The organism is Belliella marina (assembly GCF_042682445.1).
Lineage (GTDB): Bacteria > Bacteroidota > Bacteroidia > Cytophagales > Cyclobacteriaceae > Belliella > Belliella marina.
Genome location: NZ_JBHUHR010000012.1, coordinates 57,672 through 99,456, shown reverse-complemented (window position 1 = coordinate 99,456; position 41,785 = coordinate 57,672). Strand labels below are relative to the sequence as shown.

The window sequence follows — 41,785 nt, the reverse complement described above, 5'->3', positions numbered from 1 at the left end:
TGCGGATTGAAAAAGTGAAGTAGGTTGCCGTTTAAAACCGAATAGTCGGCTCAGTCAATAAAAACACCCATTTACTGCGTTAAATTTTTGAGCGATAGCTTATATCCCTCAAAAATTTGCCTTGTAACTGGATATTTTTATTGATTTTGACTTTGTGATTACAATCGAACTCAGGTTTTGAAGGTTCTCGCGTTGAAATTGTCAAAAGCGATTTCCTTGCCCTAGTTTACGGGGATTATAAAAAAACAGAGGGACCAAAGCCCCTCTGTAACAATCTCCATCTGCTATTGGATAGCATCAATTCAAATAATATCATAAAGATGTTTCTGGTTTTTCTCCACTTATTTTCCAAACCCAACTTTGACCGAGTATAGCCTGTCATGGAGTGCTTTCAAGACGGGGATATCAAATTTGATGACTTTCCGATCATAGGTCATCAGTCCATTGATTTCTATTTCCACATCTGTTGTTTGGGTATAAACTGCTGCAGAGAGTCCATTTTCAATCAACGGAATCATCGATTCAATCAATTCACCATACTTCTTTTGCAATTCTGATTTTGAGCTGAAACTCTGGTATCCCCAATTGTCTTTTTCCTGCCAAGTATGTCCAGAAACAGGCATGCCCAGCCCTCCAAACTCTCCAAGGACAATGATTTGGTCTTTTCCATAAATCCCAGGATCAGGCATTACTGCATTGGGATAGTTGTGCAAATCGATGATATCTCCTGTGATTTTGGATCCTTCCATGACAAAATTCCCTCCACTGGCACTGTTTACCAATCTGCTCTTGTCATAAGCCTGTGTCCATTCGGTAATCTCTTTGGTTTTGAACTGACCCCAAGCTTCATTGAAGGGCACCCAAACTACAATGGATTGGAAATGGCCTAAGGCATCCATAATTGCTTTCCACTCATTTTTGTAGATTGTTTCGGATTCCACTGTCCTTTCCTTTTCTGTACCATATCCAGCTATCCCAGGCCTTGATTCCCAATTATTGCCATGGTCACCGTTTGGCATGTCCTGCCATACCAAGACACCCAATCTATCACAGTGGTAATACCAATTTGCAGGTTCTACTTTAACATGCTTCCTGATCATATTGAAGCCCATCTCTATGGTTTTTTCGATATCAAACAGCATTGCTTCCTCAGAAGGTGCGGTGTACAAGCCATCCGGCCACCAACCTTGGTCCAGCGGTCCATATTGGAAGACAAATTCATTGTTCAACATCATGCGGTTGATCCCATTGCTGTCTTTGGCCATGCTGATCTTTCTCATGGCTGAATAGCTTTTGACCTCATCCAGGGTTTTATTCCCTGATTTCAACTTAAACTTCACATCGTATAAAAACGGATCCTCCGGAGACCAAGTCCTGACAGATGCAAGCTTGATGTTGCCTTCTGATCCAGCTCCAAACTCTCCTTTTCCAACTTCCACCCCTTCTGCAAAAACAACCACCTCAATCTTTTGACCTGATTTGGCATGCTTTACATCAGCTTGGATTTTGAATTCCGATTGATCTAAATTCGGTTCCAGACGAACCGATTGGATATAGCTTTTGGGTACAGGCTCTATCCAGACAGTCTGCCAAATACCTGTGACTGGCGTATACCATATTGCGTGTGGTTCTTTCACCTGCTTTCCCCTTGGCTGAGGACCATCATCAGATGGATCCCAAACCCTCACCACAATTTCCTGCTCAGCACCGGAGATAAGAAAATCGGTAATATCATAGCTAAATGGATCATAACCTCCACGGTGTATGCCTACTTGCTTGCCATTGACAAAGACTTCTGATTCCCAGTCCACAGCCCCAAAATGGAGCAAGACATTTCCATTTCTGAGTTTGTTGTCGATCTTTATATTGGTTCTGTACCACAACTCAGCCTCTTTCCCTACGGATCTTCCAACTCCCGACAAGCTTGACTCTACAGCAAATGGAACTGTTATCTTTGAATCATATTCATGGGGCATCCCCTCTCCTTTTCGTAGGATGGCATAATCCCATTGTCCATTGAGGTTTATCCATCCGGACCTCACCATCTGTGGACGAGGGTAGTAATCATGGTTTAAGCCTTCCCCCTTTTCAGCCCAAGTTGTTTGGAGTTTATTCAAAGGTGTTTGGAAATCGGCAAACGGATCTTCTGACACAAGTTCCCCAATGCTTTGCGCCTGTACAGTTACTGCATTGAGAAAGATTATCAAATAGGTAAGTAAGGATAATAATATTGGTTTTCTTGTCATGGTTATTTTATTGACATGTTAGACTTTATTTGAAATATCCGGTAGTTCTTCCAATTGTAAGCAATTCCCAAATGGAGGCCACAGTCCATCCCGGTGCAAAAATATCATTGTAAAAGCCTTTTCCATTTTTGCCATAGTCCCAAGCTGTGTGCTGGACTACTTCCGGATAGTACCCAATCTTCGCAACCCCCATTAGATTACCTTCGTGAGGCAACAATTGCTCTCTCATAGATGACCTGATCACTTCAGCAAAAGCCGAAAAATCAGGCTCTTTGGTCTCCTCTGCAAGCCAATCCAACACTTCATCAAATTCAAAGATGAAGACATCGATGTGGTTGTTTTCAACAGATACATTTCCCCAGCCTCTACTTTTCATCTCCAGATCACCCAGCATTTCCCCCTGGGAGAATGGTACATCCCAAGTGTAATACCAAGACAAAGTAAAGTAAGCAGCTTTTTTTGCCAAATCTATATAATGTTGCCTCTCTTTTCCTTTGGTCACCTGAGCCAAATAGTACATCGCAGTAGCTGCATAAAGGGAAGCCTCTTTGTCCTCACAATCTGCATCTAGGGTTGAAGAGAAATAGTCTGACGGGCCTATGATTGCCGATTCTTGATACTTTGCCACCTTTCTTGCAACTTCGAGATATCGCTTGTCCCTGAAATAATGGTATGCCATCGTCAAAGGCAAAACTATGGAAGGAGAACTTCCGCCTGTTTCATCTATTACCTTCAAGTCTGTGTCAAATTTCCTTGGAAAACTTCCATCTTTATATTGAAGCGAGATCAGTTGGGTGAAAAGATTTTTGATTTTTCCTTCCAACTCAGGATGATTTCTCCCTTTCTCTTTTTCGTATTTCAGGAATAAAAGCAATGCATACAAGCCTTCCGACTGTCTCCTGATCGAATAAACTTCCGATTCCGTTTTTTTCTCAAAGTCGATGACTTCCCTGATCAATCCAGATTGATTGAATCCATTTGATATATAGCTTTCAAAAATGGCATCTGCCATGGTTTTCAATTCCCGATCCGCATTGGCTTCGGCAAACTCAAGTGCATTGAAGGCATTCAACAATACCCGACCAATAAATCCAACCTCCAATATTCCAGTAGACGAGCAAACCGCCGTCTCCAGATGAACTCCTGAGAAACCTTTCAATTCTTCAAAGTCCACGTAAGATGATTTGAAGTATGAGGTCAAAACCCCTTTGACCTCATGGTTTGAAAACTTCTGTTCTTCAATCGGAGCTGGCTTTAACTGCTGATAGGAATGATGCCAAACTGTGGCAACAAAATCAGAAAACTCATTGTTTTTGTGCTTTTTGATGCGGTATCTCAACTCTCTTGTTTCTCCTGCTTCCAATTTGGCATAGGCAGTCACTGGCTCTGCCAATGTCAATTTGCGGATGTATGTATAGGGACGCTCCGCAAAAGGGTAAGAAAACTCGAAATATGATCCAGGCCCTGCTTTCCCAAAACCCAGTGCACCCAAATCATTTTCGCCTGAAAGAATGACTTCACCTTGTTCATGGGTTGTCAGGGAAGTTTTGGCTATTTCATCCAATCGCAACAAGCTGTAACCATGCCTATTTTTCGGATTGAAAATACTCACCAATGGGCTGCTCAAGCGATCTTCCCGAATCAGCCAATCTGTGGATTCCCTGACAGAAGGTGCATTGTCCGGAGACCTGAGGTTTTTTCTATACCAGTATCCCGGCATCAGTATTTGGGAAGCATCATAATCCATTTCATCAAGGTGGATTTTTGATGAAAAATTGTAAAAAACAGTTGCTCTAGCTTCCAATTTCACCAAGATATCTGTGTAGCCTTCTTTTTCATCCCACAATACTTCCACACGCATAGGTAAATCTTCACTCCCTCCAAACTCACCATTTTGGTCCAATTGGATTGGAAAATCCCTGGCTACATTCCCCGGTTTTTTGATTGAAATGGAATAGGCGGCATTTCCCTTTATCTCTTTGGAAAAATTTTCAGCCTGTGCATTTATCCCAAGAATAATGCACAAGCATAACAAGATCGATCTTTTCATAATTGAATTAATTTATTTCCGGGACATTTCTGCTACTGATACTTGGCACTCCCCCTTCTATCCTTGGCCAACCATTGTCCCAGATGATTTTATCCAACATCAATGGCCTTCTGCTTGCACCATTCTGCAATGTCGGGTTGTTTTTGGGAATTGCATGGTAAAGAATCCAATCGTCTCCTGCATCATCGGTCATGATGTGCCCATTGTGTCCCGGACCTGCAAAACCATATGATTCTACATTGGCACTCAGTATCAACTCACCATAGTTTCCATCTTTGATATTATTACCTGCTTTGTCCAGATAGGGTCCCAACAAATTATCAGACACGGCTACCCGAACTCTGTAGGTACTATTTGCACCTGCACAACAAGAACCTTCGGATCCAAAATAGATATATTTGTCATCTTTTTTCAAAATATAGGATGCTTCCAAATGGTTGTGTCCGATGTGAACTTTCTCTCCCTGGATGGATTTGCCATCATCAGAGAGCTGTACGGCATATATCCCATGGAAACTTCCCCAAAAAAGATATTTCTTACCATCTTCTTCTATGTAGAATGCATCAATAGAGTTTGCCACACCAATTTCATTGGAGAGAAACAATTTTCCCTGATCGATAAAGGGACCTTCCGGTTTGCTGGCAATGGCCAACCCTATACCGGGATTGGGATCGCCCCAAGTCGAATAAGAATAATACATAAAAAATTCATTTCCCACTTTGGCCACATCAGGTGCCCAAATCCCCCCATCATTTTTCCAACTTGGCTTGGACGGAAAAGCAGTGCCTACCAACTCCCAATTGACCATATCTGTAGAGCGGACGATCGGTACAAGCTTATGTCCCCCTTCACTTCCCCAATTATCCTCTGTCCCATAGGCATAGAAATAATCTCCCTCCCGCAAAATGGATGGATCTGCCAAAACAGGTGAAAAAACTGGATTGACATAAGTTTTCTGAACAGGGTCTGGATTTTCGTCAATCGGTGTAGGAGGTTCAGAACCTGGATCACTACATCCTTGAAGTTTGATACATGTGATGGCCAAAAAAACCATCCAGTTAAGGAAATATTTCATCTGAAAATTATTTATGATTCATAAAGCAGTAACGCAGAGAATCCTCCACGTTACTACATTGCTTAATAGGTTTTCATTTTACCAATTTGGGTTCTGGTCGAGATTCTTGTTGATATCCAAGTCTCTCTGTGGGATCGGCAAAAACTCATGTCTTCCTACCACAAAATTGTTGAATCCTGGATCTCTGCTTGCAAGTTGGGAATTGAGATCTCCCCATCTCGCCAAATCTGCCCATCTATGTCCTTCTCCGGACAATTCGAGAAGTCTCTCGTGTTTGAGCTGTTCCAAGAATGCAGCTTGGCCCAATCCCGGCTTTGTCTGGGAGAGAGGTGCCAAACCTACCCTGGTCCTTACACGATCTACATGTGCATATGCCTGATTGGTTCTTCCGGTTGCATTCAATACCTCGGCATACATCAAAAGCACATCGGCATACCTGATCACCCGATAATTATTTGGCGACCTATACCCCTCTTCATTCTTCCAATGGTCATTCAGGAATTTTCTGAAAAACGCCCTTTTGTTTTGCGCGCCATATCTTTGTGCAAAAGTCTGGCCATAGACCATGCTAAAGTCAGGACCTCTCTCATCTGTATTTGCAAACAAGTAGGAAGCTGCCAACCTTGGATCCCTATCCCCCTGTGTCGTCTGTTCCATTAGAAACTCCTGCAAAGCCCAAGTTCTCGCTTCCGCATCAGCCCAGCCAATCCCCGGAGGAGCCATAAACTGGGAAATGGATGTTCCATAATTATGGTTTGGTGTATCCACATCATTATCGGTGACTTCAGTTGGATTGACTGTAAACTGCCATTCAAAAACCGATTCCTGATTGTTTTCAGAAGTAATCAGGAAATTGTCCCTGTAGTTTGGCATGAGGTTATAGATAGCTGCGCCTTCCCCAGTCACCAACCAGGTCAGAGGTCCTTCTGCTTCACTGTATTTCCCCTGTTGCATGTAAGTTTTTGCCAAAAGTGCCTGAGCTGCCCCCTTTGTCACCCTTCCCAAATCCCTGCTATTTGGATATACAGCGGGTAATCCATCCACTGCCCTCCCAAGATCCAATGCTACCTGGGCCCAAACGTCCGCCTGGAGGGTAGTCGGTGGCAAGTCAGTTGGTTTGGAAGACTCCAACATCATGGGGATATTTCCCCAAAGCAAAGCCAAATTGTAATAGAAGTAGGCACGAAGGAAATAGGCTTCCCCAAGCAATCTATTCTTAAGATCATTGTCCATTTCTATCCCCGGAACATTATCAAGGACTTGGTTTGCCCTGAAAATCCCCACATAGCAATCTACCCACACGTCAATCACTGGACCGAAATTATAGTCTGGTTGGATAAATCCACCCATGGCATTCGCCAAATCTGACCAGGGACTTCCAGAGAATCCTTCATCCGATCTGGTAACATAGATTATCGGCATCCATCTGGACATTCCAGGCCTTGCAAATGTTGAATAAATGGCATTCACACCCTGTTCTGCATCTGTTGCATTCTGCCAAAACACTTCAATTGTAGGCTGGTTGGGATTGGTGATATCCAAATCTGGATCACAGCTCATCACCCCAACGGAAGCTGCCATCAATATATATTTAAGTAACTTTTTCATGTGTTTATATTTTTTTCTATGGTCACATGGAATCTCGCATGATTGAGAATCATCCCAGTGTTTGACTTTTTTATCATGCTCGATTTCATAAAACAAATGCTTTAGGAATATTAAAATTCAAACTGTAAACCGATGGAGTAGATTCTGCTGGCAGGCCAGTTTCCATTGTCATAACCTCTTTGCAAAATCCCGTTTCCTGTCACATCTGGATCTAGACCCGAATATTTGGTGAAAGTCAATAGGTTTTGACCACTCACAAATACCCTTGCATTGCTTACATTCCATTTCTCCAAGCTTGGCAAGTTGAAATTATAGGCAACTTCCAAATTCCTCAACCTGATGTAGGAACCATCTTCCAACCACCTGTCGCTTTCCAATCTGGCATTGTCTATCAAGCCTGGATCTCCAACAGCCACGCCGATTCTTGGATCTGTCGTATTGGTGTTGGTAGGAGACCAGGGACTGATATCAGCCCTGAAGTTTGTGTTTTGGTAGCTATCTATATCCCTTCTTACCCCATTCATCAGCGTATGGCCAAATACACCTACCCATTGCATGTTGAAGGAAAAATTCTTGTATGAAGCATTGAATTGTACTCCAGTTTGAAGCGTCGGCCAGGGAGAATCTACAAAATCCCTATCTTCCTGATTGATTTCACCATCTCCATTGACATCCACAAAACGAACATCACCAGGCTTTGCAAAGGGCTGGATCACCCTGCCATCAGCATTCGTGTAATTGTTGATTTCTTCCTGGCTTTGGAACAAACCGTCGGTTTTCAGTACATACCATTCACCCAACGGTCTTCCGATTTGGGATCTTGTAATCCCTGTCTGGATATAATCAATCCCTTCACCCAAATTCCCAACATCCATCACTTTGTTGCGGATGGTGGTCATGTTTGCAGACACATCCCATTTGAATGCATTTTTGATACTTCTGTAGGTTGCTGCCAATTCTATCCCCCTATTTCTTATGGAAGCAGCATTGACTGCCGGTTCTCCACCCAGATTTCCCAGGTACCAAGCTATCGGCAAATTCACCAATACATCTTCAGAAAGTGAGTTGTAATACTCAGCTGAAATGGTCAATTTGTCGTCAAAAAAACCGGCATCAAAGCCTATGTTATGGCTGCTTCTTCTTTCCCATCCCAAATTTGGATTGGCAAGTCTGGCTTGGGTAGCTCCCACATAGGCTTGCTCATCAGGACCAAAAATTGCCCTTGGGTTGGAATTCAAGAATCCTATATAATCCCAAGAACCTACCGTCACGATTCCCAATTCACCATAAGATGCCCTGATTTTCAAATCAGAAACCAAGGAAGAATTGAAAAATGCCTCTTCGGAAATCCTCCATCCACCTGCAACTGATGGGAAAAATCTCGAACGATTGTCTTTACCAAACCTCGAATCAGAATCATACCTTCCTGTGACTGTCAAGAGATATCTGTCATCATAGGTGTAATTTGCCCTACCCAAAAATCCAGAAATCGTATAGTTGATTGGTATATATCCGTCCGCAATCGGGTCACCCGTGGCAGAACTCACAGTATTCAAATATCTTCCATCAAATGACTGAAGATCAGTCCTTCCAGCAGAAAGCACATCCCTTTTGGTATGTTGCTGGGAATGTCCGACTACAGCAGAAACACTGTGCTTCCCAAAAGTCTTCGTATAATTGAGGGTATGCTCAAGTAGGAAACTAGAAAACAAGGACCTATCCTCAATGATATTGGTAGGTGCCGCAGGTTGGTTGAAATGCCACTCTCCTGCCCTTCTCATGCGTTTGTTGTGATCAAAACTCAATTCTGCACCGGCATTGAACCTATAAACCAATCCGTCCACGATATCAACATCCAAAAATGCATTTCCTACCGCTTTGGCAAAATTTCTTCTATAACTGTTGATTGCATTGACTGCTACCGGATTCCAAGCGTAAGTTACCGCATCTGTTGTCCCTTTTCCCCAGCCGTCAGGATTTGCACCGGTAATAAATCGGGCATCTTGCACTGGAATGACAGGGAGGTGTTGCGGCATATCATAGAATGGATTTCCAGTACCTGGAGAATTTGTAATGGAGTTGGTGAAAACCAAATTCTCCCCGAAAGTCACCCTTCCTTTCGTGTTTTTTGTATTGATCCTCAAAGCAGCTCTTTTGAAATCATTCCCGATCAAAACACCTTTATTTTCAAAGTACGATCCAGAAATCAAATAGCTACTGTGTTTGGAACCTCCAGATAGGGTTACATTATAATCTTGCGCATTTCCCATCCTGGTCCCTTCATCATACCAGTTGGTATTGACATTGGGATCAAAATTTGTCCCGACACTCGCAGGAGGAGTCAATCCAGAATTGGTGAATTGTGTACGTTGCATTTCGGCAAACTGCACATTGTTCATCATATTGTATCCTGGAGGTAATTGCTGCAAACCGAATTTTGCAGAGACACTTACCCTTGGAGTGCCTTCAGCACCTTGCTTTGTGGTGATGATGATGACTCCGTTGGCAGCCCTCGAACCATAAATGGCAGCTGCGGAAGCATCTTTCAATATCTGGATAGTCTCAATATCATTGGTATTGATCGTAGGATTGGCATCCGCTATCATCCCATCGATTACATACAGAGGGTTGGAATTGATAAAACTCGCCACTCCCCTGATCTCCACTTGGGCACCCTGACCTGGCGCACCTCCATTACGAATAGATACGCCCGGAGCCAAGCCCTGCAAGGACTCTCCAAGTGATGCAGCAGTGACCCTGTTAGTCTTATCTGTGCCCACTACGGCAGTTGCGCCTGTGAGGTCTTTCTTCTTTACGGTTTGGTAACCAATGACTACCACTTCTTCCAAATCACTCAAATCCTCATCCAACTCTACTTGAATAGTGGATCTGCCCACCAATGGGATTTCCTGTTGCAGGAAACCGATGAAAGATATCACCAAAGTACTTTGTGGACTGCTTACCTGCAACTGGAATTTTCCGTCCATACCCGTCACGGCACCAGTGGAAGTACCTTTTTCCATAATCGTCACACCGGGAAAGGGCTCTCCCGTTGTCTTGTCTATTATCGTACCTTGCACAAGGTGACTACTTTGTGCAAAAACAGGTAGATAGTTACAGCTTAACAATAATATTAGCCATAAAGCTGACTTCTGTAGCTTTTTTTTCATGGAGCATTTTGGGTTAATGTATAATTGATTGAATTTGCTTTTGATCCGCCTTTACGGATTTCTTTAGAGGTTTTTTGCCCGCTAAAGATGGTTGAAACTAGTTCCGATCCCATCCAAAGAATAGCACAAATCCACCAATATTTGATAAAAATCCTTCTGGGGGATTTCCATGACGGGATTGTTTCAAAACCTGATTGATAAATTACTTTATTTAGTGTAAGCTTGTTACCAGAACCAGATAGCATCCAATAACTTTGAACCCAAAGACACCTCATATTCATTCTGCAATGAAAAAAACAACTCCTGCCTTTTGGCTGGTTATACTTCTATTTTCTATATCACCCTATTTATCATTTGCCCAAAAACCATATTTCAAACACATCAATGTTGAAGATGGCTTAAGCCATAATACTGTTTTTACCATTTTTCAGGATTCCAAAGGATTTATGTGGTTTGGTACCAAAGATGGCCTAAACAGATATGATGGCCACCAATTCAAGATTTTCAAAAATGACCCGGAAAACCCTCGGAGCATCAGAAACAACACTGTGCAATTCATCTTTGAATCCAAAGAAAAAACGCTTTGGATCGGGACCAATGATGGGATTTCGATCTATGATCCAAAGACAGAGTCCTTCAGCGATTTCAGGGTTAAGGATGAAAACAACGAACCTGTATGGGGACAAGTCCTTAAAATAAAAGAAGACAAGTCAGGAAACATTTGGATTGCCTCCAGCTCTGCCGGATTGTATAGATACAATCAACAGGCAGATAAGCTGACGCATTTTTATCATATAAAGGAAAAAGTAGGATCATTGGGTTCAGGTTCGGTTTCCTCCCTAAGTATTGATGAAAAAGGTGTGGTTTGGATTGGGATTTTAGGAGGAAGTGTCCAGAGATTTATCCCAGCCAACGAATCTTTCGTGCAGTTTGACAGCCCAGAAGAGGTGTTGAAAAAAGATCTGATCCTGGATATCTATGACCATGGAACCGAACTGCTCATTGGAACAAAGAATGGAGGCTTAAAATCCCTGAACAAAGAAACGGGGCTGATTAAGGATGTTTTGAAGGAAGATCAGGAGAACAATTCTTTGTTTGTGAGAAACATCGCAAAGTATGAGGGGCAAGAGGTCTGGGTATGTACAGAGTTGGGCGTATTTGTCTATCATTCGACAGAAAAAAAGTATAGGCACCTGATCCAGAATCCAAACGATCCCTATTCCCTGTCCGATAATGCTGTTTACACCATATTCAAAGACCGGGAAGGTGGGATTTGGTTGGGGACATATTTCGGTGGGATCAATTACCTCCCCAACTCCCCTACCGCATTCGAAAAATTTTACCCTGTCATCAATCAAAATTCCATTTCAGGTAAAAGAGTAAGGGAGTTTGTAGAGGATCAAAAGGGAAATATCTGGATTGGAACTGAAGATGCGGGTTTGTCAAAATTCAACCCAGACTCCAAAAAATTCACAAATTACCAGCCTAGCAAAGAAAAAAACACCCTGAGCTACCACAATGTCCACGGTCTTTTGCTGACTAATGATGAACTCTGGATATCCAGCCACAGCCAAGGCCTGAAGTTGGATATTTTGGACATCAACCAAGACAAGTTCAGAAAACTCGATCAGTCAGAGCTCCAAAACCCCTTGTTTGACTCCGATATATTTTCCATCCTCGAAGACTCGGAAGGCAACAAATGGTTTGGGACGATTTCCGGAGTGTATAGAATCGCAAAAGGAAAACAAAACATGGAGTTTTTTGATCAGCTAAGCATCAGTTTCTACCATGAAATCCTCGAAGACAGTCACGGAAACCTTTGGTTTGCCACTGTCAACAATGGATTGTTTAAATACCATCCCCAATCGAACAAAATCAGGCATTACCTTCCGGAAAATGAAACTGAAAAATCAATCCCAGGAATTTCTGTTATTTCCCTATTTGAAGATAGTAAGCAGCGGCTTTGGATTGGAACGGAGGGATATGGATTGAGTCAATATTCTGAAAAAAACGATCGATTTATCCATTACAATACAGCAACAGGACTTCCAAGCAATACCATTTTCAAAATCCTCGAAGATGACTTGGGACATCTCTGGTTTAGTACCAGCATGGGCTTGGTCAGGTTTTCCCCGGACAACCAAAACATTGAGACCTTTACCAAATCTGATGGCTTGCTTTCAGACCAATTCAACTACAAATCAGGAATAAAGGCAAGCAACGGCATGTTGTATTTTGGTTCGCTGAATGGATTTATTTCCTTTGATCCAAAAACATTCACCAAGACGAATCTTGATCCAAAGGTTGTCATTACAGGATTGAAATTGTTTGATCAGGAAGTTCCTGTTAAGCCTGAAAACGGCATCCTCAAAACTTCCATTACCGAAACTGAAATTATTCACCTGAAGCATGACCAGTCTTCCCTGACCCTTTCATTTGCAGCCTTGGGCTATACCTTTTCTGATTCCTGGAAATATATTTACAAATTGGATGGGCTGGATAAAGACTGGAACAGGCTAGACAAGAACAATGATATATCCTACCTCAATATCCCTCCCGGAAAATACACATTCAGGGTCAAGACAATCAGTGATAACGGTGAACTCGGGAAAGAGGAAGCTACCTTACAGATTAAAATTGATCCTCCTTACTACCTTTCAAATTGGGCTTTTTTGCTCTATGTACTATTGGTTTTGGGCTTTATCTATTGGATCGTATCTGAGTATAGAGCGAGAGTTGCCAAAAGACACCAAGAAAACATCAATTCCCTAGAGGTAGAAAAAGAGAAGGAAATCTTCCATGCAAAGATTGAGTTTTTCACAAACATCACCCATGAAATCAGGACGCCTTTGACATTGATCAAAGGACCGCTGGAGATTCTGTTGAAGTCCAAAGATAAATTGGAACCAAGTACCCAGGAGAATCTACAGATAATGGAGAAAAATGCCAATAGGTTGATCCAGCTTAGCAATCAACTCCTGGATTTCCGAAAAGCGGAGAAACAAAGCTTCAAACTCAATTTTGTCAAGACCAATATCACCAGGATATTGGAAGACATCCAATATCGGTTCAATCCATTGGCTGAACAAAACAAGCTTGATTTTCAGCTGACAGGAGTAGAAATACCATTTTTTGCAGATGTGGATCAGGAAGAAATCATCAAAATCCTAAGCAATCTGGTTCTCAATGCCTTAAAAAATGCTGATAAAAAGGTATTGATCCATTTGGATCATGGAAAACAAGACGGATCCTATTTCCAGATATTTGTTTCCAATGATGGAAAGCAGATTGACGAGGCGCATCGTGTGAAGATTTTCGAACCATTCTACCAAATTGACCCAGAAGAAAACCAAAAGCCAAGACAAGGAACCGGGTTAGGTTTGCCATTGGCAAAGTCATTGGCAGAGATGCACGGTGGGCAGTTGTATTATGATCCTCACCACATTCCCGGTCTGAATAGCTTCACGCTCAACCTCCCCATAAAGCAAGCCCATAGCTACCAACTCAAAGACCTTGAGGATGATGGGAATTATTCGGAAACTGATATTTCGGAAGCATTGGATCCTGAATCTTCAGACATCTCTTCAAAACCAACCATCCTTTTGGTGGAAGACAACAAAGAACTCCAAACCTTTATCAACAGCAACCTGAAGCAAGATTATCAGCTGCTGAAGGCAAATCATGGGGCAGAAGCCCTTGAAATATTGGATTCGCATCAGGTTGACTTGATTATTTCAGATGTCATGATGCCTGTGATGGATGGGATCGAACTGTGCAGGCAAACCAAGTTGGACCTCTCTTATTCCCATATCCCTATTATCCTTCTGACAGCCAAGAGTAACCTTCAAGCAAAAATCGAAGGTCTTGAAGTAGGGGCTGACGTGTATATCGAAAAGCCCTTTTCCTTGGAATATCTCATCTTGCAGATCAAAAACCTACTCAAATACAGGGATCAAGTCAGGAAGAATTTCGCAAATTCCCCTGGTGTACTTGCTGTGAGCATCGCCCATTCCAAACCTGATGAAAAATTCCTCGAACAAGTCAATGAGTTAATCTCACAAAGCATCTCAAATGAACTGTTTGGGGTGAACGAATTGGCAGAAAACCTCAACATGAGCCAATCAAGCCTTTTGAGAAAAATCAAGGGGATCTCAAAATTGACCCCCATAGAATATATCAGATTGGTCAGGTTGAAAAAAGCCGCCGAAATCCTGAATGAAGGAAAACACAGCATTTCCGAAGTATGCGATATGGTAGGCTTCAATTCACCCAGCTATTTCTCCAAATGCTTCCAAAAACAATTTGGAGAACTCCCAAAAGACTATAAAAAAAGATAGGAGAAGGTGATCAATAACCCAAAAAATAAATTACTTACGGAGTCATTACTCTCCCAAAAGGATTGAAAAAGCATCATTGAAAATATAAAATAAACAGCTATATCCCTAAGTCAAAGAAGGAAGATTGGACTCTCCCCAACTTTCCATTTGATTCAATATATCCTCCAGAGATTTCCCCAAAGAAGTCAATTCGTATTCTACCTTTGGAGGTACTACTGGATAAACGATCCTATTTATCAATCCATCCCTTTCCAGTTCCTTCAATTTTGCTATTAACATCCTTTCAGAAATGCCAACCATTCTTTTTTGCAATTCATTGTAACGCAACTTCTTTTCATTCAAGAGGTAAACAAGGATATTGATTTTCCATCTACCTCCTATCAAAGATAAGGTATGTGAAATACCACAATGCTCGTTCCAATAACGCTCATTTATGGCATTGGTAGAATTCTCTTTTCTTGACTTCATACTTACTTTTTTGTTAGTACCATACAATTTTGTATGTACTTACATATTTAAGGATAAATCCGAATATTTGCAAAAAGAAAAAGAAAATGGAAACAATCAAGACAATCATTTATTGGTTAAGCTATGCATATTATCTCTATGTATTTGGATATGCATCTTTGTTTAAGGTCTTTCAAAAAAAGTCCATGATGGATAGTATGTTTGGGTTAGGGTTTAACAAAACTTGGACAGTCTTTATAGGTATTGGAGAGCTGCTTGGAGTAATTCTGATAGTGGTTGGTCTATTCAAGCCCCAATTTAGAAATTTGGGAATATTGATTTTATTCCCCTTTGCTGTAGGTGCATTTACAGCCCACATGGCTCATCATGAATACCAATACTTTTACAATTCTTTGATGATGTGCATCTTGACTGTTGTCTTGTTGACACTTGATAACAATTTCAGAATTCAGCTCTGAAAATATAAATGCGCCAATCCAAGGGAGTGAATGTCTTCAGATATTAAATACATGGACTTCACTCCTATCGGATCTCCTAATATTTCTTCGCAAATTCTGTCGGTGTAAGCCCTAATCGATTCTTGAAAATCCTGGAAAAATAAGATTGGTCTTCATACCCAAGAAAATCTGTCAATTCGGCTATCGTCATGTTTGATCCGGACAATAGCCTTTGGGCTTCAAGCAAGACCCTTTCCAAAATCAAATCTGTCGTCGTCTTTCCCAAAAGATTTTGGATGATTCTATTGAGATGCCGTGTGCTTATACTCATGCTGTCAGCATAAAAAGCAGCAGACTTTTCTGACAGATAGAATTCGTCAATAAGCCTCTCCAACCTTTTCAATTGCACAATTTGATTGCCTGAATGCTGTTCGGAAGCATTGATTTTTGGTTGATACAATCTACTCAGTTCGATGTAGAGAATATCGGTCAAGCTACTGATTTTATTGGATTTAAAAGCCTTTCCTGATTCATATTCATCTTTGATTTCCCGAAACAGCTGCACGATTTTACCCAAATCGTTTTTTTCAATATACAAGCTGGGATCGTTTTGAAAAGAATAGAAAAATGGAAAATCATCAATCGATCTATTCGAAAAATTGACATCAAAAAAAAGCCTGTTATGTATAATCACAAACCCTGCAATATCGTCTGACAAATTCCAAAAGTGGGTTTGCCCCGGACTGAGGAGAAATACGGAACCTGCTTTCACCTCATAGGAATTGAAATCTATTTCGTGGAAACCAGTTCCTTGGGTAAATATGACTGTAAGGTAAAAGTCATGCTTGTGGGGCTTACTGATATGAAGATGATGGGTATCTATATGGTTCCTTATATCATTTGCATAAAAATTCCCGTCCTGCTCAGAGGGAAACTGCTCAATATTCAAAACAGGGAAGGTATTTTTCATATTCTCAAATTAAGATATATGATTATCCGCTACTTTGCCAGTAATGAAGTAAGCAAACCATCATGTTGCGGATAATCGTCAACTACGCCACGGCGCACGAGTGTCAACGGACGACAGTCAACAGTAATGAAAATCCGTTGTTGGAGAAACTTTGTTTGGCTTGTGGCAAAGTAGCGTATATACATCTTGACAAATAGGATGATTTTCAAATTAGATTTTGCTATAGAAAAATATCAAGAAGTATCCATTAGTATCCTTATCCTCTGACTACATTCTGTTTAATTTCCTGTATGCCAAAGTAAGTGATATTCATTCTTAAAAAAAGTTTTCATGTCCCAATTATCCTAATACTTGCTACTTTTCTTATACAAAGAAAAATAATAAAACCTGAAATTTGCACCAAGAATAAAATGAATCAAGATGGAAAATAAAGGTCATCAAAAATCAAATCGATCTGGACTTGTATTTCAAGGTATCGAAAAAGGCAATCTATGGCTATCCATGGAAAGTTGCAAATGTCCAATTTGTACAAAAGGTGACATGTTCAAATCAAGTGCTACCGACCTGAAAAAATTCAATGAACTCAATGAGTCCTGTTCAAATTGTGGGTTCAAGTTTATGCCAGAACCAGGGTTTTACCAGATATCGATGTTCCTAACTTACGCTTTCAGTGTAGCATTGTTTGTAATATTCGGATTTCTGACCTATCTGATCTTTGACAATCCTCCCCTTTGGGTTTACTATGCGATGATTTTCATTCCTGCCATCATCACAGTCCCATGGAGTCTTAGATATTCCAAAGTAATCATGCTTTATATATTTACTTGGAAAAAATAAGAGAAGGATTATTGCGTGGTAAAACCTTCGAGGGTTTTCACTTAATCACCTTGGTCTGTGTCCCCACAGAACAATCCACTAAATTGGGCAGGACAATCCTGGAGGTTTTTTGGCTAAAAGCGATTCCTCTAGTGGTCTAATTGTATATTAAGTTGCTATAAAGTCTAAATTTTTAATTTTGCAGGGTCAATCAACACATATTTGATCGACACCCTGTTGTAGGTATACGTTATGTGTACTAAGCCATCGAAACTCTGAATGATGGCAGGGTAGGCATAGCCATCCTCAATGGGGTCATTTTCTAAGGTCATTACAGGAATCCAATTTTCTCCGTCATCGGATAATGCCAGATTAAGGATATTTCTTCCCTTTGGTTCTTCTCCCGATTTGGTGGAGTGGTTATATATCAACAGCTGCCTTCCATCTTGGAGTGTTACCGCATCCGTTCCTGAGTTGGGGTTGGGCAAGCCAAGTGCGGTCATCTCACTCCATGTCCGTCCTTGATCCGAAGACCAACTTTGGGACAACACACCCTGCCGGGTTCGGCAAATCACCTGCAGTCTTCCATCAGGATAGGTCAAAATACTGGGCTGGATAGCGTCAAATCCCACACCGTCATTGATGGGTGGAATGACTTCCCAGGTTTTTCCCATGTCGGAGCTGATTTCAAAATACACCCTCCAATCCTGTTCTGGAATGTCACCCACTGGGTATTCAATACTGGTTGGGCTGATTATCGTACCATCAAGAAGCTGAACAGGTTTGTTTTTGATGGGACCCAACAAGTCTCCAACCTGCTCATCTTCCCCTAATTTCCTTGGTGTGGACCATGTTCTACCATCATCATCTGAAGTGATCAACATGCCCCACCAGGTCTGTGGACCTGGTCCTACTTTATAAAACAACATTAAGGGACCATTTTCAGGCTGGAAGAAAACAGGATTCCAGGTAGGATATCTTAAAGTGTCATGCTCAAAGCCATTGACCACTTCTACAGGCCATGTCCAACTGTCATTTTCAAGTCGGCTTACCCAGATCCCTACATCCGGATGGGCTTCCCCCGTTCCAGCAAAAAAAGCTGTAACCAAACCTGAAGGGGTTTCCACAATGGTCGAAGCATGGCATTGGGGGACAGGTTTGTTATCAAGGTCATAAACTAACCCTCCTTTCAGATATGCCCCTTCCCCAACTTTGGCAATTGGCGGCAAATAATAATTTCCGGTGATATCATTGGGGCTGTATTTATTGCTTGAACAGGATAGTATTGGCAACAGAACAAATAATGTCAGGTAAGGCAGATATTTTTTGATATTCTTCATAATCGGCTTTTTGAATTTTATTTTTTTGTGGATATCCGATTTCTTACCAGTAGCCATTTAAAATAATGTATCCATATTGTTTCCAGGCCAAGTTGACTGTCAACCGTCGACACTCGTGCGCCGTGGCGTAGTTGACAATTATCCGCATCATTTCATATGCATAATTTAACTACTGGTGCCATTTCATTTCTTGTTATCATTCCAACTGCAAGATCAAAGCTCCTCTCGGAAACCAAGCTTATAAGTTCCCGATTTTAAAGTTAGCATAATCTTGCCTTCGACTTTAGAAATACTCTCATCATTTTGATTCATCCCTTTTCTATTATCTATCTCCAAAGTTTTTGCTTCACTTATTGGCAAATATACATTCGCTGAAGAATTTGCAGGAATGGTGATTTCCCAATTTATTTTTTGTCCTTTTCTCTGCCAGTGGGAGGATATCTTTCCATAAGGTCCATCATGGGATGCTTTGACATAATCCAGTCCTTGGACAAAAGATGGTTTCATGATCACATTCTTGAAACCTGGATTATTCCGGTCAGATTGAATTCCGGCAAGGTTTTCATAATACCAAACGATCAAATCGCCTAAAAGCATCACATGGTTTTGGGAATTCATGGAAGGTTTGGCAACATTTCCGTGCCAAAGTTCCCAAATGGTGGTGGCGCCATTTTCAAGCATATACCCCCAACTCGGGTAGGTTCTATTCGTTGCCAGTTTAAATGCCAAATCTGCCCTTCCATTGTCAGTCAAGGTTCGCATCAGCCATTGAACACCAACCACACCCGTACTCAAATGACCATTATGGGTTACTTCAATGCTATGCACCAAGCTCTCAAAAACTTTCTGTTTCTGGTCATCCTCAACCAACCCAAAATGCAATGCGAGTAAATTATCTGTCATTTGGTTCTCGCCAAAATATCCAGCTTCATTGTAATATGTCTCTTGGAAAGCTTTTTTGACTTTCTCACCCAATTCCTGAAAACCAGCGATATCCTCTTCCCTACCAATGACACTTGCAAAGTCAGTCATCAACTGCATATAGTAATAATAGTATGCCGTGGAGATCAATTGACTTGGGCGTTTTACATCTGCATTCTGGCCTGTAGCCTCTTCGATACTTGGTGGTGGCACGCACCAATCTCCATAGCTATCTTTGGTCAAAATGTAAGATTCATCCATATATTTGGACTGCATATAATCCAACCAAAGCTTGATCGCATCATAGTTCTCTTCGATCACCTGCGCATCACCAGTCTGCCGATAAAGCATGTCTGTGACATTGACGATCGTCCCTGCCCAACTCATATTGTCACTGTAATACCTCCAAAAAGCAGGTGCTACGTCCGGAATACTTCCATCTTTTTTCTGTGAAAGTCTGATATCTTCCAGCCATTTCACATAAATTCTGGTATTGTCAAAAACAAAGTTTTCACCATAAGAGCTTGTAGGTCGATCACCCAACCAAGGTTGCCTTTCGTTTCTCTGGGGACAATCTACTGGCATTCCTTTATAATTCCCAGCAATACTCCACCAAGCATTGTTGTATATAGCATTGATGGTAGGATCTGAGGTTTCAAATTGACCAACGGTCTCGATACCATCATAGACCATTTTCCCCGTAAAATCGGCCAACTTAGGCTGGCCGGGAAAACCACTTACTTCCACAAACCAAAATCCATGGTAAGTGAACTTGGGTTCCCATATTTCTTTCCCTTTGCCATTCAAAATATAGGTATCCTGTGCTTTGGCATCTCTCAAGTTTGTCAAAAAAAGTGATCCATCTTCCTGCAGTGACTCAGCAAATTTCAGATTGACCTCCTGCCCTTCTTTTCCTTCCACTTTGATCTGTAGCCATCCTGTCATGTTTTGTCCCATGTCCAAGATAAACTTCCCATTTTCTCCATGCAAAATTTTGATGGGCTTCAACTCCATCATGACTTTCATATTTTCATTTACCTGAGCCTGAAATTCCCCCTCGGGTTCTTGGACATATTCGGCATTGAGCCAAGTTGAGGGATCAAAACCTACTTTATTCCAATCGGGCATTTCTTTTCTGGCGTCGTAGATTTCGCCATCATATTCATTGTTGGTTCGGATGGGTCCATCTGCTGTCATTTTCCAGGATTCATCTGTACGGATGATTTCCTTTGATCCATCCGTAAATTCCACATGCAATTGCATGGCCATCTTAGGGAATCCAAAGTTTTTGATTTTGTAGGGCTTATAGTTTTGACGCATGGTAAAAAACCTCCCATTACCCAAAATCACGCCAATGGCATTCGATCCTGATTTTACCTCCTCGGTGACATCGAACACATTGATTTTTACATTTTGATGGTAATCAGTAGGTACTGGTGCCAATACCTGATCCCCGATTTTATGCCCATTGATATAAAGTTCAAAAAGACCAAGTCCCATCAAATGCACTGTGGCTCTTTTGATTTCCTTCTTGGCTTCAAATTCCTTTCTGAAATACCTAGCCGATAATTTTGAAAAAGTAGTCAAATCATCCCATTCAAATGCCTTGTCCATGCCAATCCAACGGGTTGACTTCCAATCATTGTAAGCAGAAATCCCTTTGCTCCAATATCCACCCTCGAACCATTGCGATTCACCTTGGTTGGTAGAAACCTTGACTTTCCAATAGACTTTTTCATTGTTGGAAAGGGCCTTTCCATTGTATTTTATCCCTGTGGATTGCCCGCTTTTGACTTCTTTTGAATCCCAAAAATCACCAATATCTTCGGCTAAATTGGATTCTGAACTGGACACAATAATCCTGTAAGCGACCTGCTGAACATCCCTTTTATTCCCCTTTAGTTTCCAACTGAACTTTGGCTGATCTGCTGACAGCCCCAGAGGATTTGTCAAACCCTCCACTTTCAGATCAAAAACCTGAATGGCAGCATCCTTGGAATCATTTTCAGAACCAGAAAATTGGTTGGCCAATGATAATAAGATGAAGAAAAGAATGCTTAAGCTATACTTCATATTATTTTGTCTTTTTTTCCACAAGGATTTTTTCCAATCTTTGGGAAGAAGCTATTTCTTCACCATTCTTCAATACCCTCAAGCCTTGTCCCAAATTGTATTTCTCGCCTGATTTGTCCCATATGATGGTCAAAATATCGCCTTGGTAGGCAACATTATCCAAGCAAAACCAATCCCATTTGTCTTCTGGAATAAGTGGATTGACTTCAATCTTGTCGTCAGCTCTTGGTCTCAAGCCTACCAATCCCGAGATCAGCATATCATTAAATGTGGAGTGGTTGTAGTAGCGACTTCTTTCCTGATCACCCTTTAGCCAAAAACCTGTTGTTTCATCCAGATATTCACCAATATAAGGCCTTCCTCTATAATATTGGGATTCAACATAGAGGTTGAACAGCTGGAAATAATCATTTTTCCCGACAACTTCTTGGGTATAATCATTGAGGACATTGGCCATCGCAGTCATGGTCTGGCTAGTGGCAAAAGGCCAGATTGCACCGTCCCATTCACAACTACAGCATCCATGCGATCGGAAATCAGGATGTCTGCACTCTGCCGTCGTCAGCCCAAAGGGCGCCAGAAATCCACCTTTGTCTTTCACCTGTTCCCAAGCAGCTTCATGGCCATTCTCTGGTAGGTTAAAGTACCAAGGAATAAATCCAATCGCTTCCCGTACACCTGCAAACTCCCCTTCTGGCGTCAAGGTCTCGAAAAACACAGATTCTGGATTCCATAGATTCTCCTCCACGAGCATTTTCATCGTATCCGCCTTGGCATTGAACAATGTCTGATCTTCAGGAATATCAAGCATCTGTGCGATTTTTGCCATTGCTTTTGCATTTCCATACATGTAGCTGTTGATAGTCGGGCGGGCATTTTGAACCCTTCTTCCTCCGCTCAAGGACTCTTCCATTCCATCTTTGACATCATGCTGCCAAAACAACCCTGATGGCAATCTCCTGTCTGCTTCCCAAGCAAAATACTCTTTACGCAAGTCTGGGTACATATCGACCAGAAAATCCCGGTCATTGTCAACCAAAAATTTGTTGTACAAAGCATCGGCTGTCCAGCTACTGAAAGAACGAAGTTTTGCCATAGGGCCACCTTCATTTCCCCTAAACCAAACATGGACATAGTCATGCAGATACTCCGGGTTGTGAAGCCATCTCGATTCGTAGATATGGTGACCCAATGCACAACTGATCATGTTGTATTCATCGGCATAGGGTCTATCAACAAGGAATTCAGTCATTACATAACCCTTGGGTGTTTCTTTGATGTGCTTTCTCAAAGACCACCATCTGTAGTAATAGATTTCTTGGAAATTTTGCTGTGGACATTCGAACAAAGGGATATTTTCTTCCATCCATTCCCAAGATTGTACATTTGGAATGGCTTGTTGGATATTTTCATCCTCCATGCTGTTGAAGTAATCAACGTGGAATTTAAAATCCTCCGCCTTCAATATGGCTGGCCCTTTGGGGTCGTCTGCTTTTTCTTGGCATGAGATAAATGAAAATGCGGCAATTAGCAGAAATACAGTTAGTCTAGAATTCATATTCAAACCTATGGATATTATTTGACTGATCTTTCATGCTCTATGCTGGCTATAATCGCCGGACCAGTTGCCTTTGGATCGTTGTCTTTGATGGGTTCGGAAATGTAATATTCAAAACTCCCATCCCTATTGTCTGGACCTCCTAGTCCTGCTACAACACACCCTTGGGAAACAGACACCATTCCATCCTCGTCCGTCTTGAAAAACTGGTTGACCATTCCTTCATATCCTTTTTTTGCTGTTGCCAAGTATGAATTGTCCAAGTATCCCAACCGAACCCCCTTGTACAGGAAATAAACAAACATGGCAGTCCCGGAAGATTCTAAATAATTCCCTTCTCTATCTCCCATATCCGTTACCTGATACCAAGTACCTGTTTTTTCATCCTGATGCATCTGGATTCCTTCTGCCACATTTCTGGCAATTGCGATCAATTCACTTCGGCCTGGATGGTCTTCTGGCAAGAAATCCAAAACATCCACGATCGCCATACCATACCAGCCAATACTCCTGCTCCAGAAATTTGCCGATAAACCTGTGGTCTTGTCTGCCCAAGGTTGTTCTTTGCTTTCATCCCAACCATGATACAATAGCTTCTTGTCAGGATTATATGCATGCTTCGCCATCAAAGTGATTTGGTTGACTACATCATCAAAATATTGAGGTTGACCAAACGCTACTGCATAAGCTGCCAAAAATGGAGATGCCATGTAGATACCGTCCAACCATTTTTGGTGTGGATACCGGAGTTTGTGCCAAAACCCTCCTTCGCTAGTCCTTGGATGGGATGCCATTTGGTGGATCAATGTATCCAAAGCTTTCAGGTAGCGTTCGTCCTTTGTTTCTTGATAAAGTGGAATCAAGAGTTTCCCAGCATTGATATTATCAATATTGTAGGATTTGAATTCGTAGGTATTGATATGTCCATCTTCGGAAATGACATTTTCCCCGAAAGCCTTGACAAAGTCAAAATACTTTTGCTCCCCTGTATATTCCCACATGTCCAACATGGACTTCCCAATCAATCCCTGATGGTATCCCCAGCGAGGATTTTCCGTCATCAATTGCGTGAACCGTTCTATATCAGACACTGCCAACTGCACAGACCAAGGTTTTTCTTCAGCAACAGTTTCTTCCGTTTTCTCGGTTTTAGTTTGGCAAGAAGCCAACACCAAGACTATTAATAGTATCGCGTTAGGTATTTTCATTTTATTTCCTAAAGAAAGTATAAGTCTGCCCTGCTTTTGTCTCAATATCATATTCCCAATACTTGGTCAAAGTCACTTCGTTGAGTTTTGCTTCCGGGGAAATCTGTGGTTCATTGATTGGAATGATATCGAATAGATGATTGGGATTTGATCCTTTGGCTTTGGACATTTTGAACCCCCGATCGTTTCGAAGCTGATCTGAAGTCCGCAAACGGAGATTCCCTCCTATCTTGGATTTCACGACCAACTTCTCCAGTTTATTTCCCTTCCAAGAAAGTTCTACTATTTCAAAAGCTCCCCTTGCTACCAAGCCTCCGATACTCCCAGCTTCCCATACCCTGGGCAAAGCAGGCAGCAAATGCACCGCACCATCATGGCTCTGCATCAGCATCTCGGCTATTCCCGCAGTACAGCCAAAGTTCCCATCAATCTGAAATGGAGGGTGTGCATCCAATAAATTTGGATAAGTCCCTCCTCCTTTTTTATCGGGAACAACCAATGACAACTGGTCTTGCAACAGTTTATAGGCATGGTTTCCATCAAGGAATCTTGCCCACAAATTCACCTTCCATCCCATCGACCAACCAGTAGAAGGGTCTCCCCTAAATATCAATGATGTTCTGGCAGCATCGAAAAGCTCTGGTGTGCGGATAGGTGAAATCTGATTGCTTGGAGCTACGCCATATAAATGTGAAACATGTCTATGTTGGTCTTTGGGATCATCCCAATCATGCATCCACTCCTGCAATTGACCATGTTTGCCGATTTGCATTGGAGGCATTCTTCTTTTTGCTTGATCCAATTCGACCGCAAATTCTTCGTCTATCCCGAGGATTTTCGAAGCTCTGCCCAAGTTCGAAAAAAGATCAAAAACCAATTGATTGTCTATGGTTACTCCTGCAGCTGTAGTCGCTTTTCCGCCACTTCCGGCATGGACATTTTCCGGAGAATTGGAAGGTGTCACTACCAGCCAATTGTTGGTTGGCTCTTCTATCATGAAATCAAGGAAAAACTCCGCTGCACCTTTCATCACAGGGTAAACTTCCCTCAAAAAATCTTTGTCACCAGTAAACAGGTACCGTTCCCAAAGGTGCTGGCTTACCCAAGCCCCAGCACTCGGCCACATACCCGAAGGTGCACGGTCCAAGGGTCCGGTAATTCTCCAAATGTCTGTGTTATGGTGAAGCACCCAACCTTTTGCACCGTATAGGGTCTCCGCTGCATCCTTGCCAGTTTCACTGACTTCCCTCACCAATTGTAAAAATGGCTCATGCATTTCAGTCAAATTCGTCACTTCGGCAGGCCAATAATTCATCTCAGCATTGATATTGACTGTGTATTTGCTATCCCATGAAGGGAAAAGTTTGTCATTCCAAATCCCTTGCAAATTGGCAGGCTGTCCACCTGGCTGCGAACTGCTGATCAGCAAGTATCTGCCAAACTGAAAATAGAGCGCCACCAAATGGGGATCATTTCCTTGGGCAAATGCAGCAACCCTTTCGTTGGTAGGTTTTGTTGATGCTTCGGTGATCCCCAAGTCTATATTCACCCGATCCATAAAGCTTCTGAAATATGCTACGTGGGCATTTTTGATCACATCGAAGTTTTTTGCAAAGGCATTTTCCAAATAATCCTTACTTCTCTTTACTTCATCACCAGAGATATCCTTGTAGTTGTTGAAATTTGTAGCAATGGAAACATAAACAATCACTTCGTCTGCGCCTTCGATTTGGATCACACCATCTTTGGCAATTTGCTTTCCCCCCACAAGTTTGGCTTTTACCCTTCCTTGAAATTTGACTCTACCGGGCTGTTTTTCATGCATGCTTGACACCCCAGAAATCAAAATCTCCCCATCCTCGGTAACTGCATCTGCATTGTCGTGTGGACTGTTTAATTGAAGTTGGCAGGTGATTTTCCCAGGCTGGTCTGCAGTCAATTTCATGATGATCACCTGATCAGCAAAAGCCGTCAAAGTTTCCCTTTTATAATTCACGCCATCCACATTGTATTGGACTGTGCTGACAGCATTTTCTATATCCAACTCCCTGTAGTAATCCGAATAGTTCGCATGGCCTGGAAAAGAAACAAACAAATCACCAAAGGTCTGGTAAGGCATTCCATGGTTGGTCTGGGACATGATTTCTTTGGTCGCCAAATCCTGCGCCTCAACATACTTCCCTTCGAAAATCAACTTTCTGACAATCGGTAAGGCATCCTTTGCCTTATCATGGATATTGTTGTTGGGAGAACCTCCCCAGAGTGTTTCTTCGTTCAGTTGGAGTCTTTCCATTGCAGGAGTACCAAACACCATGGCTCCCAACCTTCCGTTTCCCAAGGGCAATGCTTCATTCCAATTTGATGCTGGCTTGTCATACCAAAGTTTCAGTTTTTTATCCAACTCCTGCGCTGATGCACAAAAAGCCATGATGCTAACCAAAAATCCTAATACAATCTTCTTCATATTTTCTATTTTCATTCTTCATTCAAAATCCTGCTCAATGCTTCGATATTTTTGACCGCATGTTTGGGTAATTTTTCACCTTGCTCTCCAAATACTTTCAGCATTTTTTCATCCTCCACTTTGATAAAGGATTCATCATAAAAGCCACTTTCTTGCACTTTTGACCCCAAATCCAATTCTAAAAATCTCGCCATAAACTTATAAACAGCTGATCGTTTTGATAGACCATAATCATGTCCCTCTGCTTCGAAGTGAGCATTGAACAGCAAGCTATCCGCATTGTAAAATCCATAAGTTCGCTGGATAAAAGGGAGTTCCAAATCAGGGACGGTACGGGTCCAGTCTTTTCCATCTGATACGATCAACTGGGGCTTTGGAGCTGCCATGGCTGCAATTTCAGCATTGTTGGTTCGCTGTCCACAGAGGTGGAATGGTAAGCCACTTTCACAGGGACAGCCTCCTGAAAAATGGGAAGAAACCATCACAACTGGGGCTGTAACCTTGATTCTGTCATCGAGAGCAGTGAGCATTAGCGTCTGGGAACCGCCGCCAGAACCACCAGTGACTCCTACTTTTTCCTGATTTGACTCCGGAAGACTCAGCAAATAATCGAGCCATTTGATTCCCTGGATCAATTGCATCTTCGCCGCAATGCTTGTACGGTGATCTTCCGGTTGGTATTGTAAAAGTGATTCCCCCCAGGCAAACAAGTCATAACTGACTACCAATGCCCCCATGCTGGCAAGCTTGGCGTTTCTGATCTGCTGATCCTTGCCATAGCGGCCATTACCAAAATGGCCGTTGGGAGAGAGGATTACAGGATGGCTTTTTTTCTTGGTTCTGGAAGGTTTGTAAATGGACCCTGTCGAAAAAACCCCGGGGAAAATTTCAATCGCAATATTCTCTACAGTATATCCTTTGTAAGACCTGAAATTTGACTTGTAGCTATTTATGATGGGGTTTTCCAAAAGTCTGGGAAAATCAAGTGTTTCCAAAAAACATGCTTTGAGCAAGGATTTTCTTTCCTCCCAGCTGTTGGAATCATCATAGACACCTGAAAGCCTTTTCAATTGATTGCTGCCAAAATAAACTGAGTTTCTGGCATATTCATATTTCCGGACTTCGTATTCTTCTGGACCAACTTGATGAAATGTCAAATCAAATGGTGCCAAAACATGTATCAGTGATGATTCTATATTGGTCGGGTCTATTCTCCATTCTCCATACGAAAGGATAAGATCGGCAACCAACTCTGGTTTTGTTTTGATCGTTACTTCAAAAACCTCTTCTATCCGTTCCAAAACTTTGACTAAAGGAGAACTGTAATTATCGTCTGATGTTTGGGAAAGGACAATGGTATTCGGACCAATTATAAGAAGGGCAACCAAAGCGCTAATACCAAGCTTACGCCATAGAGTCCCTCCCAAAACAGTCCGATTCAGAAAGTAGCTCAAAACACAGATTTTGATTGGATCATATAATGCTTGATAGAATATGGCCAAGGGTAACTACCAGGTTTGATGGTGATTTTGAGATCATCTACATCGGTATTGAACCTCACCACACCTGGACACAGCTCTTCCAACACACGCATACTACCGATTCCAAGCTTATCAATGATCGCATAGGAAGTAGCCCCACCAGCGATCAACAATTCGTTGATTGATCCTTCATTGATCAATGCAATGACAGTATCCGAAAGCGCTTTTTTCAACTTTACAGGATCACCCTTTTCATCCTTATGTTCCTGGATGTACAGCAAAACACAGCCTGAATCTTTGATATTCTTCTTGGCTTCCTGTACATAGCTTTGGTAATCCATGCTCTGGTGCAAGCCCAGGCAAGTCAAGCCTTCCGCTTCCACCGCCAATATGAAATTTTTGTTGTATTCATGGGCACTTCCCAGTACCATGACCGTATTGCCCTTGAAAGGTATCTTTGCCCTGCTTTGTTTCTGTATCAATGTGGAATAGAATTGTGTTAAATAAGCTTCAAAAAAAGCACCACTACCGGCATGCAAGATCCCTTTAGGAGACCTTTCCAACCAATGATCCATATCTTCAAAACTCTGTGCATCGGGAATATTGATCCCGTCTTTTAGCTGGTCTACCAGATCACTTCCATAATGCACCAAGAATTTACTTGGCCCTATCAGGTCACGTACATTTGAAGAACCTATTGGATATTCGGGATCTTTGGAAAAGCTGGTTTGGGACAGGGAAATATCCTGCAGAAAATATTCTCCATGTTCAATCTTCCGATCCGTATAGGGATTGACAGGAATGAAAAGTACATTCTCTACGTCCATTTCATCACATATCTCCTCGATCTCTGCGGCAACATGCCCCCTAAAAACAGAATCCGCTTTCTTGAAAAGGCCGGAAAAACCAACCTCCTTCAATTGCTGGATTAAAGTCTTGACCTCTTTTCTGGCATCTGCCTCCGACATGGACCGTGTATCTGTAGCAATCACGGTTACACCCTCTTTTGGCGTACAAAAACCTATTGAAAAAGAAACCGGGATTTCCAATCTTGAACAAATCCCTGCCAACTCTGCCGCTCCTGACATATCATCAGCTATCACTACAACTTTTTCCAAAATTCAATTATTTATTTGTTAACATTAATTTCTTATCATCGTGTATTGATCGACGAACATCTACTTATACTATAGGCTATTATCAATCAAACTAGATGTTAAAAATAACCCATAAACCTTAAATATCCTTGCTCTTGTCCATTCTATTTATTGCCATTGGGATTGCATATTCGATTGCCAAATCCAGCGCATCCTCAGAAGCGATCCCTTTACCCGCAATCTCAAAGGCTGTTCCGTGATCCACAGAAGTCCTGATGATCGGTAATCCCAATGTAATATTCACCCCTTTTACACTTTCCATCTTCTGGTTTTCATTGTCCCATTTGAAACCAATCATCTTGAATGGGATGTGGCCCTGATCATGGTACATTGCCACACAACCGTCATAATATCCCTGTACTGCTTTTGCAAACATCGTGTCTGGAGGAATCGGTCCTTCTGCCAAATATCCTTGTTCAACAGCCTCTTTGACCGCAGGCAAAATCTCCTGGTCATCTTCTGTCCCAAACAAGCCACCGTCACCGGCATGTGGATTCAAACCAGCCACGCCAATTTTTGGTTTTTCAATCCCAAATTGTACACAGGCATTGTGCAAAAGCCGAATGACATCCACTACCCTGTCTTTCTTGATCATATCGCAGGCTTGTCGCAAAGCCACATGCGTCGTCACATGGATTACCCGAAGGTTCTTTTCCACCAGAAGCATTGCGAATTTTTTCGTATCGGTATAATCCGCATAAATCTCGGTATGCCCTGAATAATGATGTCCCGCCAAATTGATCGACTCTTTGTTGATCGGTGCAGTCACAGTGGCATCCACCTCATTGGCCAATGCCAGATGGATGGCTTTCACAACAGACTCAAAAGCCGCTTTCCCAGCCATGGCAGAGACTTTCCCCAATTCCAATTGACCCAATTCGACATTGTCCAAATCAAAAACATCAATGCTGCCATATTCAAAAACAGCATCATCAACTTTGGCTATGACATTAACCTTCAGCGAACTGCCCAACTTTTCCACTGCGTCCTGAATTGTATCTGCATCTCCTACCACCAAAGGTTTGCACGTATTATAAAGCGCTTTTTTGGAAAAACTCTTTACAATAATTTCCGGTCCAATTCCTGCCGGATCCCCCATGGTAACTGCTATTTTTGGTATCATTTTCTAATCTTTAGAGTAATCTTTTGTAAATTTCCTCGGCATCACTATGGGTCATTTCCCGAGGATTATTGTCCAATAACCTTTTTACCTTCATTCCCAACGTAGCCAACATGTCTATATCTTCCACCTTTACACCCAGGTCTTGAAGACTTTGCATAACCCCACAGGATTTCACCAACTCCTTGACTTTTTCCACTCCCTTTCTGGCTGTTTCGAAGTCCGAAGAACCTGCTTTTACCCCCAAGGCCAATGCCATTTGGGCATGCTTTGGGATATCCGAACTGATATTGAATGACAACACTTCCGGAAGCAAGATGGCATTTGCCAAGCCATGTGGCACATGGAACTTTCCGCCCAAAGGATAAGAAAGCGCATGGACCGCAGCAGTATTGACAGGACCAAGACACATTCCCCCATACATGCTCCCAAGAGCTACTGCAGATCTTGCTTCAATATCACTAGGATCTTCCAATGTCTTCAGGACATTCTTACTAATCAATTCTATTCCTTTCAAAGCAAAGCTGTCTATCATCGGATGGCTGTGCTTGTTGGTAAAAGCTTCCATGCAGTGGGACAAGGCATCTATACTCGTCTCGGCTGTAATTTTCCTCGGCAATCCCAATGTCAAAACCGGATCGATATAGCTGGCATCCGGCATCAAAAATGGACTGATGATACCCTTTTTCTCCAAGGTAGTTTCATCCAAAAGAATCGAGTTGGGCGAAACCTCGCTTCCAGTACCCGAAGTAGTAGGCAAGCAAATCAAAGCAGTATTTCGCTCTGTCAACAGATCCCTTCCAATCACCTCTTCCAAAGTCTGGGTATTGGATTTCATGGCGGCCAATATTTTCGCCAAATCCAGGACACTTCCGCCACCAATCCCCACTATGAGATCAGGGTTGAACTCCCTGACTTTTTCAAGGTAAAAATTATAATGTTCGGTATTCGGCTCTCCAGATTTATAAACTTCATAAGCGACAGTTCTATCATTACTGCCCAAGTCATTTATTACAGGTTGTAATTTTTCCTGAAGTGCAGATACACTCAAAACCCAAACCCTTCGATAACTGCTGGACTTGAGATCTTCAATGAAGTTCTGAAGAGCACCTGCACCGAAAACAAGTTTCTTGGGTTGATATAAAGTAATTGAATTCATATGTATGTAATTGCTTTTCATCGGTCATATGGAATACCTTGCTTATGATTTCCCTGTGTGAGAAACATAGCTTATGGGCATTTCATGAAGATTTTTTAAGTTTCATATTTCTATTTTTAAAATAGCCGTGTATCGTCAAGCTATCCGGGACTTTTGGGCTTTTGAAGAAGCGGCTGGCAATGTATCCTACTATCAGTACTATCAAATGGCTATAAACTCCCAACATATATTTATGATGTGGGAAATTGTATGATCTCAAATCGAGGAGCAATTTCTTTTCCCCACCAAAACTCAAAGGTGTGGAAGTCAGAAATGCATAGGTTGTAAAAAGGATACAAACAATAATCCCGACGGTGACACCGCTGTTGTTGGCACTTCTGCTGAACAAAGCCAAAAGAAAGATCCCAACTATCCCTGCCGAGAAAATGGCATACAGCTCAAACACGGCTCCAAGTACTCCTTCACCCTCCCAAAACACATAAAGAACCGCCACCAAAACAGAAGCTAAGCCTGCTACCAAAACCAAAAACCTTCCGACCCAAAGCCTTTGTTGCGTGGTACTTTTGGGATTGAATCTGGTGTAAAAATCCTCTACCCCAACAGCTGCTAGGCAATTCATATCCGAATCCAAACTGGAAATCGCCGCTGCGGCAATTGCCGAAATCACCAATCCGGTAACACCCACAGGGAGTTGCGTCATGATGAAATAAGGGAATACTTCATCTACACTCATTTCTGAAGGAAGGACATTGTTTGGCAATTGGTAAAAGACAAAGAGCAAAGAGCCAATCAGCATAAAAACAGTCCAAACAGGAACGCTTAAAAACACTCCCATGTAGGCTGCTCTTTTGGCTTCCTTGTCATTTTGCGCAGTCAAATACCGCTGGACGATCGTCTGATCCGTAGCATATTTCTGGATTGCATAGAACACACCGTTCAAAGCCATTACGATGAATGTCAACTGACCCAAATCCATATCATATGGTCCAAATCCAATCTTTTTCAATGAAATCGCTTCGCCAATGGCTTCCACTGGTCCTACCTCTGGTGCGGGATAAAGGAGAATAAACAAGCAAAACAACCCACCACCAATCAACAAAAAACCTTGGATCACATCCATCCAAATCACCGCCTCAATTCCTCCCAGATATGTCAGAATGATGATCGATACCCCCAAGGTCCCGATCACGATGAAAATATCTACCTGTAACATGCTACTCAATGCAAGACTCACCAAATACAGCACCGTTCCCATTTTAGAGAAATGCATAAATACAAATGCCAAAGAGCTGTATAATCTCGGAAATACGCCAAATCTTTTTTCAAAATACTCGTAGGTACTCAGGCCAATGACTTTTCTGAACAAAGGCACAATCACCCAAATCATCATCACAAGTACCACAGGCACCATCAAGCCCTGAACCAACAAAATCCAATTTGATTTGTAAGCGGCACTTGGATAGGCCAAAAATGTCACACTACTGATCAGGGTTGCGAAAATGGACATACCGATTGCCCAAGAGGGGATTCTTCCACTCCCGGCAAAATAATTCTCACTGCTTTTCTGTCTTTTGGAGAAGTACACCCCCATGTAGATGGTTCCCAAAATAGACAGGAGAATTATCGCATAATCCAATATTTGCAAACCTGTTTGCTCCATTAAAATTTCAGTTCAAGGTTTTTCCAATTTGACAATATCTCCGTACACAAGTTATCCTCCAAAGTTGTCAAAGGAGGTTTCATAAATGTTTGGCACAATCCCCTTTCCAACATCAACAGCTTCAATGCAGCCAATGATTGCCCCAAGGTCTTTCCCCCTTGATAGACTTTAGCCACTTCGTCAGTAATTGACTGCCATTCCATCGCTTTCTCCCAATTGTTTTGTCCGATTTCAGTCATCATTTCTTTATAAAAAGATGGGACAAGATTTCCAGTGCTTGGAACAATCCCATCTGCACCCAAAGACAAACTGTCAACAGATTTGGCTCCCCAGCCACAGAAATATGAGAAATCCTCCCGCTCCTTAAACAAGGAAATGCAGGTTTTCAACCGCTCTTCATCCCTTTCAGAATCCTTGAGGCCAAGAATATGATCGTGTTGGCTCAATGTTTCAACAACAGGAATCGGAATAGACATTTGGGTAGTAGCTTTGATGTTGTAGACAATCAAATCGCCCTGGATGGCATCAGCCAAATTGATGAAGTGAGCTGTCATTTGGGATGCTGTCAAAACATAATATCCCGGCAGTGTCGCAACAATCGCATCAGCTCCCTGATCGAGAAAAGCCTTTCCATAATCCACCTGCTGCTCAAAGCAATTGCTTACGACTCCGGCATAAACCTTCTGATGCTTTCCCTTCGCTGCAACTGTCTCTTCCAACATCTCCATGCTTTCAGCTTTGGTAAAAGAGGAAGATTCGCCGGTAGTTCCCAATACCAATGGTGAGATGTCATTCTTGGCAAACTCCTCCATTATTCGGACAACGGCTTCCACATCGATTTGTCCCTGCTTTGTAAGCGGGGTAACCATGGGTACTACTACTCCTCTATATCTTTTCTCAATCATTTTCTTTCTAATTCTTTTCCACTATTCTGTTCCATTGATGATGGTATAGCTCCCTGAATTCAACAGAAACTCCACCTTCCCCTCTATCTCTTTGAAATTGGAAATCCATTTGGAATCCTGCAATTTTTCACCGTTGATTGTTGTTTTATCTTTATTGGAAATTGGTAAAACAACTGTGCTGCTGCTATTGGCAGGGATCTCAAAATCGAACTTTATTTGCTGCTCCGATTTTTCCCAAGAAGATCGGATTCTTCCGTAAGGGGATCTTGTTTTGGCAGCTACATGCGTTAGGTCACCGACCAACTCTGGCTTGAGATAAAAATGCTTGAACCCTGGTGCGTTTTCATCCACAGTAATTCCAGCCAAACTTTGGAAAAACCATTCTTCAATCTGACCCATCATAAAATGGTTCCAAGAATTTCCCTTGCGTGGATCCCATTGTTCCGTAAGGGTAGTCAAGCCAAATTGAATCTGGAAACCGTAACCGGGAGTTTCATAATGGTTGTGCATGTCAAACATGACTTCATTGAGATCATTTCTCGCCAAGGTTTGGTAGAGGTACCTATTTCCAACATCGCCTGTCGACAATTTCCCATCTCTTTCTGCTATTGCCAAAAGTAGATTCTCCAAAACGTCTTTTTTGTACTGCTCATCAACTATCCCCAAGAAAACCGGAATGGCATTGGCATATTGGCTTTCAGACTGGTATTGTTTGGTTTCTACATCAAAAAACTCTCTGTTGAAAGCCTCTCCAATCTCTTTTTGAAGGGTTGAATATTTTTCAAAATCATCTTGATATCCCAACAATGCTGCTGTTTTTGCTAAAGTTTTCACACCAAAATAATAGTGTGCCGTTGCAGAAAGGGCTATTGGGCTATTTTTGGCATATCCAGCTGCGTGATCACCATAGTCATACCAATCTCCCAAACCATGTGAGAGTATCAAATCCGAAGACATGGAAGTCAAATACTCTGTGTAATGCTTCATGGCATCAAAATGCTTTCTCAGCAATCGATCATCCCCATAAAATTCGTAATACATCCATGGAAGAATAATCACCGCAACGCCCCACTCTGGAGAATCGGTAAAATCACCTCCAAACTCCACATATTCCGGTGCAATGTTAGGCACCAATCCACTTACATGTTGGGCATCCTCCATGTCTTGCATGATTTTGGGAATCAGTCCCGACAAATCATAATTGAAAAACAAGCCCGGTCCATTCAAATGCGTCTCTTCCAACCAGCCTAATTTTTCACGGTGTGGACAGTCCGTGAAAACTGCCTGCATGTTACTTTTGACCGCATTGTTGATCAGCAAATGGGTTTGGTTGAAAATGTCGTTGGAGCTTTCAAAATCACCAATTTCTGGCACGTCATTATAAATATATTTTGCTTTGACCTCAGTCAGTGTTGGCCAATCTTTTAGTACTGGTTTTCCAGGAAGATTGGTTTCCTCGATTTGGATATATTGGAATCCGTAATAGCTGAATTTTGGTTGCCAAGCTTCTTCTCCATCACCTTTCAAAGTATATTCATAGTAATGGGGACCACCGGATCTTTTTTGACCAACAGTACCATCTGAGTTCAAATGCTCTCCCACATAAAGTCTTACTTTCTGACCTTTCTCACCTTTGACTTTAATACTTGGAAAACCAGAGATATTCTGTCCCATGTCCAAGACAAAATTTCCTGCAACAGGTTCTTCAATTGACTTGATATCAAACGCTTTCTGAATCTTGACAGCTGATGCCAATTGGGGTCTCAATCTTCCACTGGGTCCCTTTTGGATTACAACAGGCTTCCATCCGGAATCATCAAAACCCGGCATATCCCAACCATCTTGTTCTAAATTAGCATCATAATCTTCCCCACCAAAGATGCAATTGAATACAATTGGACTGGATTCATACTTCCAACTTTCATCAGATTTCAGTTCTTCGGTCGTACCGTCACCATAGTGTAGCTTCAACTTCATCATCAATGTCGGAGGACCGAAACTCACCAAGAATTTGGTATACCTATCACCGGAGACATTGTACATTCCATTTCCCAAAATTACCCCCAAGGCATTTTCTCCTTGATTGATATTTTCAGTCACATCATAGGTATTGAAATAGACAGTCTTGTCATAATCCGACCAGAGTGGGGCAAATTCACTGTTTCCGATTTTCTGGCCATTGATGCTGAATTCATAATGCCCCAATCCACTGATATGAACGGTCGCTTTCTCTATTTTTCTCTCTACTTTGATAGAGTTTCTCAAAAGAATGCTCCTTTTTGCCAAGTCTTCCACTTCAGCCCAAAGCGCTTTGTTTTCTTCCTTGCGCATCAATGGTTGGTGGAAATTTCTATTGCCAATCGGAAGTCTTGAATCTTCTTCGGTAATAGCCCCTATCCATTTTCCGTCCATGGACTCTGGTTCAAACTCAAAAAATGCTGGCTTTCCCCAGCTTGTTTCCTTTTCGTTTTGATCCCAAACCTTGACATTCCAATACAGGCGCTCTTCATGCTTGTTGATATTTTTGTCAAGGGAAATCAATTGGCTTTGAGAGGAATTCACGATTCCTGAATCCCAAAGATCCCCTTTGCCTTGTGCGGCTAGTTTTTCAGTAGAAGCAATTACGATCTGGTAAGCGGACTGGATAGTACCAGGATCTTGTGAGGTAATTTCCCAGCCAAGCTTCAGTTCTTCATCAACAGAAATTCCAACGGGGTTTTCTATCCAGTTTGCGGTCTTTCGGCTGATTTCCACAGCAGGGCTGCTGCAACTGCCTATAACCAGCAAAAGCATCATGAAGCTAAAAGCTACCCCAACCGAAGAATTATATGTTACTCTTTTTCCCACAGAAACTGATTTAATTCCCCTGACTCGTTTGAATTGATTTTATCCTAAAAACAGCTTCTTTGACCATTTCACCTGCATTTTCCAAATCATAATCCTGATCTGCCGGAGTATCCGGAGTTGGGAAATGCTTTTGGTCGCCAGTTCTGAACATCACCCTTTCCAGGCTTCCAACCGGAGCATGAAACAACCTCATCCCCTTATCCACCCCATTTACTGCAACTGTATAGGATCTGGAATCCACATCTATTTCCAGTTCAATTTTGTAAGCCTTCCCAACTTCGTAGGATTGAATATTTCGGAATCTTGCTCCGGATTTACTTTTGAAATTTCCATCTTCATCAAAAATCAACCTGATGGCCGGCAATCCCCTTTCATCCTGAAATTCAATCTGCAAAAGCCCATTGTCATTTTGCTCTGGCTTGATTTCAAATACAGCCTTTAGCTTTTTGGATTCCGGAATTACCCGTTCTACCCTAGCATAATCAAATGGATCTTTATCCCTCAATGTCAGCCATTTTTCACCTTGCCCATCTTCCTCTATCCGTGAAGAAGCCCAAAGCAGATTATATACATTCCACTGATCCAACTCCTTACCTGCTTCCATTTGGTCAAACACCTCATTTGGATGGGTGTCAACTTTATCTACTACAGGTGCGGGAATAGAAGCTACCCAGATATCCTCTTTGTTCATGCTATATGTCACCCAAATCCTGCCATCACTTGGATCACCATTTCCTTCCAAAATCCCCCTCACATATTGTGGCCCGTAAGATTTGTAATTCCCTCCATAACGCATAGGGGTAATCTCACCGTGCACAAGCAACAAATCTGTATAATTCAACCCATCATCACTGTTGGAAATAGCCAGAGGCCATCTGTATTCAGAGGGGTTATAGATCGTTGCAAATCTTCCATCAGGAGTTCTCTGCCCCCAAATCTTTGCATTTCCATTGATGAAACCAGGAGCTCTTGTTGGTGTGTATTCCCAATTCTTACCGCCATCCTTGCTGATGGAAGTCAAGGCGTGTTTCCACAAGCCAACCACATTTCCATTATCCAAGTGATAGTAGCTAAATGCCTTGTATTGCTTCTTCAATGGAATCAAAGGATCATCACGATCTGCTTCTTCCACCCACTGCATCATCATCAGGGGGTCTGACAAGATCTCGTCACAAGCTTTGACGAAGCCTTTGTCTTTGCTAGATTTGTAAAAAGGAAATTCCGAGAGTTTTTTGTTCCAAGAGGAATTGTATCTGATAAAATGAATGGGACCAAAGCTACCATCCTTGTGGATTTCCCGGACAACCCGACCGATACCCAAACCGTCATTCGGATGGTCTTTTTCATCAATCGCAATCCCGTAATATCCCAAAGCCAATAACCTTCCCTGCTTGGATACATAAAAACCAACACGCTGGTGCATGATGGCATCAGCATCTTTGGTTTCCCCTTCTACTCCGGGTTTGGTCAACCCATCCGGAACTTTATAGATCGGGAAAAGTACTTTTGGTTTGGACCATTCTTTCCCATCCTTAGAGCTTAGCAGTAAAGTATGGTTTGGCGGAATATGCTCTCCAACAGAATCACTGATATAGCTGACATAAAAAGTATCATTCCAATGTGCTATCATCGAGGCATGATTATAAGTCCAGCCAAATCCATCAGCCAATTCGGGATGTTGTCTATTGGCCCTGAGTATTTGGGTAGCATGTACACCAACCGCAGGTCTAAGGTTACCATGGTGGTAGTCGATATTGGAAATCATCTTTCCTGTGTAGTGCACCGTATCTTGGGCTTTCAAATCCCCAAGACTGAAAACCAGCAAGCATATGACCAGAACAGAAGAAATCGAAAAAGGTTTATTCATTATCGGTTGTGGTTATCTTGGAGTTTTCTTTTAGGTTTTTCAATATTTCTTTGGAAATCGTGGTGATCGTTCCATGCTTGTGTCCTTTTGGGAAAGATAAATTTTCGCCAATTTCAGTAAATTCTTTAAAGTCCTTGGTGGTTACGGCAGAATAGGATTTATCCCCATAACTATCATAATAGATAATCCATTCACCATCTTTCTGGATGACAGTTGGTCCTTCGGTCAAAAAACCTGTATAAGGATCCGATACATTTTCGTAAGGACCGATTGGACTTTTTCCAAAAGCTACCTTGAGGTTGCGCATTGGTCTGGTATTGTCTTTCAATACAAGCACATAATCATCCGAATCCCTTTTGACTATAACTGCATCGATGATGCTGAATCCCGGATCTATAAAGAGTTTGGTTTCGCTAAAATCCTTGAAGTCCTTGGTCGTCAAATAATACATCCGGTGGTTATTGTCTTCGGCCTCTTCGCCCTTTTCAAACCGAAATGGAATCGTCGAAGCCCAAAAAACTATAAACTGCTCCTGCTCATCATCGTAAAAGATTTCCGGTGCCCAAACATTGACTACAGTAGGTTCATGTTCCATGGCAGGAATGAATTGCTGGGGTGACCAGTTGACAAAATCCTTGGTGCTGGCATATCCAAAGCCATTTCCTCCCTTCCAATCTGTAGTCCATACCATATGATAGGTACCATCCGGGCCTTTTGCCACAGAAGGATCTCGCATGATCTTGCTTTCTCCAACTTCGGCTGGCAGAAAAGTCCCACCCAAATCTTCCCATCGATAGCCATCAAGGCTGTATGCCAAGAAGAGGCCTTCATTTTTCGGCTCCCTAAAAGTGGTGAACAGGTAAATCTCTTCCTCCTTCACTTCTTCTTTTGAAGACACATCACTTACCTTTGAATTGCAGGAAAGTATGCCCAAAGAAAAACAGATCACCAGGACCAAGAATACGCAGTTGTTAAATTTCATTATTTTGGATTTAAAATCTTTGTCATGTCACCTGAAATAAGGGGAGAAACCCCCTCTTTTCTCATCGCATATACACTTTAATTATTAACGAATAGCTTCTTTCGGCAGGCCTTTCCCTTCGGTCAGTGGAATAGCCACATTGTCCAAAGTATTGTTTTTCAAATAGATCTTTGAGGTTTTTTCTCCTCCAATATGGAAAAACAAATCAGAAGAAATCATTTGAAAATTGTTGTGAAGTAGTGCGTTTGAAACATTTTTCAGTTTTACCACAGCGGTATTTTGCAGAGGTGCTTTTGTTTTTACATTATCTACGATAAGATTTTCCACATCTTCAAATATGAATGAAGAGCCGTTCGTAGTAGAAATCTGGACATCATGAAACTCCACGTTCTTTGCTGTATGCACAGAAAATCCGCTTTTTGCTTCCATATTGATATTGGAAAAGCTGATATTGTCTATCGGCATTTCAGAAATCCCCAACACATTTCCAGCTACGTTGACGTTGGTTCCTGTTACATTCGCAATGTGGATATTTCTGAAGGTTGGAGTCCGTTCCGTCACGGGTTCTTCTGTAGTGCCTTTGTCGTAGAATAGGTTCAGGACAATGGCCTCTCCTTTGATATTATTCATCACGACATTACTCACCCTGATTTCTTCGACTACTCCTCCACGTCCCCTAGCAGATTTGATTCTGATACCTCGATCTGTGCCGTCAAATACACAATTGGAAATCGTGATCTTTCTGATGTCACCAGAAACTTCACTTCCGATGACCACACCCCCATGTCCGGAAAGCATCGTGCAGTTGGTGATCGTAACATTCTCCGTAGGCGTGGCATACTTCCTGCCATCCATATCCCGTCCTGATTTGATCGTAATACAATCATCTCCCACAGAAATATGACAATCGGAAATATGCACATTCTTGCAAGAAGTAGGGTTGATCCCATCGGTATTGGGTGATGGAGGATTGATGATTGTCAAACCAGAAATCTTGATATCTTCGGAAAATGCTGGATTTACCGTCCAAAAGGGGGAGTTTACAATCGTAATTCCTTCTATTCTGATGTTCTTGCATTCAAATGGCTGGATCAATGGCGGGCGGAAAAACTTCATTCCCATCGTCCCTTGATAATAGGGTGCAGTTTCCAAATCAGGATTCAGTTCATCCCACATTTTCTGATACTTGTTGAGGGGCAATTCCTCTTTAGCATATCTAATTCGGTACATTTCTTCCCACCAAGCTTTACCCTGTCCATCTATTTTCCCCCTGCCTGTAATCGTGATATTCTCTGCCTGATAGGCATAGATCAAAGGAGAAAAATTCTGCATCACAGTTCCCTCCCAGCGCATTTTTACAAATGGCAGATATTCTTCTAGATCAGTAGAGAATTTTAGCAATGCCCCTGCATCCAAGTGAATGGTAATGTTACTTTTCAGTTGGATTGCCCCAGTCAAATATTCCCCTGCCGGAAAGAAAATCGTCCCCCCTCCTGATTCATGGGTTTTGTTGATAGCTTGTTGGATTTCTTTGGTGCTTATTTCACCTTGCTTACTTACCCCATGTTTGGTCACATCAATCCACCCCTCCTGATCCATTGCAAAGGATATGGAAGTGGCAAAGCACAATATGGAAATGAATAAGATTCTTGTAAGCATGGTTTTTATTTTAGATTTTAGACCTGCCGGCAGGTTTTAGTTTCATAAATTCAGTTTCCTGTACATTTTGTGGTCTTTGTGAAAACCTTATTGTTCCTTGTGGTAAGTTTTACTCCTTATAGATAAACTTTTCAGTTTAAACGATTGAACCACTATGGACACAATGGAGGCACGGAGGACACAAGGGATTTTGGTTGAATATGTAAA

General features: G+C 42.0%; 25 protein-coding genes. 3 read left to right on the top strand and 22 right to left on the bottom strand.

What is annotated here, in order from left to right:
- Positions 1 to 341: 341 nt before the first annotated feature.
- The 5 genes from ACFSKL_RS03680 to ACFSKL_RS03660 form a co-directional block, all read right to left on the bottom strand.
- The gene (locus tag ACFSKL_RS03680) at positions 342 to 2,246 is read right to left on the bottom strand and encodes a glycoside hydrolase family 2 protein (RefSeq protein ID WP_376883584.1); all 1,905 of its coding nucleotides are present in this window, start codon (positions 2,244 to 2,246) and stop codon (positions 342 to 344) included.
- A 25-nt stretch (positions 2,247 to 2,271) separates the two neighbouring features.
- Positions 2,272 to 4,296: a glycoside hydrolase family protein gene (locus tag ACFSKL_RS03675; protein ID WP_376883582.1), complete on the bottom strand. Its 2,025-nt coding sequence runs from the start codon at positions 4,294 to 4,296 to the stop codon at positions 2,272 to 2,274.
- Between the two features lie 7 nt (positions 4,297 to 4,303).
- Positions 4,304 to 5,371: a family 43 glycosylhydrolase gene (locus ACFSKL_RS03670; RefSeq protein WP_376883581.1), complete on the bottom strand. Its 1,068-nt coding sequence runs from the start codon at positions 5,369 to 5,371 to the stop codon at positions 4,304 to 4,306.
- 78 nt (positions 5,372 to 5,449) lie between these two features.
- Positions 5,450 to 6,979 (bottom strand): RagB/SusD family nutrient uptake outer membrane protein, encoded by a 1,530-nt coding sequence (locus ACFSKL_RS03665; protein ID WP_376883579.1) that lies wholly within the window; start codon positions 6,977 to 6,979, stop codon positions 5,450 to 5,452.
- Between the two features lie 110 nt (positions 6,980 to 7,089).
- Entirely contained in the window at positions 7,090 to 10,149 is a 3,060-nt protein-coding gene (locus ACFSKL_RS03660) for a SusC/RagA family TonB-linked outer membrane protein (RefSeq protein WP_376883577.1), read from the bottom strand.
- 287 nt (positions 10,150 to 10,436) lie between these two features.
- Between ACFSKL_RS03660 and ACFSKL_RS03655 the strand changes: the two genes are divergently transcribed.
- A complete protein-coding gene (locus ACFSKL_RS03655; RefSeq protein WP_376883575.1) occupies positions 10,437 to 14,486 on the top strand; it encodes a hybrid sensor histidine kinase/response regulator transcription factor in 4,050 nt (1,349 codons plus the stop codon).
- A 105-nt stretch (positions 14,487 to 14,591) separates the two neighbouring features.
- Here the strand turns inward: ACFSKL_RS03655 and ACFSKL_RS03650 are convergent, their stop codons facing one another.
- On the bottom strand, positions 14,592 to 14,954 hold the full coding sequence (locus tag ACFSKL_RS03650; RefSeq protein WP_376883573.1) for a winged helix-turn-helix transcriptional regulator: 363 nt from the start codon (positions 14,952 to 14,954) through the stop codon (positions 14,592 to 14,594).
- An 86-nt stretch (positions 14,955 to 15,040) separates the two neighbouring features.
- Here ACFSKL_RS03650 and ACFSKL_RS03645 point away from each other — a divergent pair, with 86 nt between their 5' ends.
- Entirely contained in the window at positions 15,041 to 15,412 is a 372-nt protein-coding gene (locus ACFSKL_RS03645; RefSeq protein ID WP_376883571.1) for a DoxX family protein, read from the top strand.
- Between the two features lie 76 nt (positions 15,413 to 15,488).
- On the opposite strand, the gene ACFSKL_RS03640 is transcribed toward ACFSKL_RS03645, so the two are convergent.
- On the bottom strand, positions 15,489 to 16,361 hold the full coding sequence (locus ACFSKL_RS03640) for an AraC family transcriptional regulator (RefSeq protein WP_376883570.1): 873 nt from the start codon (positions 16,359 to 16,361) through the stop codon (positions 15,489 to 15,491).
- 420 nt (positions 16,362 to 16,781) lie between these two features.
- Between ACFSKL_RS03640 and ACFSKL_RS03635 the strand changes: the two genes are divergently transcribed.
- On the top strand, positions 16,782 to 17,198 hold the full coding sequence (locus tag ACFSKL_RS03635; protein WP_376883568.1) for a DUF983 domain-containing protein: 417 nt from the start codon (positions 16,782 to 16,784) through the stop codon (positions 17,196 to 17,198).
- 164 nt (positions 17,199 to 17,362) lie between these two features.
- On the opposite strand, the gene ACFSKL_RS03630 is transcribed toward ACFSKL_RS03635, so the two are convergent.
- From ACFSKL_RS03630 to ACFSKL_RS03560, 15 genes are all read right to left on the bottom strand, one after another.
- Positions 17,363 to 18,517 (bottom strand): sialidase family protein, encoded by a 1,155-nt coding sequence (locus ACFSKL_RS03630; RefSeq protein WP_376883566.1) that lies wholly within the window; start codon positions 18,515 to 18,517, stop codon positions 17,363 to 17,365.
- 213 nt (positions 18,518 to 18,730) lie between these two features.
- Positions 18,731 to 21,511, bottom strand: a complete 2,781-nt coding sequence (locus ACFSKL_RS03625) for a glycoside hydrolase family 78 protein (protein WP_376883564.1) — start codon at positions 21,509 to 21,511, stop codon at positions 18,731 to 18,733.
- A gap of 1 nt (position 21,512) precedes the next feature.
- Positions 21,513 to 23,069 carry an MGH1-like glycoside hydrolase domain-containing protein gene (locus ACFSKL_RS03620; protein WP_376883562.1) on the bottom strand — a complete coding sequence of 519 codons (1,557 nt, stop codon included), beginning with the start codon at positions 23,067 to 23,069 and terminating at the stop codon, positions 21,513 to 21,515.
- 17 nt (positions 23,070 to 23,086) lie between these two features.
- Positions 23,087 to 24,277 (bottom strand): glycoside hydrolase family 88/105 protein, encoded by a 1,191-nt coding sequence (locus ACFSKL_RS03615; RefSeq protein ID WP_376883561.1) that lies wholly within the window; start codon positions 24,275 to 24,277, stop codon positions 23,087 to 23,089.
- A gap of 1 nt (position 24,278) precedes the next feature.
- Positions 24,279 to 26,741: a glycoside hydrolase family 95 protein gene (locus ACFSKL_RS03610; protein ID WP_376883559.1), complete on the bottom strand. Its 2,463-nt coding sequence runs from the start codon at positions 26,739 to 26,741 to the stop codon at positions 24,279 to 24,281.
- 11 nt (positions 26,742 to 26,752) lie between these two features.
- Entirely contained in the window at positions 26,753 to 28,195 is a 1,443-nt protein-coding gene (locus ACFSKL_RS03605; RefSeq protein WP_376883557.1) for an alpha/beta hydrolase, read from the bottom strand.
- Positions 28,192 to 29,340, bottom strand: coding sequence for a four-carbon acid sugar kinase family protein (locus ACFSKL_RS03600; RefSeq protein ID WP_376883555.1), 1,149 nt, complete (start codon positions 29,338 to 29,340; stop codon positions 28,192 to 28,194). Before ACFSKL_RS03600 ends, ACFSKL_RS03605 begins: the two co-directional genes overlap by 4 nt.
- 118 nt (positions 29,341 to 29,458) lie before the next feature.
- A complete protein-coding gene (gene pdxA, locus ACFSKL_RS03595) occupies positions 29,459 to 30,502 on the bottom strand; it encodes a 4-hydroxythreonine-4-phosphate dehydrogenase PdxA (RefSeq protein WP_376883553.1) in 1,044 nt (347 codons plus the stop codon).
- Between the two features lie 10 nt (positions 30,503 to 30,512).
- On the bottom strand, positions 30,513 to 31,658 hold the full coding sequence (locus tag ACFSKL_RS03590) for an iron-containing alcohol dehydrogenase (RefSeq protein ID WP_376883551.1): 1,146 nt from the start codon (positions 31,656 to 31,658) through the stop codon (positions 30,513 to 30,515).
- Between the two features lie 82 nt (positions 31,659 to 31,740).
- Complete coding sequence (locus ACFSKL_RS03585) at positions 31,741 to 33,318, bottom strand: sodium:solute symporter family protein (RefSeq protein WP_376883549.1); 1,578 nt, start codon at positions 33,316 to 33,318, stop codon at positions 31,741 to 31,743.
- A complete protein-coding gene (locus tag ACFSKL_RS03580; RefSeq protein ID WP_376883547.1) occupies positions 33,318 to 34,223 on the bottom strand; it encodes a dihydrodipicolinate synthase family protein in 906 nt (301 codons plus the stop codon). The genes ACFSKL_RS03585 and ACFSKL_RS03580 overlap by 1 nt, the downstream gene beginning before the upstream one ends.
- 21 nt (positions 34,224 to 34,244) lie before the next feature.
- Positions 34,245 to 37,070 (bottom strand): alpha-L-rhamnosidase, encoded by a 2,826-nt coding sequence (locus ACFSKL_RS03575; protein WP_376883545.1) that lies wholly within the window; start codon positions 37,068 to 37,070, stop codon positions 34,245 to 34,247.
- A gap of 10 nt (positions 37,071 to 37,080) precedes the next feature.
- Complete coding sequence (locus ACFSKL_RS03570) at positions 37,081 to 38,937, bottom strand: sialidase family protein (RefSeq protein WP_376883543.1); 1,857 nt, start codon at positions 38,935 to 38,937, stop codon at positions 37,081 to 37,083.
- Positions 38,930 to 39,919, bottom strand: a complete 990-nt coding sequence (locus tag ACFSKL_RS03565) for a glycoside hydrolase family 43 protein (protein WP_376883541.1) — start codon at positions 39,917 to 39,919, stop codon at positions 38,930 to 38,932. Before ACFSKL_RS03565 ends, ACFSKL_RS03570 begins: the two co-directional genes overlap by 8 nt.
- Positions 39,920 to 40,003: 84 nt before the next feature.
- A complete protein-coding gene (locus ACFSKL_RS03560; RefSeq protein WP_376883540.1) occupies positions 40,004 to 41,578 on the bottom strand; it encodes a glycoside hydrolase family 28 protein in 1,575 nt (524 codons plus the stop codon).
- Positions 41,579 to 41,785 lie beyond the last annotated feature (207 nt).

What these genes read in the sequence shown, in the direction of transcription:
- ACFSKL_RS03680 (WP_376883584.1), bottom strand. Translation starts at nt 2,246, where the DNA reads ATGACAAGAAAACCAATATTATTATCCTTACTTACCTATTTGATAATC.
- ACFSKL_RS03675 (WP_376883582.1), bottom strand. Translation starts at nt 4,296, where the DNA reads ATGAAAAGATCGATCTTGTTATGCTTGTGCATTATTCTTGGGATAAAT.
- ACFSKL_RS03670 (WP_376883581.1), bottom strand. Translation starts at nt 5,371, where the DNA reads ATGAAATATTTCCTTAACTGGATGGTTTTTTTGGCCATCACATGTATC.
- ACFSKL_RS03665 (WP_376883579.1), bottom strand. Translation starts at nt 6,979, where the DNA reads ATGAAAAAGTTACTTAAATATATATTGATGGCAGCTTCCGTTGGGGTG.
- ACFSKL_RS03660 (WP_376883577.1), bottom strand. Translation starts at nt 10,149, where the DNA reads ATGAAAAAAAAGCTACAGAAGTCAGCTTTATGGCTAATATTATTGTTA.
- ACFSKL_RS03655 (WP_376883575.1), top strand. Translation starts at nt 10,437, where the DNA reads ATGAAAAAAACAACTCCTGCCTTTTGGCTGGTTATACTTCTATTTTCT.
- ACFSKL_RS03650 (WP_376883573.1), bottom strand. Translation starts at nt 14,954, where the DNA reads ATGAAGTCAAGAAAAGAGAATTCTACCAATGCCATAAATGAGCGTTAT.
- ACFSKL_RS03645 (WP_376883571.1), top strand. Translation starts at nt 15,041, where the DNA reads ATGGAAACAATCAAGACAATCATTTATTGGTTAAGCTATGCATATTAT.
- ACFSKL_RS03640 (WP_376883570.1), bottom strand. Translation starts at nt 16,361, where the DNA reads ATGAAAAATACCTTCCCTGTTTTGAATATTGAGCAGTTTCCCTCTGAG.
- ACFSKL_RS03635 (WP_376883568.1), top strand. Translation starts at nt 16,782, where the DNA reads ATGGAAAATAAAGGTCATCAAAAATCAAATCGATCTGGACTTGTATTT.
- ACFSKL_RS03630 (WP_376883566.1), bottom strand. Translation starts at nt 18,517, where the DNA reads ATGAAGAATATCAAAAAATATCTGCCTTACCTGACATTATTTGTTCTG.
- ACFSKL_RS03625 (WP_376883564.1), bottom strand. Translation starts at nt 21,511, where the DNA reads ATGAAGTATAGCTTAAGCATTCTTTTCTTCATCTTATTATCATTGGCC.
- ACFSKL_RS03620 (WP_376883562.1), bottom strand. Translation starts at nt 23,069, where the DNA reads ATGAATTCTAGACTAACTGTATTTCTGCTAATTGCCGCATTTTCATTT.
- ACFSKL_RS03615 (WP_376883561.1), bottom strand. Translation starts at nt 24,277, where the DNA reads ATGAAAATACCTAACGCGATACTATTAATAGTCTTGGTGTTGGCTTCT.
- ACFSKL_RS03610 (WP_376883559.1), bottom strand. Translation starts at nt 26,741, where the DNA reads ATGAAGAAGATTGTATTAGGATTTTTGGTTAGCATCATGGCTTTTTGT.
- pdxA (WP_376883553.1), bottom strand. Translation starts at nt 30,502, where the DNA reads ATGATACCAAAAATAGCAGTTACCATGGGGGATCCGGCAGGAATTGGA.
- ACFSKL_RS03590 (WP_376883551.1), bottom strand. Translation starts at nt 31,658, where the DNA reads ATGAATTCAATTACTTTATATCAACCCAAGAAACTTGTTTTCGGTGCA.
- ACFSKL_RS03585 (WP_376883549.1), bottom strand. Translation starts at nt 33,318, where the DNA reads ATGGAGCAAACAGGTTTGCAAATATTGGATTATGCGATAATTCTCCTG.
- ACFSKL_RS03580 (WP_376883547.1), bottom strand. Translation starts at nt 34,223, where the DNA reads ATGATTGAGAAAAGATATAGAGGAGTAGTAGTACCCATGGTTACCCCG.
- ACFSKL_RS03570 (WP_376883543.1), bottom strand. Translation starts at nt 38,937, where the DNA reads ATGAATAAACCTTTTTCGATTTCTTCTGTTCTGGTCATATGCTTGCTG.
- ACFSKL_RS03565 (WP_376883541.1), bottom strand. Translation starts at nt 39,919, where the DNA reads ATGAAATTTAACAACTGCGTATTCTTGGTCCTGGTGATCTGTTTTTCT.
- ACFSKL_RS03560 (WP_376883540.1), bottom strand. Translation starts at nt 41,578, where the DNA reads ATGCTTACAAGAATCTTATTCATTTCCATATTGTGCTTTGCCACTTCC.